The 50,017-nt window shown below is 60.1% G+C and carries 39 protein-coding genes and 2 tRNA genes; 16 read left to right on the forward strand and 25 right to left on the reverse strand.

Annotated features, from left to right (window positions below):
- Positions 1-1,003 precede the first annotated feature (1,003 nt).
- The 9 genes from rlmB to HMPREF2999_RS07140 all read right to left on the reverse strand — a co-directional run bounded on the left by rlmB (position 1,004) and on the right by HMPREF2999_RS07140 (position 9,479).
- On the reverse strand, positions 1,004-1,990 hold the full coding sequence (gene rlmB / locus HMPREF2999_RS07100) for a 23S rRNA (guanosine(2251)-2'-O)-methyltransferase RlmB (protein ID WP_070675709.1): 987 nt from the start codon (positions 1,988-1,990) through the stop codon (positions 1,004-1,006).
- A 95-nt stretch (positions 1,991-2,085) separates the two neighbouring features.
- Entirely contained in the window at positions 2,086-3,504 is a 1,419-nt protein-coding gene (gene cysS / locus HMPREF2999_RS07105; protein WP_070675707.1) for a cysteine--tRNA ligase, read from the reverse strand.
- A gap of 82 nt (positions 3,505-3,586) precedes the next feature.
- On the reverse strand, positions 3,587-4,069 hold the full coding sequence (ispF, locus tag HMPREF2999_RS07110) for a 2-C-methyl-D-erythritol 2,4-cyclodiphosphate synthase (protein WP_005509302.1): 483 nt from the start codon (positions 4,067-4,069) through the stop codon (positions 3,587-3,589).
- 89 nt (positions 4,070-4,158) lie between these two features.
- Positions 4,159-4,902 carry a 2-C-methyl-D-erythritol 4-phosphate cytidylyltransferase gene (ispD, locus tag HMPREF2999_RS07115; RefSeq protein ID WP_070675705.1) on the reverse strand — a complete coding sequence of 248 codons (744 nt, stop codon included), beginning with the start codon at positions 4,900-4,902 and terminating at the stop codon, positions 4,159-4,161.
- Positions 4,903-4,917: 15 nt separating this feature from the next.
- The gene (locus tag HMPREF2999_RS07120; protein WP_005507150.1) at positions 4,918-5,601 is read right to left on the reverse strand and encodes a response regulator transcription factor; all 684 of its coding nucleotides are present in this window, start codon (positions 5,599-5,601) and stop codon (positions 4,918-4,920) included.
- A gap of 41 nt (positions 5,602-5,642) precedes the next feature.
- Positions 5,643-6,785, reverse strand: a complete 1,143-nt coding sequence (locus HMPREF2999_RS07125) for a sensor histidine kinase (RefSeq protein WP_012904157.1) — start codon at positions 6,783-6,785, stop codon at positions 5,643-5,645.
- 167 nt (positions 6,786-6,952) lie between these two features.
- On the reverse strand, positions 6,953-7,690 hold the full coding sequence (locus HMPREF2999_RS07130) for a phosphoglyceromutase (protein ID WP_070605018.1): 738 nt from the start codon (positions 7,688-7,690) through the stop codon (positions 6,953-6,955).
- A 220-nt stretch (positions 7,691-7,910) separates the two neighbouring features.
- Complete coding sequence (locus HMPREF2999_RS07135) at positions 7,911-8,228, reverse strand: DUF2516 family protein (RefSeq protein WP_005507153.1); 318 nt, start codon at positions 8,226-8,228, stop codon at positions 7,911-7,913.
- Between the two features lie 48 nt (positions 8,229-8,276).
- Complete coding sequence (locus tag HMPREF2999_RS07140; RefSeq protein ID WP_070675704.1) at positions 8,277-9,479, reverse strand: trans-sulfuration enzyme family protein; 1,203 nt, start codon at positions 9,477-9,479, stop codon at positions 8,277-8,279.
- A gap of 159 nt (positions 9,480-9,638) precedes the next feature.
- Between HMPREF2999_RS07140 and tmk the strand changes: the two genes are divergently transcribed.
- Together tmk and HMPREF2999_RS07150 are read left to right on the forward strand one after the other, a co-directional pair.
- Complete coding sequence (gene tmk, locus HMPREF2999_RS07145) at positions 9,639-10,355, forward strand: dTMP kinase (protein WP_083315074.1); 717 nt, start codon at positions 9,639-9,641, stop codon at positions 10,353-10,355.
- Complete coding sequence (locus HMPREF2999_RS07150; protein WP_070675702.1) at positions 10,352-11,491, forward strand: DNA polymerase III subunit delta'; 1,140 nt, start codon at positions 10,352-10,354, stop codon at positions 11,489-11,491. The genes tmk and HMPREF2999_RS07150 overlap by 4 nt, the downstream gene beginning before the upstream one ends.
- Before the next feature lie 96 nt (positions 11,492-11,587).
- On the opposite strand, the gene HMPREF2999_RS07155 is transcribed toward HMPREF2999_RS07150, so the two are convergent.
- The 3 genes from HMPREF2999_RS07155 to manA form a co-directional block, all read right to left on the reverse strand.
- Positions 11,588-12,943, reverse strand: coding sequence for a PFL family protein (locus tag HMPREF2999_RS07155; RefSeq protein ID WP_070675700.1), 1,356 nt, complete (start codon positions 12,941-12,943; stop codon positions 11,588-11,590).
- Positions 12,944-12,952: 9 nt separating this feature from the next.
- Positions 12,953-13,222 carry an ACT domain-containing protein gene (locus tag HMPREF2999_RS07160; RefSeq protein ID WP_012904166.1) on the reverse strand — a complete coding sequence of 90 codons (270 nt, stop codon included), beginning with the start codon at positions 13,220-13,222 and terminating at the stop codon, positions 12,953-12,955.
- A gap of 299 nt (positions 13,223-13,521) precedes the next feature.
- On the reverse strand, positions 13,522-14,709 hold the full coding sequence (manA, locus tag HMPREF2999_RS07165; protein WP_070675699.1) for a mannose-6-phosphate isomerase, class I: 1,188 nt from the start codon (positions 14,707-14,709) through the stop codon (positions 13,522-13,524).
- A 137-nt stretch (positions 14,710-14,846) separates the two neighbouring features.
- On the opposite strand from manA, the gene HMPREF2999_RS07170 reads away from it, so the two are divergent.
- A complete protein-coding gene (locus HMPREF2999_RS07170; RefSeq protein WP_005507160.1) occupies positions 14,847-16,253 on the forward strand; it encodes a phosphomannomutase/phosphoglucomutase in 1,407 nt (468 codons plus the stop codon).
- A 156-nt stretch (positions 16,254-16,409) separates the two neighbouring features.
- Here HMPREF2999_RS07170 and HMPREF2999_RS07175 read toward each other — a convergent pair whose 3' ends face one another.
- From HMPREF2999_RS07175 to HMPREF2999_RS07185, 3 genes are all read right to left on the reverse strand, one after another.
- Positions 16,410-17,591 (reverse strand): FAD-binding oxidoreductase, encoded by a 1,182-nt coding sequence (locus HMPREF2999_RS07175; RefSeq protein ID WP_070675697.1) that lies wholly within the window; start codon positions 17,589-17,591, stop codon positions 16,410-16,412.
- Positions 17,592-18,236: 645 nt separating this feature from the next.
- Positions 18,237-18,707, reverse strand: a complete 471-nt coding sequence (locus HMPREF2999_RS07180) for an RrF2 family transcriptional regulator (protein ID WP_005507162.1) — start codon at positions 18,705-18,707, stop codon at positions 18,237-18,239.
- A 372-nt stretch (positions 18,708-19,079) separates the two neighbouring features.
- Positions 19,080-20,930, reverse strand: coding sequence for a phosphoenolpyruvate carboxykinase (GTP) (locus HMPREF2999_RS07185; RefSeq protein WP_070675695.1), 1,851 nt, complete (start codon positions 20,928-20,930; stop codon positions 19,080-19,082).
- Positions 20,931-21,430: 500 nt separating this feature from the next.
- On the opposite strand from HMPREF2999_RS07185, the gene HMPREF2999_RS07190 reads away from it, so the two are divergent.
- From HMPREF2999_RS07190 to HMPREF2999_RS07210, 5 genes are all read left to right on the forward strand, one after another.
- Positions 21,431-21,506: transfer RNA gene (locus tag HMPREF2999_RS07190), tRNA-Arg, on the forward strand.
- A 388-nt stretch (positions 21,507-21,894) separates the two neighbouring features.
- Entirely contained in the window at positions 21,895-23,487 is a 1,593-nt protein-coding gene (locus HMPREF2999_RS07195; RefSeq protein ID WP_070675693.1) for a DNA repair protein, read from the forward strand.
- Positions 23,487-24,740, forward strand: coding sequence for a cell wall biosynthesis glycosyltransferase (locus HMPREF2999_RS07200; protein WP_070675691.1), 1,254 nt, complete (start codon positions 23,487-23,489; stop codon positions 24,738-24,740). The genes HMPREF2999_RS07195 and HMPREF2999_RS07200 overlap by 1 nt, the downstream gene beginning before the upstream one ends.
- Positions 24,741-25,019: 279 nt before the next feature.
- The gene (locus HMPREF2999_RS07205; RefSeq protein ID WP_070675689.1) at positions 25,020-25,340 is read left to right on the forward strand and encodes a 2Fe-2S iron-sulfur cluster-binding protein; all 321 of its coding nucleotides are present in this window, start codon (positions 25,020-25,022) and stop codon (positions 25,338-25,340) included.
- A gap of 2 nt (positions 25,341-25,342) precedes the next feature.
- A complete protein-coding gene (locus HMPREF2999_RS07210) occupies positions 25,343-26,296 on the forward strand; it encodes a DUF4232 domain-containing protein (protein ID WP_070675687.1) in 954 nt (317 codons plus the stop codon).
- A gap of 143 nt (positions 26,297-26,439) precedes the next feature.
- Here the strand turns inward: HMPREF2999_RS07210 and HMPREF2999_RS07215 are convergent, their stop codons facing one another.
- Positions 26,440-27,027, reverse strand: coding sequence for a malonic semialdehyde reductase (locus tag HMPREF2999_RS07215; RefSeq protein ID WP_070675685.1), 588 nt, complete (start codon positions 27,025-27,027; stop codon positions 26,440-26,442).
- A gap of 146 nt (positions 27,028-27,173) precedes the next feature.
- Between HMPREF2999_RS07215 and HMPREF2999_RS07220 the strand changes: the two genes are divergently transcribed.
- Positions 27,174-32,780, forward strand: coding sequence for a DEAD/DEAH box helicase (locus HMPREF2999_RS07220; RefSeq protein WP_070675683.1), 5,607 nt, complete (start codon positions 27,174-27,176; stop codon positions 32,778-32,780).
- Positions 32,781-33,050: 270 nt separating this feature from the next.
- Here HMPREF2999_RS07220 and HMPREF2999_RS07225 read toward each other — a convergent pair whose 3' ends face one another.
- Positions 33,051-33,635 carry a TetR/AcrR family transcriptional regulator gene (locus HMPREF2999_RS07225; RefSeq protein WP_049327335.1) on the reverse strand — a complete coding sequence of 195 codons (585 nt, stop codon included), beginning with the start codon at positions 33,633-33,635 and terminating at the stop codon, positions 33,051-33,053.
- A gap of 570 nt (positions 33,636-34,205) precedes the next feature.
- Between HMPREF2999_RS07225 and HMPREF2999_RS07230 the strand changes: the two genes are divergently transcribed.
- The 5 genes from HMPREF2999_RS07230 to HMPREF2999_RS07250 all read left to right on the forward strand — a co-directional run bounded on the left by HMPREF2999_RS07230 (position 34,206) and on the right by HMPREF2999_RS07250 (position 39,838).
- Entirely contained in the window at positions 34,206-35,375 is a 1,170-nt protein-coding gene (locus HMPREF2999_RS07230) for a pseudouridine synthase (RefSeq protein WP_070675681.1), read from the forward strand.
- Between the two features lie 163 nt (positions 35,376-35,538).
- Positions 35,539-36,801 carry a glycoside hydrolase family 76 protein gene (locus HMPREF2999_RS07235; protein ID WP_070675679.1) on the forward strand — a complete coding sequence of 421 codons (1,263 nt, stop codon included), beginning with the start codon at positions 35,539-35,541 and terminating at the stop codon, positions 36,799-36,801.
- Positions 36,802-36,922: 121 nt separating this feature from the next.
- A complete protein-coding gene (locus HMPREF2999_RS07240; RefSeq protein ID WP_070675677.1) occupies positions 36,923-37,861 on the forward strand; it encodes a Dyp-type peroxidase in 939 nt (312 codons plus the stop codon).
- 124 nt (positions 37,862-37,985) lie between these two features.
- Complete coding sequence (gene tgt / locus HMPREF2999_RS07245; protein WP_070675675.1) at positions 37,986-39,296, forward strand: tRNA guanosine(34) transglycosylase Tgt; 1,311 nt, start codon at positions 37,986-37,988, stop codon at positions 39,294-39,296.
- A 32-nt stretch (positions 39,297-39,328) separates the two neighbouring features.
- Positions 39,329-39,838, forward strand: a complete 510-nt coding sequence (locus HMPREF2999_RS07250) for an SRPBCC family protein (RefSeq protein WP_070675673.1) — start codon at positions 39,329-39,331, stop codon at positions 39,836-39,838.
- A gap of 150 nt (positions 39,839-39,988) precedes the next feature.
- On the opposite strand, the gene HMPREF2999_RS07255 is transcribed toward HMPREF2999_RS07250, so the two are convergent.
- The 6 genes from HMPREF2999_RS07255 to HMPREF2999_RS07280 all read right to left on the reverse strand — a co-directional run bounded on the left by HMPREF2999_RS07255 (position 39,989) and on the right by HMPREF2999_RS07280 (position 46,938).
- Positions 39,989-40,696 (reverse strand): hypothetical protein, encoded by a 708-nt coding sequence (locus tag HMPREF2999_RS07255; RefSeq protein WP_070675671.1) that lies wholly within the window; start codon positions 40,694-40,696, stop codon positions 39,989-39,991.
- A gap of 115 nt (positions 40,697-40,811) precedes the next feature.
- Complete coding sequence (locus HMPREF2999_RS07260; protein WP_070675669.1) at positions 40,812-41,927, reverse strand: phosphoglycerol transferase; 1,116 nt, start codon at positions 41,925-41,927, stop codon at positions 40,812-40,814.
- 112 nt (positions 41,928-42,039) lie between these two features.
- The gene (locus HMPREF2999_RS07265) at positions 42,040-42,564 is read right to left on the reverse strand and encodes an acyl-CoA thioesterase (protein WP_070675667.1); all 525 of its coding nucleotides are present in this window, start codon (positions 42,562-42,564) and stop codon (positions 42,040-42,042) included.
- A 345-nt stretch (positions 42,565-42,909) separates the two neighbouring features.
- The gene (locus HMPREF2999_RS07270) at positions 42,910-44,415 is read right to left on the reverse strand and encodes an amino acid permease (protein ID WP_070675665.1); all 1,506 of its coding nucleotides are present in this window, start codon (positions 44,413-44,415) and stop codon (positions 42,910-42,912) included.
- Positions 44,416-44,647: 232 nt separating this feature from the next.
- Complete coding sequence (locus tag HMPREF2999_RS07275; protein ID WP_070675662.1) at positions 44,648-46,102, reverse strand: amino acid permease; 1,455 nt, start codon at positions 46,100-46,102, stop codon at positions 44,648-44,650.
- A 107-nt stretch (positions 46,103-46,209) separates the two neighbouring features.
- Positions 46,210-46,938, reverse strand: a complete 729-nt coding sequence (locus HMPREF2999_RS07280; RefSeq protein ID WP_070675659.1) for a queuosine precursor transporter — start codon at positions 46,936-46,938, stop codon at positions 46,210-46,212.
- 281 nt (positions 46,939-47,219) lie between these two features.
- On the opposite strand from HMPREF2999_RS07280, the gene HMPREF2999_RS07285 reads away from it, so the two are divergent.
- Complete coding sequence (locus tag HMPREF2999_RS07285; RefSeq protein ID WP_070675656.1) at positions 47,220-48,188, forward strand: hypothetical protein; 969 nt, start codon at positions 47,220-47,222, stop codon at positions 48,186-48,188.
- Between the two features lie 108 nt (positions 48,189-48,296).
- Positions 48,297-48,995: a TetR/AcrR family transcriptional regulator gene (locus HMPREF2999_RS07290; protein ID WP_070675653.1), complete on the forward strand. Its 699-nt coding sequence runs from the start codon at positions 48,297-48,299 to the stop codon at positions 48,993-48,995.
- A 166-nt stretch (positions 48,996-49,161) separates the two neighbouring features.
- On the opposite strand, the gene HMPREF2999_RS07295 is transcribed toward HMPREF2999_RS07290, so the two are convergent.
- Both HMPREF2999_RS07295 and HMPREF2999_RS07300 read right to left on the reverse strand, forming a co-directional pair.
- Positions 49,162-49,491 carry a type II toxin-antitoxin system VapB family antitoxin gene (locus tag HMPREF2999_RS07295; RefSeq protein WP_049333972.1) on the reverse strand — a complete coding sequence of 110 codons (330 nt, stop codon included), beginning with the start codon at positions 49,489-49,491 and terminating at the stop codon, positions 49,162-49,164.
- 118 nt (positions 49,492-49,609) lie between these two features.
- Positions 49,610-49,698 (reverse strand) — tRNA-Ser (locus HMPREF2999_RS07300).
- Positions 49,699-50,017: the final 319 nt, after the last annotated feature.

Genomic DNA, 50,017 nt, shown 5'->3' on the forward strand with positions numbered 1-50,017 from the left:
AATCACACACGGGGGTGCGTGACTCAAGCTGACTTTTTTGAAACCATTTGATGATTATCAAATAAATAAATATTTGGTATTAGTTTCAGTTTCCATCACCATAATGGTGATTTTATTGAACAAAGCACACTATTGAGTTCTCAAGCAACACACCGATTCAACACCTCAACTTACTCTTTCGAGAAGTCTTACCGTTGAACGGTCATTCATGTTATTTTCATTGTTACCGCGTTCCCGCGGCAACTCAATCAACTATACCAGCGTTTTGTGTGCCGTGCAAATCCGTTTTCCATGATTCGCACCACAATGTTTCTTTCCTAAACTCTTCCATCATCACCAACCGGCAACCCGAAATTCCTTCAAGCAAGAAACCAAAACACTATACAATTGAAAGTCATTCAACCGCTTCTGACTAGGAGAAACACCGAAGAAGTTCTTCGTTTTTTCCTCCTCGCCGCGGCGACTCATACAACTATACAGATGCCGAAATGGGTCTGCAACCCGAAAATGGGTGAAGTAGAGCACAAATAAGGGGGTTTAGGTTCACCCTGACCCGAACAGAACAGCAAAACCCCTAGTCAACGCAGGATAAGCTCCTCAAAAGTTCTTTGAAAAAAGTTTAAAAACCTTCAAAAGACCCCGAAAAATCTGCAGAAGCTCCCTATAGAGCCCATATAGAAGGGCAGAAGAGCCCCTCAGCATCAAGAAGATAGGAAGAGAAGACGGGAAGAAAAGATGGGAAGAGGGGCTCCGCCCCTCCCCCATCTCTGTATCACCGCATCTCTGTATTTCATACCGCCGTATTTCTGTACCGCTGCACTTCCCCGTTCTGTACCTCCCCTCCCCCCCCTCTGCTGCCTCCCTATATATGAGCACCTACATATGGGGAGAGCGCAGAAGAGCACAGAAAAGGAGGGCACCCCCTCACGGGGGCGCCCTCCTTGTTCAAGCTACAGGGTTCAAACTACAGAGCTACAGGCTGTAGCTCGCAAGCTTCAAAACTCTAGTTCGCGGAAGCGCGACGACGAGAAACATCGTACAGAGTAATGCCCACAGCCATCGCCGCGTTCAAAGACTCCATCGCAGAATCAATCGGAATCGACACAATCTGATCGCAGTTCTCAGTCACCAGGCGGGACAGACCCTTACCCTCAGAACCAACCACCACGCACAGCGGCTCATTCGCAAGCTCCAGAGCCGGCAACTCAATATCGCCACCGCCATCCAGACCAATCACGAAAATACCCTGCTCCTTAGCCTGCTGAATCACGCGAGTCAGATTAGTCGCCATCGCAACAGGAATACGAGCAGCCGCACCAGCACTAGTCTTCCACGCACCAGCAGTCACAGCAGCCGAACGACGCTCAGGAATAATCACGCCATCACCGCTAAACGCGGACACGCTACGAATAATCGCACCCAAGTTACGCGGATCAGTAATACCGTCCAAAGCAACAAACAGCGGCGGAGTCGACAGCTTACCCGAGTGCCAACGCTCCATAGTATCCAGCACCAGGTCAGTCGCGTCCGGGTACTTGTACGGCGGAATCTGCATCGCAACACCCTGATGCACAGAACCATCAGTCAAACGATCCAGCTCGCTACGCGGAATCTCCAGCATCGGAATATTGCGCTTATTCGCAATAGTCATGATCTCGCGAACGCGGTCATCAACCTCAACACGGCTCATGATGTACAAGTGCTTCGAGGGAATCTCAGTACGCAGAGCCTCAAGCACCGCATTACGACCAGTCACCAGCTCATCGCTAGCGCGCTTACCGCCCAGACGAGTCTGGAACTTACGGTTCGTACCGGTAGCAGCACGACGCTCAGCCGCACGCTTCATCTTATGTGCCTTGTGATAAACGCGATCCTCAGCCTTCGGAGTAGGACCCTTACCCTCAAGCGCCTTACGGCCGTGACCACCAGTGCCCTTAGTAGCACCCTTCTTCTTGCTGGTAGCGCCCGGGCGCGAACCTGCCTTAGCCATTCTTCTCTTCCTTCGTCAAAGTAATGAATACGAGTCTACGCGAGAGAAACCCGCGCGACCTAAGCCTTACGCACAAACGCGGGGCACATCACCCTCTAGCCAACGCTCCAGCTCGAACCATTCGCGCCATCCTTCACCTGCACACCAGCAGACGCCAACAGATCACGCATCGCATCAGCCTTCGCCCAATCCTTCTGAGCACGAGCATCAGCACGCTCCGCCAACACAGCCTGAATCAGCGCATCCAGAGCCTCATGCTCAGCACCCGAAGTGCCCTCAGCATTAAAGCTCATCAGCTGCGCCAGGCCCAGAACCTCAGCCATAGCCATCACAGCATTCGCCGCCTCCGAAGCATCCTCACCAGCAGCAAGCGCCGCATTACCCGCACGAGTCTGCTCATGCAGAACCGCCAGGGCACGCGGAATATTCACGTCATCATCCATAGCCTCAGCGAAAGCCTGCGGAACCTCACGGCCCGGCTTCAGCACATCCTGAGTAGCAGCAAGGAACGCCTCAACACGCTCAATAGCGGTTGCCGCCTCCTGCAGAGAGGACGGGCGGTAGTCCAGAACAGAACGATAATGCGCGCTACCCAAGTAGTAGCGAACCACCAGCGGACGAGCCATTTCCAGCATCTGCGCCGGCGAAATCGTATTACCGATAGACTTCGACATCTTCTCACCCTCATAGGTGACCATGCCGTTATGCATCCAGAAGTTCGCGAAATCATCGCCAGCAGCAGTCGACTGCGCCAGCTCATTCTCATGGTGCGGGAAACGCAAATCCAAACCGCCACCGTGAATATCGAAACGCGAACCCAAATACTTACCAGCCATTGCCGAGCACTCCAGGTGCCAGCCCGGACGGCCGCGACCCCACGGAGACTCCCACGAAGCAGTCAGCGGCTCACCCTCCTTATAACCCTTCCACAGGGCAAAATCGCGAGGGTCACGCTTACCGCGCGGATCAGCATCCGCAGAATCCTGCATATCCTCAACGCTCTGATTCGTCAGCGCACCATACTTATCCCACGAACGCACATCAAAATACACGTCACCAGAATCATCCAGTGCAGGATACGCGTGGCCACGATCAATCAGACGCTGAATCAGAGCAAACATCTCCGGAATATGACCGGTCGCACGCGGCTCATACGTCGGCGGATCAATACCCAACGCCGCATACGCCTGAGCAAAAACCTTCTCAAAACGGTACGCGAGCGCCCACCACTGCTCATTCGGGAACTCACCCTCAAAACCGGGCTCCATAGAATCAGCAGACTTCGCCAAAATCTTGTCATCAATATCAGTGACGTTGCGGACCGTCGTCACCTTCAAACCGCGGTAACGCATCCAACGGCTCAACTGGTCAAAAACCAACGCCGAACGGATGTGGCCCAGATGCGGTTCACCCTGCACCGTAGCACCACAATAATAGATACGCGCCTCACCGGGCACGACGGGCTCAAACTCACGAATAGTCGCGGAAGCTGAATCATAAAAACGCATAGTCACACTCTCATTCTACGGGGTCGGCTCAGACGCCGGGGCGCTAAATCAGCGATAGGTTACAGAATGGCTCGAAGCAGCCAAACACCTACGAACGCGGATACACCAGCGCCGTCGCAATAGCAGCCACACCCTCGCCGCGGCCCGTCAAACCCAGACCATCAGTAGTCGTCGCAATCACCGTCACCGGAGCGCCCGCCGCCTCGCTCAGCACACGGTTCGCCTCATCACGGCGCGGAGAGAACTTCGGGCGGTTACCCACCAGCTGAACGCTCACATTACCAATCTCAAAACCAGCAGCACGCACAATCGCCGCAGCCTCAGAAAGAATACGAACACCAGAAGCGCCCTTCATATCCGGGCGGTCCACACCAAAATTAGAGCCCAAATCCCCCGTACCGGAGGCGGCAAAAAGAGCATCCGCGGCAGCATGAGCCACCACATCACCATCAGAATGGCCGCTCAAACCACGCTCACCCGGCCAATGCAGACCAGCAATATACAGAGGAGTGCCCTCCTCACCAAAAGCATGGACATCAACACCGGTACCAACACGAGGAATAACAGTCATCACAGGACCCTTCAATCGATCAAACATCTTCTCAGCAGCAGCGCCCGCCCCACTACAGAGGCAGGTACAAGAGGCATTAGGCGGCAAGGTTAGGCAGCAGAATCACCAAACAGCGCGCGAGCAACCCGCAAATCCATCGGAGTCGTCACCTTAAACGCATCCGCATCACCGGCGACCGTCAACACCGGCTCGCCCGCAGCCTCCATCGCCATCGCATCATCAGTCAACAGCTCAGCCTCCTCAGCAGGCAGGGAACGGCTACGCTCATGCGCCGCCAACAGGGCAGTCACCTCAAAACCCTGAGGAGTCTGCACCGCACGCATCTGCGCACGCGAAGGAGTACCCGTCACCAAACCAGCAGAATCCACAGTCTTCACCGTATCCACCACCGGCAACACAGGAATCACCGCACGCACAACACCCTGCGGGCTCGCAGAACCCAAACCCTCAAGCACGCGGTGATACACCTGCGGCGGAGTAAAAGCACGAGCGCAATCATGAATCAGCACATAATCCACCGGAACCTGCGCATCCTTCAAAGCATCCAACGCCGCAACCACCGAAGCAGTACGCGTATCACCACCGGCAGTAATCAACGCACCGGCACGGCGGGCATCCTCCAAAAGCTCCGGGCAACTCGCCGAACAATCAGCAGGAACAGTCACCACCACATGCTCAGCAACACCCGAAGCGAGCGCACCCTCCAACGCATAATCCAGCAGGGTACGACCATGCACACGCACAGCAGCCTTCGGGATCGGCTCACCCAGGCGAGTACCCGAACCAGCCGCCAAAACAATCACAGCAGTATTCGCCGCAGAAGCAGAACTCATCAGTCTCAAGCCCGCCTACGCCTCGAACTTATAGCCCAAGCCGCGAACCGTCACCACATACTGCGGGGCAGAAGAATCCGGCTCAATCTTCGAACGCAGACGCTTAATGTGCACGTCCAGGGTCTTCGTATCGCCCACATAGTCGGCGCCCCACACGCGCTCAATCAGCTGGCCACGAGTCATCACACGACCCACATTGCGCAGCAGAATCTCCAGGAGCTCAAACTCCTTCAGCGGCATAGAAATCTCTTCACCATTAACCGTCACCACATGGCGGTCAATGTCCATACGCACCGGGCCGCCCTGCAGCACCGACTCAGTAGCAGAATCAGTCTCCGCCGAACGACGACGCAACACCGCGCGGATACGAGCAATCAGCTCACGCGCAGAATACGGCTTCGTCACATAGTCATCAGCACCCAGCTCCAGACCGAGCACCTTATCCAGCTCAGAATCCTTAGCGGTCAGCATGATAATCGGGACCGAAGACACCTCACGCAGTTTACGGCACACCTCCATACCGGACATGCCCGGAAGCATCACATCCAGCAGCACCAAATCCGCGCCCTCGCGGTCAAACACCGGCAGAGCATCCAGACCGTTGTCCACAACAATCGTCTGGAAACCCTCACGACCCAGCAAAAACGCAAGGGGATCCGAGAGGGCCTCTTCGTCCTCAACAATCAGAATTTTAGACATCAATAACTTCCTTCGATTCCATAAAACCTATACCGCTAACACTACACTGCGGCCGGAGGCTCATTCAGCGGCAACGCCAACGTAAACGTCGAACCCTCCTGCGGCATCGACCGAACCGTCACGCTACCACCGTGCTGAGTCATCACATGCTTCACAATGCTCAAGCCCAAACCAGTGCCGCCAGTCTGACGCGAACGAGCCGGATCAACACGGTAAAAACGCTCAAAAATACGCTTCTGCTCGTCCTCCGGAATACCCACGCCCTGATCAGCAACCTCAACCAGCAGCTGATCCGCCACACGGTGCACCCAAATATCCACCTTCGTATGCTCCGGAGAATAACGCACCGCGTTCTCCACCAGGTTCTGCACAGCAATACCGAGCAGCTCGGCGTCACCGTACACCTCGGGCACCTCTTCGATGCGGGTAGAAATCTGAATGTCCTTCTCCTCCGCCACAATATGCGAACGATCCACCGCATCAGCCACCAAAGAAGGCACCGACACCGGACCACCACGCGCAATCACATCGGTCGACTGCAGACGCGAAAGCTCAATAATGTCACGCACCAGCGCAGACAGGCGGCGAGTCTCCTTATGAAGACGCCCCACAAAATACTCAATCGCCTCCGGGTCATCACTCGCCTGTTCAATAGCCTCAGCCAACAGACTCACCGCACCCACCGGAGTCTTCAACTCATGCGACACATTCGCCACAAAATCATTACGCATACGCTGCACACGAGAAATCTCAGTGCGGTCATCCGCGAGCACCAGAATGTACTCGTCCCCCAGCGAAGCAACACGCACATCCAAGACCAGCGCCTCACCCTCGCCGCGGTCAATCTCAAAAGTACGCTCCGCAAAAATACCGCGATGACGCACCGTGCGAATCATATCCGCCAACTCATCAGAGGCCACCGTATGACCACGCACCAAACCCATCGCATACGCACCCGGAGAAGCCTGAACCACGCCGCCCACCTCATCAATCACCAGGTATGCGCGACCAATCACAGCAAGCACCTGAGCGGCACCATCACGCAGCGCCGGCGCCGACACCAAGCTACGCTCCTGCTCCCGCTCACTACGCGCCACCGCGTTCATGCTCAGGACGCCCACCAACAGACCTATCATGCCCGCAATAAAGGCGATCAGACCGGCATCCATGTACTTCCCTTCCATTCGGGTACCCCATAAGTATAAATGTGGCAGATACCCAGCACTTGAGCGAACGCCCGTCTTCTCAGGCAGGCTCCCCGTACAGAAACCCTGCAGAGAACGCAATGAGCCGCCCACCTCAACGGTGGACGGCTCATCACAATGACAGGGGTGAAACCCTGCCGGAGGTATTACTTACCCTGGTTTGCTACGGCAGCAATAGCGTCCTTAGCAGCCTCGGGGTCCAGGTACTCGCCAGCCTTGACGGGCTGGAAGTTCTCATCCAGTTCGTAGTACAGCGGAATACCGGTGGGGATGTTCAGGCCAGCAATGTCCTCATCGGAAATACCCTCGAGGTGCTTGACCAGCGAACGCAGGGAGTTACCGTGTGCAGCAACCAGAACGGTCTTGCCTGCTGCGAGGTCGGGCTTGATGTCCGACTCCCAGTAGGGAAGCATACGGCCCAGAACGTCCTTCAGGCACTCGGTGCGAGGAGCGTTCTCGACATCCGCGTAGCGGGGGTCGTGTGCCTGCGAGTAGGGGTCGTTGTCATCCAGCGGGGGCGGCGGAACGTCGTAGGAACGACGCCAAGTCATGAACTTCTCGTCGCCGTATTCCTCGCGGATCTCGGACTTGTTCTTACCCTGCAGAGCACCGTAGTGACGCTCGTTCAGGCGCCAGGTGCGCTTGACGGGAATCCACAGACGGTCTGCTGCATCCAGTGCAAGGTTTGCGGTGTTGATTGCGCGACGCTGCAGGGAGGTGTGAACAACATCGGGGAGGATGTTGCGCTCTGCCAGCAGCTCGCCGCCGCGCTTAGCCTCAGCGCGGCCCTTATCGGTCAGGTTAACGTCCACCCAGCCGGTGAACAGGTTCTTCTCGTTCCACTCGGACTGGCCGTGGCGCAGGAGTACTAGTTTGTAAGTCATACCTCTATTTTTTCATTTACCCGCCGGTTTGTCATGCCTTAGAGCCTAGAAAATATGCATTCTCCCAAAAATTTATAAGGGTCTTTTCTACCAGAACGAAAGGCTCAAAAACCCCGCCAGAAAAGGGAAAAGCCCCGCACACCATCCGACCGGAACAAACCCGTCAGACAGCGCACGAGGCTTCACCATCTATCGCACAAAGCGAGCGCACAAGCTAACGCTAGAAACGGCGGCGACCCACCGAAGGCCACACACCAGCCAAGAACACACAGCTAATCACAGCAGCAACCAGCTGAAGAATCAGCACAGTATTACCGCCGCCAGTCACCGCAGCAAAAACGCTAAACAGCGACACCGCAGCAGAACCACCGGTCAAAGCCAGCCACGTGTTCTTCGGGCGCTTACCGGCAAAATCGTACGCGTTCGCCGGTGACATCCACGCACGCACAAAAGCCAGCACACCAACCGCGGCACCAGCGATAGCCAGCAGCGTATCAACAAAAGTGGTCACATACCAGACCAGCAGAATAGGAGACATAGTATTCCTTAGAATCAGCAGCTTCTCTAGACAACCCTAGCAAAGCGCTTAGCGGACAACCTTGAAGGCCTCAACCAAGTCATTGTAAAGGTCATCCACGTTCTCAATACCCACCGACAGGCGCAGCAGAGACTCCGGAATCGAATCCGGCTCGTTACCGTGGCGACGACGACGCTCCACCAGAGACTCCACGCCGCCCAGAGAGGTCGCCGGGGTCCACAGCTTCAACGCCTCCACGACGTTACGGGCACCCGATGCGTCGGTATCCAGGGTGACGCACAGAATCGCACCGAAACCATCCATCTGCTTCTTCGCAACCTCATGACCGCGATCGCTCTCCAGACCCGGGTAACGCACCTCAGTCACGAAGGGGTGCTCGCTCAGACGCTCTGCGAGAACCTGCGCGTTCTGCACCGCACGTTCCACGCGCAGTGCCAGGGTGCGCAGACCGCGCAAACCAAGCCACGCCTCCACCGGACCGGGGATTGCGCCGTTGGTGATGCGGTGGTGCAGCATCGCCTTGTACAGCTCCTCATTCGAGGTCAAGATCATACCCAGCAGAACATCAGAGTGGCCCGCCAGGAACTTCGTTGCAGAGTGAACCACCACGTCAGCGCCCAAATCCAGGGGACGCTGCAGAATCGGGGTCGCGAAGGTGTTATCCACCGCGGTCACAATGCCCAGACGGCGAGCAGCAGAAAGCAGGGCAGGCAGGTCAGCAACCTCAAGCATCGGGTTCGTAGGGCTTTCCAGCCACGCCAGGACCTTCGGTGCCGAGTAGTTGACGTTCTCGGGGGTCACGCCGGCGCGGGATGCGGCATCCTCCATAGCGGCGATAACGCTCTCGGTGTCTTCAATGTCCACGCGAACAAGCTCAATGATGCCGCGGCGTTCCAAATCCTTGCACAGGGTCACCGACGCCATGTATGCGTGCTTCGGAATCAGAACAATGGAGCCAACCGGCACCAGGTCGATCACAGCAGCGACAGCAGCCATACCGGAGGGGAACAGCAGACCGGGCTGGGTAGCGTTCTCCAGCTTCGCCACAACCTCTTCCATGCCCTCCCAAGTGGGGTTCGAGAAGCGGGCGTACACGCGGTCCTGCTCAATATTGACGGCGTCCACACCGCGGTAAGTGGAAGAAAGAACAATCGGAGGGTTCACCGGCGCGTCATGCTCGTGTGCCGGGCGGCCGCCAGAGACGACGAAGGTCTCTGCGGAGTAATTCATGTCGTGGTTATCTGCACTCATGTCTTTAAGCCTGGCACACCCGCGCCCAGAACGCACGCCCGCACGGGTGACGGTACGCAGGATTTACATGTTTTTTACCTTGATACGCGCCCAATCCCACGCGGAGGTATCACCAAAACCGCACCGGTGCAGCTAAGAGACCCGGTACCCTTAAAGGTGATGGATACTCTCAGCTACACCCCCGATGCACAGAATCTTCCCGCCGACCCGAACGGTCGCCGCGGGCTTTTTATCGTGGTCGAAGGAGGCGACGGTGCCGGCAAAACCACCCAGCTCACCCTGCTGAATGAAGCGCTCAGCGCCCGCGGATACCGTGTCATCACCACTCGCGAACCCGGCGGCACCGAGATTGGCGAGAAGCTGCGAGCCCTCGTCCTGGAAGCAGGTCAGGGCACCATTGACGACCGCACCGAGGCGCTGATCTTTGCGGCGTCCCGCGCGGCTCACGCCTCCCAGCTGATTCGCCCCGCGCTCGCTGAGGGCGCCATCGTGCTGAGCGACCGCTATATTGATTCTTCCGCCGCGTACCAGGGTGTTGGCCGTGACCTGGGTATTGAAGCCATCGTCGATTTGAGCCGCTGGGCTACCGCCGACCTGGTTCCCGACGCGACCCTATTGCTGAGCGTGCCGCTGAGCGCCGAGCAGGAACGCATGGACCAGCGCGGCACCGTCGACCGTATTGAGGCTGAAGGCGCCGCGTTCAAGGCACGTATCCACGGTGCGTTCGAGCAAATCGCCCGTGAGGACGCTAACGGTTCGCACCGCATCATCGACGGCGTGGGCACGATTGAGCAGGTGCACGCGCGCGTGCTCGAGGTGGTTGAGCCTCTGCTTGCCCTCCGCGAGCTGGTCCGCACCGGTAAGGAGGACTCATGAGCCTCTGGGATACCCTGCTGATTCCCGCCGATAAGCTCCAGCAACTACGCACGGACGCCGCCGCCAACCGCCCCACACACGCTTGGCTTTTCACGGGCGCGACCGGTGCGCCTCACCGTGAGGCTGCAAAAATTTTCGCTGCCGCGCTACTATGCGAGCAGCCCGACCCGCAGAACCGCGGATGCGGCCAGTGCAAGGGCTGCGTGACCGTCATGAACGGTTCGCACGCAGATTTTACGCACTTTAGTACCGAGGCGACGCACATCAGCATTGATGAGGCGCGCGAGCTGGTCATGAAGGCTCAGGACCGCCCGACCGTGGGTCGCTGGCGCGTGATTCTGGTTGAGGACACCGAGCGCATGCCGGAGCGTACCTCCAATGTGCTGCTGAAGGCGATTGAGGAGCCGCCGCCGCATACGATTTGGTTGTTGACGGCGCCCTCCCCCACCGATGTGCTGGTGACGATTCGTTCGCGGTGCCGTCCGGTGCAGTTGCCGGTTCCTACCGATGCGCAGGTGCACGAGTATTTGTTGGCGCACGGTGTGGTGGATCCTTTGGCGCAGCGTGCGGCGCGTCTGGCTCTGGGTGATGCGCAGGAGGGGTACCGTTTGGCAACCGATGAGCAGGCGATGGCTCGTCGGGAGTTGATTACCTCCCTGATTCTGAATGTTCGTTCTATTTCTTCGGCTTTCAACGCAGCAGAGAAGCTCACCGACCTTGCCGACCAGGACGCACAAGCCGTCTCCGCTCTCAAGGATGAGCAGGAACGCCAGGAGCTTCTGGCTCTGCTGGGTATTCGCGAAGGCGAGCGCGTTTCGCCATCTTTGCGTGCACAGGTTCGCCGCCTGGAGGAGCAGCAGAAGCGCCGCGCTAAGCGCGTTTCCTCCGATACGCTGTTGCGTTCCGTGGCGCAGGTTCAGACGGTTCTGCGTGATGCATTGACGGTGGCTCTGTCGGCGCAGGCTCCGCTGGTCAATGAGCATTTGCGTGAGCCTCTGGAGGCGTTCTGCACCCGCCGTTCCGCCCAGCAGCTGCTGGAGGATGTGCAGGCGGTCGAGCTGACTCTGCGTCGCCTGAAGACGAACGCGAATGCGCGTCTGGCACTTGAGGCGTTGATGAGCCGCTTCGTGTACTAGAAGCTTCTTGGTAGCTCATACAGCACAAGGGGAAGCGCCGAAGAGATAATCTTCGGTGCCTCCCCTTTTTCTATTGGCTCTCAGCGCCTCTAGAGTTTAGTTGCGGAAACCGTGAACCGGCGACGGAATACGACCGCAGCGGGCAATGAACGCCTCCGCGCTGGGGGTGTGGGTGGGCATGACGGGTGCTCGACCGAGCAGGCCACCAAATTCGACCATGTCGCCTACGCCCAGGCCGACCGCCGGGATGACGCGGACCGCGGTGGTCTTGTGGTTCATCACGCCGATTGCTGCTTCGTCGGCAATCATTGCGGCGAGGGTGGCGGCGGGGGTGTCACCGGGAACCGCGACCATGTCCAGGCCCACCGAGCAGATGGCGGTCATCGCCTCAAGCTTGTCCAGGGTGATGTGTCCGGCGGCTGCGGATTCAATCATGCCGATATCCTCAGAGATCGGGATGAAGGACCCGGAGAGGCCACCGACGTTCGAGCACGCCATGAGGCCGCCCTTCTTCACCGCATCGTTGAGCAGCGCAAGTGCCGCAACGGTGCCGTGGGTACCGACGGTTTCCAGACCCATCTCTTCGAGGATGTGCGCGACCGAGTCGCCAATCTCTGCGGTGGGTGCCAGGGAGAGGTCAATAATGTTGAAGGGTACGCCCAGACGCTCAGAGGCGAGGGTGCCGACCAGCTGACCGACGCGGGTAATCTTGAAGGCTGCCTTCTTGATTTCTTCAGCGCAGGTGTCAAAGGATTCGCCGCGGGCCCTCTGCAAGGCGCGGTGTACCACGCCGGGGCCAGAGACACCTACGGAGATAGTGGTGTCTGCCTCCTGCACGCCGTGGAATGCGCCCGCCATGAAGGGGTTGTCGCTGACGGCGTTCGCGAAGACGACGAGCTTGGCGCAGCCGAAGCCGTGTGCGTCCGCGGTCAGGTCTGCGGTGGCGCGGATGGTTTCACCCATGAGCTTGACGGCACTCATGTTAATGCCGGCGCGGGAAGATCCAATGTCTACGGAGGAGCAGACCACGTCGGTTTCTGCGAGCGCTCGCGGGATGGAGCGAATCAGCTTTTCGTCGGCGGGGGTCATGCCCTTGTCAACGAGGGCGCTGAAGCCGCCGACGAAGTTCACGCCGACTGCCTTAGCTGCCGCGTCGAGGGTGCGGGCGAACTCTACATAGTCCTCATCGTTGGAGGCGCCTGCCACCAGCGCGATAGGGGTGACGGCGATGCGCTTGTTGACGATCGGGATGCCAAGCTCAGCTTCGATACCTTCGCAGACGCTGACGAGGTTTGCGGCGCGGCTGGTGATCTTGTCGTAGATTTTGCGGCGGGCTACCTCGCCGTCGGAGTCGGCGCAGTCGAGCAGGGAGATGCCCATGGTGACGGTGCGAATGTCGAGCTTCTGCTCCTCGATCATTCGGATGGTTTCAAGAATATTGTCATTCATCATGGTGGCCGCTTAGATGGTGTGCATTGCCTTGAAGATGGATTCTGCCTGGATGCGAATCTGGACCTTCTGTTCGTGCTCAACACCAACCATGGCTTCCTGCAGGTCGATGAGGTTCTGCTGCTCTTCGTCGAAGGAGCAGTGCATGATCATGGTGAAGTATTCGCCCATGATGGTCTGGGAGACGTCAAGGACGTTGACCTTGCGCTCGGCGAGGGTTGCGGTCACGGCGGCGATGATGCCTTCGTGGTCGATGCCTGTGACGGTGAGGATGATCTTCACGGTGTTCTCCTAGTGGCTTGGGGCTGCGTACCCAATGAAGAGGTGCATAAAGGCACAGGTACACGCATATTTATAAGAGCAATTATAGGTTACCCAGAACACACTGTGCAGGGTAGACACAAAAATATCCCCTGCATCCCAAAATCGGGGCATAAAGAATCCACGCCTCCCCCGACCTGAATAGATACAGGGAAGAACGTGGATTCTTTATTATGTGCCAGTCTTGAAGTATCTTTCGACACTCCTTATAACTGGCTAGTTATAACTGTCTAGAAGTTTTAGTTATCGAGGATTATTTCCTAAACATAAGAAGCGATGTACAGCTCGCCATTACCGCTCAGGGTTGCCGCCGAGGGCTCACCCACGTGCAACACCGACTCGGTGGCGCCCAAAACGAACTCTTCGGTGCCGTTGCCGTCTGCTGCGTGAATAGTGATTTTGCCGGATACGCTCAGCGCGGCGCTAATGCCCTCGAAGGTGTATTCCTGCGGCTTGCCCTCTTCAACACGGATGCGGGTCACGCTCATGCGCTCGTCCCACATGGCGTAGGAGCCGACGGGTGCGTTCTCGGGGGTGGGACGCTGAATGACGGGTGCGTCCTGGCTTTCGCCAAGAACCTTGATGAGCTCCTCAGCGTCGATGTGCTTTGCGGTCAGGCCCGCGCGCATCACGTTATCGGAGGGGTTCATCAGCTCAATAGCAGTACCGGAGACGTAGGCGTGTACCTGACCATCGGGGGTAAAAGCGGATTCGCCCGGTGCCAGGTGAACCAGGTTCATGACGAAGGCAACGAGCAGACCGCGGTCGCCGGGGTACTTGCCGGCGACGATCTGCACGAGCTCAGCTGCGTCAGCGATGAGTGCGTTGTCGGAGCCGGTCAGCTGTGCTGCCGCCTCAACAAGCTGCTCAACAGCCGCGATGGCGGTCTCTTCGGGCATGCGAATAATTTCGGTCAGCAGCTGCTTGGGGGTAAGCTCCACACGCTCTGCCAGCCAGTCCGCCTTGAACCCCTCGGCAAGCTCTGCCAGCTGCTCGGAGGTGCGCACACCGGTGAGCACGCGCATCTGGGTCAAGGCAATGACGGTTTCAGGCTTGGAGTAGCGGTCCTTGTAGTTGCGGTGCGGCGCGTCAATCGCGATGCCGCGTGCCTGCTCATCCTCGAAGCCGGCAATAGCCTGCTCGGGGGTGGGGTGCACCTGAATCGACAGGGGTGCATCAATCGCAAGGATCTTAAAGAGGAAGGGGAACCAGTCGGAGGTACGGTCCGGACGCAAGAAACGGGAGGGCTCAGCCTGAATCAGCTCGTTGAGCGGGGAGTCGGTGCCGTCAACGGTCGCGCGGGAGGGCGCAGCCGGATGCGCGCCAACCCACACCTCAGCCTCGGGCTGTTCGGTGGGGACGGGCACGCCACGCATGCGTCCGAGAATTTCGTGGGAACCCCACGCATAATTCTGAATCTGGTTTTTTAGGGGAAAAATCTCACCCATGGGGGAAAATACCTCTCGACGTGAGTTGTTTGAAGCAAGTGACGTGATAAAAAACCCATACATTCAGCGGAATTTATAAGGTTTTACCTGCCCATTATAGAGGCTAGTTGCACTTCTTTACCGCTAAAATAAAAGGCGTGACTACTATTAATCTACATGACTCATTCAAAGCGTACGACGTGCGTGGCATCGTCGGCGAAACCATTACCGCAGAGACTGTTCGCGCTACCGGCGCGGCTTTCGTAGACGTTCTCGGCTTGGAGGGCCAGACCATTCTGGTCGGTGGCGACATGCGCCCCTCCTCCCCCGAATTCATGGATGCATTCGCCCAGGGTGCAACCGCTCGCGGTGCAAATGTTGAGAAGATCGGCCTGATCTCCACTGACGTTCTGTACTTCGCATGTGGCGTTGAGAACGCTGCCGGTGTTACCTTCACCGCTAGCCACAACCCCGCAGAGTACAACGGCATGAAGATGGCTAAGGCTGGCGCTGTTCCGCTGTCTTCCGAGTCCGGTCTGTTCGATATTCGCGATCTGGCTCAGAAGTACCTGGATTCGGGCGAGATTCCTTCGGTTGAGAAGGTCGGCACCGTTTCTGAGAAGGACATTCTCAAGCCTTACGCAGAGTACCTGCGCAAGCTGGTTGATCTGTCTTCCATCCGCCCCTTGAAGGTTGTTGTTGACGCTGGTAACGGCATGGGTGGTATGACCACTCCCGCTGTTCTGGGCGACACCATCCTGCCGGGCCTGCCCCTGGAAATCGTTCCCCTGTACTTCGAGCTGGACGGCACCTTCCCGAACCACCCGGCTAACCCGCTGGAGCCGGCTAACCTGGTTGACCTGCAGAAGGCTGTTGTTGAGCACGGTGCTGACATTGGTCTGGCATTCGACGGCGACGCTGACCGTTGCTTCGTCATCGACGAGAAGGGTGAGCCCGTCACTCCTTCCGCTGTGACCGCTCTGGTTGCTGAGCGCGAGATTGCTCGTGCGAAGGCTGAGGGCAACGAAGAGCCCGTTATCATTTACAACCTGATTACTTCGAAGGCTGTTCCTGAGCTGGTTGAGAAGCTGGGCGGCCGCGCAGTGAAGACCCGCGTGGGCCACTCCTTCATCAAGGCTGTTATGGCTGAGGAGAACGGCGTTTTCGGTGGCGAGCACTCCGCTCACTACTACTTCAAGGACTTCTTCAACGCAGACACCGGCATGCTCGCTGCAATGCACGTGCTGGCTGCTCTGGGTGGCGGCGACAAGCCCCTCTCCGAGATCAGCGCGAAGTACTCCCCCTACGTTGCTTCCGGTGAGATCAACTCCGAGCTGGAAGACAAGGCTGCCGCTGTGGACCGCGTGCGTGCACACTACGCTAACGCTCCCGTGGTTGTTGAGGACTCCGACGGCACCACCTTCACCAACACCGAAGAGGGTTGGTGGGTTAACCTGCGTCCTTCGAACACCGAGCCTTTCCTGCGCCTGAACCTTGAGGCACCGGATGTTGCGACTATGGAGCGCGTCCGCGACGAGGTTCTGGCTCTGGTTCGCCAGGGCTAAGCACTAGACTAGCTGCTAAAGATCCCGCCCCACAGATTCATCTGCGGGGCGGGATCTTTTATTTTGGGTTCTAAAAACCCGGCTAGGTTCTCCTATCTTGAGGAAGAACCTAGCCGGGTTTAAGAAACCTAGCGGACGAGCCGGCTTACGGGGTTTTTACGCTTCGCGAGCCTGGTCGTGGAGCATCCACTGGTCGGGGCCGAAGATCTCGTAGTTGATGTTCTTGCCGGGAACGCCTGCCTCAACCAGTGCGGAGCGTACGCCCTGCATGAAGGGCAGCGGGCCGCAGAGGTAGACGTTAGCGTTGGCGGGAACGTCCAGCTTGGAGACGTCGACGCGGCCGGTGAAGTCGCCACCCTCGCCCTCAATGAAGGATACGAGGCGTGCGTTGGGCAGCTTGCCGACGAGCTCGGCGAGCTCTTCGCGCAGGGGCCAGGTGTCCAGGCGGCGGTCTGCGTGGACCACGGTCACGGGGCGCTCGGAGCCCTTCTCAACCAGCTCGGAGAGGAAGCTGAGCATGGGGGTAGTGCCGATACCTGCGGAGAAGAGGTACAGCGGTGCCTCGGGGTCGCCGAAGCCTTCCAGGGTCAGGTCGCCGTAGGGGTTGGAAAGCTCGACGACTGCGCCAACTTCCAGCTCGTGCAGGATGGAGGTCATCTCGCCGTTGGGGTCGAGCTTCACACCGATGCGGCGCTGGTTCTTCTCGCTGGGCAGCAGGGTGTACTGGCGTGCCTGGCGCAGGCCGTCGCGTGCGGGAACGACGATGGAAATGTACTGGCCGCCCTTAGACTCGGTCATGGGGGTCTCATCGGCGGGCTCGAAGGTCAGCACGACGACGTTCTCGCCGGTCTCCTTGCGGTCAACGAGCTTGAAGGGTGCGAACATGACGTCGTTTGCCTGGGAAGCGTACAGGCCCTTCTCCAGCTTGATGAGGGCGTTGCCCATGAGCCAGTAGACCTCGGTCCATGCCTCAACGATTTCGGGGGTAGCCAGGTCGCCCAGGTTAGCGGCGATCGCCTCGAAGAGGTACTTGTAGACGGTGGGGTACTCTTCTTCCTTCAGGCCCAGGGATGCGTGCTTGTGTGCAACGCGGGAGAGGACCTCGTCGGGGTAGGAGTCCGGGTTCTGGACGATGTAGGAAGCGAACACAGCGATGGAGCCTGCCAGTGCCTTGGGCTGGGTGCCTTCGAGCTGGGAGGAGCGGGAGAACATGCCGTCCATCAGGTCGGGGCGGGCGGCGAACATTCGACGGTAGAAGTCGGGGGTGATGTCGTTGATGCGCTCAGCAATGATGGGCAGCGTTGCCTCAATAATGGGGCGGGACTTCTCGGAGAGCATGTCTTGCCTTCTTCCTGTGTGGTCACCTGGTCGTTGTGATGATGCCCTTGATATGTGTGATGCTGGGGCATTCACTCGGACAGCTCAGTTGGTGACGAAGTGTTTATAAAGCACCCTTACCGTAGCATTTTGCGGGGTGTTTGCGCTGAGTGCAGGTCACTCCCTGAGGGGTGTTGAGGGGTCTAGGCGAGACTTATGGTTCAGCTTGACTCAAAGAGAGAGCCCCGCGTCACACTATATATTTTCAGCACTGATTTTGAGTTCGCCGGGTGACTAGCCCCGAAGTCTGCATAAAAATTCTGGAATGAAAATATATTTACTATGGAAAGTATGCAGTGTGGTGCAAAAATGAATATGGTCACATTTTCTGCATTTGAAAAGCAAATTTGCAATATTCTGCATTTACTGCACAAATTTAGGACTCACGCAGGTTCCAGCAGTCACGCAAGCAGCGACAAAATACTCCCCACTCCCCTCGAAAACCCTGCAAGAAACCCCTACAAGAAAGCCGAGAGACCCCCGCGTGAACCGCCCAGCAGCCCCCGCATCAACCGCAAAAACACCCTAAACTTCATGTTAAAAACTCTATGGAGCCTCCCACCGGAAAGCTCCACAGGTATCACGTATTTCTTTCAGCCTGCCAGTCTAGCGCGCAGGCAGCGCATTCTCCGGAGGCGCAAAGCCCAGCTCAACAAATACCGGACCAACGGGACGTGCACCAGCGGTCAGCTCGCTAATGACGACCGAATCAACCGATGCATAGAACGCCTCACGAGCCTTCGCCAGCACATTGCGCAGGCGGCAGAACTTATCGAGGGGGCAGTGGCCGTTCTCATCCTCACACTCAATCATGGGGATATCGCCCTCAGTAGCGCGAAGAACAGTGCCGACGGTCGCAGAACGACCAGCGTCGGAAAGCATGACGCCACCGGCGCGACCGCGAGTCGAATCCAGGTAACCCATGTTCACAAGGAAAGCCACAGCCTTCGCCACGTGGTTGTAGGGGGTATCCACTCCCTCAGAGATCTTCTGAGTGGAAAGCTTCTGACCGGGCTCCAGAGCAGACAGGAGCATCAGAACGCGGAGCGAGACATCCGAGAATGCTGTCAAACGCATGGATACTCCTTCTATCCTTCTCGTGTCGCCGTCACTTCCACAGAGAACTTCCACAGAGACGGCAACGGATGCGTGAGCCCGGGCGGGTTCGACGCGTTCAAAAATCTTACATTGGAATTGTATAGGGGCGGCAAGAGAGGCAAGAAATTATGAATAGCCGCTTCTATGCCAAACCACCCCGGTGAGGATTTTAAAGTATTTCTCAAGAACAAGTGGACTGCATAGCCTTACATTCACACCTTTGCGAGAAAATTTATCACTCCCCCAACTGACGGGGATTCAAATTTCCCCCAAACAGAAGGAAGGGGCGGAATCTCATCGAGAGATTCCGCCCCTTCAAGGCGCTAAACCTTAGGTATTAGCAGGAGTGTCTTAGTCCTCCAGGGCCTTTGCCAGAGCATCGCGCTGCTCGCGAACCTCGACGGGAAGCTTGTCGCCGAACTTAGCCAGCCACTCGTCGATGCCGGGCAGCTCAGCAGCCCACTCGTCCTTCGAGACAGCCAGAGCAGCCTTCAGCTCCTCCTCGGAGATCTCCAGACCGGTCAGGTCCAGGTCTTCCTTGGTGGGAACGGTGCCCAGGAAGGTCTCCTCGCCGCCAGCCTTGCCGTCCAGGCGGTCGAAGATCCACTTCACAACGCGAGAGTTCTCGCCGAAGCCGGGCCATGCGAAGCCACCATCAGGGGTGCGGCGGAACCAGTTGACGTAGTAGACCTTCGGCATGTTCTCAGCGCCGTGCTTCTTGCCCAGGTCAATCCAGTGCTTGAAGTAGTCACCAGCGTTGTAACCGATGAAGGGTAGCATAGCCATCGGGTCGCGGCGAATCACGCCGACGGCACCCTTAGCAGCCGCAGTGGTTTCAGAGGACAGAGTGACAGCGCGGAAGACGCCCTGCTCCCAGCTCTCGGACTCGGAAACCAGCGGGATGGTGGTCTTACGGCGACCGCCCAGAACGATAGCGCTCAGCGGCACACCCTCGGGGTCGTAGTACTCGGGAGCGAGCATGTCGACCTGGGATGCGGGGGTGCAGAAGCGGGAGTTCGGGTGAGCTGCCGGGCGACCGGACTCGGGGGTCCAGTCCTTACCGGTCCAGTCGATCAGGTGTGCGGGAGCCTCGTCGGTCTTGCCCTCCCACCAGACGGAGCCGTCGTCGGTCAGTGCAACGTTGGTGAAGATGGTGTTGCCCTTGGCGATAGCCTTCATAGCGTTCGGGTTGGTGGAGTAACCGGTGCCCGGTGCCACGCCGAACAGGCCAGCCTCGGGGTTGACCACGCGTGCCTGGTGGTTCTCGTCGAACTCGATCCATGCGATGTCGTCGCCGACCATCTCAGCCTTCCAGCCGTCAATGGTGGGCTCCATCATTGCGAAGTTGGTCTTGCCACATGCGGAGGGGAACGCTGCGGAGATGTAGCGAACCTTGCCCTCGGGGTTGGTGACCTTCAGGATGAGCATGTGCTCTGCCATCCAGCCCTCGTCGCGACCAATAACGGATGCGATACGCAGTGCGTAGCACTTCTTACCGAGCAGTGCGTTACCGCCGTAGCCGGAGCCGAAGGACCAGATTTCGCGGGTCTCGGGGAACTGGACGATATACTTCTCGGGGTTGCAAGGCCAGGGAACATCTTCCTGACCGGGCTCCAGGGGTGCACCAACACTGTGCAGAGCCTTGACGAAGAAGCCGTTGGTCTCGTTCAGCTTGGCCAGAACGTCCTTACCGATGGTTGCCATGATGCGCATGGAGCAGACAACGTATGCGGAGTCGCTGAGCTCAACAGCAATCTTGGGGTTCTTAGCCTTCAGGGAGCCCATGACGAAGGGAATGACGTACATGGTACGACCGCGCATGGAGCCCTCGAACAGACCGGTCAGGGTCTGCTTCATTTCGACGGGGTCGCGCCAGTTGTTGGTCGGGCCTGCGCCTTCTTCGGTCTCGGAGCAGATGAAGGTGCGCTCCTCGACACGTGCAACGTCGTCAGGATCGGAGAAAGCTGCGTAAGAGTTCGGGAATTCGTGATCGCTGAGGCGAACGAAGGTACCGGCGTCAACCAGTTCCTGTGCCAGGCGGTCATATTCTTCCTGGGTGCCGTCGACCCAGTAGATGTGTGCGGGCTGGGTCAGTGCCGCAACTTCGCGAACCCAGTCCAGAAGGCCCTGGTGGGTAGTGGGTGCGCTCTGCAGCTCCTTTTCGAGCTCAGCAGAGAGAGTACGAGTTGAGGTGTCAGCCATTGACATTTTCCCCTTCAATCGGTGGCCCGGATACTACATTGATCCGGTTAGGTCTGCGGTAACAAAGAAGCAGTTAAACACTACAAGCGTGCAAACAATGGTGAATATGCACGCTTGGACAGTCTCCACTTCCTCGTGATGCTTACAGAATAACGCATTAATAGTCTGTAGAGCTTCCTATGACGCCATTTCTTAAGTTCTGCGCATCACATTCTTAGAGTACGAGAGGATTTCTGTAAAGAATTTTTAGGGCTTACGGCGGGATCCTCCGGGGGATTTCAGGGACCTGCAGCGCCGGTTTTAGGGTGCCGAGAAAATATTTTGAAAAAATTTTGCGAGCGCAAAAACCCCGGAATCATGCGGTAAAACGGGGTGCTTTCGATTCCTGCGGAGGGGATTTTGGGTAAATTTCGAGTTTTTCGGCTTGCGCACCTCTAACGACATCCGTATAGTAGTACCTGTTGCCGCGACGGATTGAAGAAATCCGAAGCGAGGAACATGCGCCTGTAGCTCAACGGATAGAGCATCTGACTACGGATCAGAAGGTTGGGGGTTCGAATCCCTTCGGGCGCACCAACGATTCCCGGTTCTTCGGAACCGGGGATTTTTTGTATCCCCAGAAATACGCTCAAAAAGTGCCCCACCGAAAGCGCCGAGTACAGCACAAGGCACCGCACGCACGGCAGACGGCGCAGGGCTGAGGGCGCGGCGCGCAGGGCAGAGGGCGCAGCGCGCAGAAATCACAGCACATAGAGATACCTATATAGAGGTGCAGCAATGATGCTCCACCAGCCGCCGCCGCATCCGCGCCCAAAAACTGAGCTAAAAGTGCGCCTCAACCTGTGAATCCACAGATTTACGCTCCCAGATGACGTGCTCCGGGGCACACCCGCCAAAAAACGCCTAGGATGGAAAGAAGACCCTCCACACATAGGCTGGAGAGCAGACAACGCGAAGGAGCACTATGGCACAGCTATCCATTCCGCAGTCCCTGATAGGTGCACTCATCGATATAGCCGACCTTGGAACACTCGACTACTTCCCGCCCACCGAACGATGCGCCCACTGGTCCCTCTACGACGCGCAGCGCCAGGAGCTCCTCTGCCCCTGCGCACCCGCCGCCAACACCACCGCAGAGAAGCTCTTTGAGGCCGCGGCGAAGATTCTCTACGAGAATTTCCCGCGATATATCGATTCGCCCGAGGAAATCATTCCTTATACCTCACGTCAGGAACTCGTTGCCGCCCTACGTCGCGGTGAGGAAGAGCCTGTTGATAAGGAACAGGGCGAGCTGCAAGAGCCGTCAGCTGAAAATACTGTAGAGCCTACGGCTGAGGTTGAAACTAGCCCCGCCGAACCTGCAGTAGTTGAGGGCACGGAAGTGAACGCTTCTGTTGCGCCCAAGCCTGCGGCCCCGAAGCCCACGCCCTCCCCCGCACTCTTTGCCGCCCGCGCGGCGCAGGCACCCGCCCCGGCTCCTACTCCGACTCCCAGCGTGCCGGAAGAAGCGCCCGTGGAGGCACCCGCAGAGGCGACTACAGGAGAGACGGTTCCGACGCCCGCCACGGTTGCTCCTGCAGCACCCAAGCCCGCTGCGCCGAAGCCGGTAGCACCTACTCCCGGTGCTCCCTCCCCCGGCATGTTCCGCAAGTCCACGCTAACCTACCGACCGCCGCGCATCGAAGAGTACCTGGAGGGTCTGCGTGCCCGCCAACAAGCTGCCGAAGCCGCAGAAGCTACCCATACGGCAGTATCTAGCGAGCAGGAACCTGTTGAAGAGTTGCCCGTACTCAGCCAGTCCCTACCGAGCGCACCCGCGGTTCCCAAGCCGAGCGCGCCGAAGCCCGCTGCGCTGAAACCCGTTGCACCGGAACCGGGTGCACCGATGCCTGCCACACCCGCCCCGAGCACTCCGGCAGCAGAACCGGTAGCCGCCGCACCTCACGCCATTACCGCCGAGGATCGTGAACGCAACTACCGTCTGCGCCCGAGCCTGCGTGCCCGCCTCGAACGCGAAAACATTAGCGAAGAGCTCGTACGCGCCATCCTGCGCGAAGGCGAAGCGGAACGCATCAACGACTGGACCATTCGCTTCACACACGACGACTACCGGGTTGACGTGAACACCGCCTCCGCAGAAGTCATTACCGTCATCGACGAATACGACGCCGACTACAACGAGGCGGCGCAAACCTCCCTGGCTCAGGGCGAATACGCCTCGCTCAACGCCCTGGAGCTTGAATTCAGCGAGCGCGCCCGCACCTTCTTGAAGAAGAACCCGCCGTTCGTTTTCGATCTGATGCTCCAGACGCTGAGCAGTCCTGAGAGCGTGCGCATGGCTGAAGGCTGGACCCGCATCTACGCGGCGCAGGGTCTGGAAATTGCGGTTTCGCCCGATGAGCGGACCGTTCTTGCCCTGGCGAAGACCCCGGATTTCCATCTTCTGCACGCGGAAGCCCTGCGTAAGGCTCAGCTCGAAGAGCTTAGCAACACCCTGGCGAAACAGGCGGAAGATAAGGCAACCCAGGCAGAAAACACCACCGAGGAGGAGAAATAATGTCCGCTAAGCAGATTACCGTTCCTCTTGAGGTGTACGTTCGCCTGCAGGAGCTTGCCTCCCTCGCCGCCTATAGCTACCGGGATAATCAGGGCTCCGAGGAGAACAGTGCAAGCGATAAGCCGTGGGATTTGCTTTCCAAGGACGGTGCGTCCCTACTCGATGAGAACGGCGCGCTCAAGTCCGAAGCGGCAGAGCTCTACTTCACCCTCCTACCGCTCATTGCCCAGGAATTCATGGAGCAGCAGCATGCACTCGTGGACGCATACCGTCAGGCGCCCAAGCCCGCCGCCGCACGCGCCAAGATTCGCCCCTCCAACCAGCGCCTCATCCCGCTGACCGAGGTACCGCTGGAGAACCAGCGTATTGCCGCGCGCATCGAGAAGGAATTCTACGGTGACGTGCCGCCGCGCCGCCGCATCTACGGCGTGCTCCCCGGCGTCATGGATTACATGATGCGCCACGGCCTCACCTACGAGCTGCTGCTGGACATCATCGAATCCCCTGTCAGCACGGTGGTTCAAGAAAGCGCGCAGGAGAACCGTTACGGCCGCGAAGTCACCCTCTACACGCATGAAGAGGAAGGCTACCAGGTGGTGCTCAACCCCCTGACTGCCGAAGTGCTCGCGCTGCGCCCGCTGCAGGCTCTGGCGGGAGGCTACCAGCTCTCCCCCGATGCTCAGGCACAGCTGAAGGCGCTCGGCCTGACCGGCGAGTACATTGCCCGCATCCTGGATGAGGCCGAGGACCGCCGCCCGATTCCCGGCAGTAGCCGCACCGTGTACTCGCTCAACGGCTACCAGGTAGAGTTCTCGCACTCCGACCAGCAGGTAATCCGTATTAGCCGCGGCACCGCGCCCAGCCGCAACCCCTTCGAGTCGCAGCCGAGAATGAGCGGTACAAAGAGGCAGCGCGGCCGCAAGATCCCGCACGATGTGGACGCATTCGTTCAGCTACTGCAGGAGCACGGCTTCACCATCACCATGGGCGGTAAGCACTACGATATTCGCCACGAGAAGCTGGCTCCGGGTCAGAAGGCGGTCACCTCCGTGACCCCCTCAGATTCGCAGCGTTGGCACCTGAACTCGGCGCGCCAGATCCGCAATACCTTTGGCATCGACCTGCGCTACGCCGATCCGCGCGATAGCGTACGCGGTATTGTGCGCGGCCCCGGAGGAAGAGTCCAGAATTCCGATAACCACAGCGCAGAAAAGCAGGATGCCGAGAAGAGCGCGGAGAAGGAATCAAAGTAGGTCTTCGTCACCGTTGAGGCGCCTCTGCCCACTGGTTCTTTATACTGCCTCCAGCATGTCTTTGCATCTGGGGGCAGTATTCGTTGGCGCTGATATCCCGCATTGTCAGGGCAATACGGGGTAGACTGGGGGCAATACAGACATGCTATTCAGCATAAAAATTAATATGCGTTCCCGTGATATGCGTGACGGTAGGGTTGGGGATGCACCACAAAGTACGGTGAATAACAGCCCCTACCTCTACAATAGAAACGCATCACTACAGAAGAAGGAGAACGCATGGGCGTAACGATTAAGGTCACTGACGAAGCAGGCGTAAACTACGACATTCAGTGGGAAGACCACCACACCCTCCTGGAAGCCCTCCAGGCTAACGGTGTGCCGGTCCTCGCAACCTGCGGCGGTAACGCATCCTGCGCTACCTGCCACGGCTTCATCGACCCCGAGCACTTCGCGGCTTCCGGTGAACGTACCGAAGCTGAGCAGGACCTGCTCGACATGGTCGACGATGTCGCCAACGAGTACTCCCGCCTGTGCTGCCAGGTCGAGTACGCCCCCGGTATGGACGGAGCAGAAATCCAAATGCAGGCGGCGATGTAATCATGTTTAAATCGGCTCAGGTACTCGCATCAACCACCCTCCTCTGCTGCGTGCTCGCGCTCAGTGGATGCGGCGCGTCCCAGGCCGGTCAGGAAGCTGAAGGCACCTCGGCGCAGCCGAGTGCTTCGGCTTCGGTCAAGCCCGGCACGATTCGAGTAGCCTCCGACGGGGCTACCCCTTCGGTGACTCCGGGCTCCATTACCGTGGTGAACTCCCCCGAGGCGGAGAACCACGGCTCTTCCTCTGAGCACTCCGAGTCTTCTTCCCACACCCAGACTCGCGAGTCGAAGCAGAACTCTGACTCTCATTCTTCTGAGTCCTCCCACGAGGGTTCCGAGAAGAACAAGTCGGACGACTCTGATTCTCAGCAGGATTCCCAGAAGAGCTCAAATTCGTCTTCACAGTCGGGTTCCAACTCTTCGGCTGACTCGTCGAACTCTTCGGGTTCTTCGAGCTCGTCGAATTCTTCCAATTCTTCGAACTCCTCGGGTTCCTCGGAGAAGTCCTCTAATTCCTCCAGCAACACTGTTGCTGAGGGCCCGACCCAGTGCGATCTGGATGATCTGAACATTTCGGTTGCTGTGGGAGAAGGCTCCCCCGGTGCCCGAAACTACACCCTGTACTTCCAGAACTCTTCGAATTCTTCCTGCACCCTGCGCGGCTACCCGCGTGTGGTGCATGCGGGTCCTTCGGGAACCTGGGTCGGCCGTGAGGCATCCGCCTCTGCTGAGTACATGAACTCTGCGGGCGTGACCCTCAACCCCGGCGATAGCACCACCGCGGTACTGCGTTCGGTGTACCCGGCTCGCTTCGGTGACGATTGCGGTAGCCGACCGGTTCAGGGCTTCCTGGTGGGTCTTCCCTCCGGTTCCGGTGGCGTGATTGTTCCGCTGGATACGGCCGCTTGCTCCTCGTCTGTTCCGCAGCTGTCGGTGGGTCAGTTTGGTGCCCGCTAACGAGGTGCTTCAGATGTGAACACTCTGGCACCTCTTGTGCACATATAGTTCAAGGGCGGTTCCCCGCGATGGGGAACCGCCCTTGAACTATCTATAAGCCTAAATCTGGGGTTTAGCTTTAGTCATACCATAGCTGCGCGCTCTTAGAGGGAGCGAGCAACCTCATCGTGGCTGAAGCGTGCACCGCGCGGGTATGCGGGAGCCTCGCCGTGGCCGATGTTGACGATTAGGAAGGGGATCTCTGCGTTGTCCGCGAAGAATTCCTTCTTGATGCCGGCGAAGTCTGCGCCGGTCATGGGGCCAGCGTCCAGGCCGAGGGCGCGGATTGCGGTGATGAAGTAGCCTGCCTGGACGTGTGCATTGAGGTCGGCGGTGGGCTTGGCCAGGTTTTCGTCAGCGTAGTAGCCCTTAATGAACTCCGCGGAGCGGGGGTTGAAGGTGTCGGCCTTCTCGACCCAACCGTGGTCTGCCGAGAGCAATGCAATCATGGGTGCAGATTCGGCCTTGGGCTTGTTACCGTCCACCAGGTAGGAGATGAGGCGGTCGCGGGCTTCGGGGCTCTTGATCCAGGTGATGCGTAAGGGCTGGCTGTTGAAGGCGCTGGGGCCGTAGAAGGTGAGCTCCTGGATGCGGTGCAGTTGTTCGTCGGTGACGGGCTCGTCGGTGAAGGAGTAGGCAGTGCGAGGCTCGTGGAAGAGTGCGACGAGCTGTTCTTCGTTTAGGCGGGTCATGGCGAGGCTCCTTTGGGTTGTTTCCCAGTCGATTACTTTACAGGTAAAACATTACGTGTCTGCAGAGACACTGTCAAGCACATCTTCCTCCCCCAACCCCCAACAATTCAAGAGGCGCACACCATAAACCCCGCCATAATAGATACATGACCGACGCACTCTCCCACTTCTCCGCCCCCGTACGCGACTGGTTCCGCGCCACCTTCAGCGCACCCACCGCCGCCCAAGAAGGCGCCTGGGAGAGCATCCGCAACGGCAACAACACCCTCATCATCGCCCCCACCGGCTCCGGCAAAACCCTCGCCGCCTTCCTCTGGGCACTCGACGCCCTGCACCGCGAACACGAAGCCGGCACCGCAGGTGGCACGCGCATCCTCTACATCTCACCCCTCAAAGCACTCGGCGCGGACGTCGAACGCAACCTGCGCGCACCGCTAACCGGAATCACGCGCCTGAGCGGAAACAACACGGGCGAACCGAGCATCAGCGTGGGCGTGCGCAGCGGCGACACCCCCGCACGCGAACGCCGCCAACTCATCAGCAACCCGCCCGACATTCTTATCACCACCCCCGAATCCCTCTACCTCATGCTCACCAGCGCCGCCCGCAACACCCTCGCGGGCGTCACCACCGTGATCGTGGACGAGATCCACAACCTCGCCGCCACCAAACGCGGCGCACACCTGGCGGTCTCCCTCGAACGCCTCGACGCACTCCTCGAAAAGCCCGCACAGCGCATTGGGCTCTCCGCAACCGTCGAAAACCCGGAGGCGGTTGCCCGGTTCCTCGGCGGCATTCAGCCGGTAACCATCATGAGCCGTCCGGTCACCAAAGAATGGGACCTGCGCCTGAGCGTGCCCGTACCCGATATGGCGGCACTCGGAGGCGCCAACGACTACGGGCAAGGACTCCACGCGCCCTCAGAATATGCACCCTCGGAGGCGCCAGGCGGCGGGACTGCACACTCCGCTTCTGCCGGCTCGCCGCAGGGTGCGGCACAGCCTATCTCTAGTACCGTAGACATCCCGGCAAGCGCACCCTACACACTGGAAGATGCCATTGGCGTATTCCCCGGGCAGGAAGCCGACCAAGCGTACCCGACTCAGGCTGACGGTAACACCGCGCCCAAAAATACGCTCACCGTCTCGGAAGAGGCATTGCGTGAGGGAGCACTGCACGAAGGGGCACTGCACGAAAAGGCGCTGCAAGACACCCCCGATAGCGAGCGCCCCGAGACTTCCATATGGCCGCGCGTGCAGGAGCGCATCGTCGATCATATTGAGAACAACCATTCTACGATTGTTTTCGTTAACTCGCGTGGACTAGCGGAAAAGCTCACCGCGGCGCTCAACGATATTCACCTGCGCCGCTTCCTCACAAAGCAGGGAATCGACCCCGAAGACTACGCGGCAGGCATCTGTGACATCGCCGAGGTGCCGCCGCTCGCCCGCGCGCACCACGGCTCCGTGTCCAAGGAACAGCGCACCCTCATCGAGGAGGCGCTCAAGGGCGGAACCCTGCGCTGCGTGGTCGCCACCAGCTCCCTGGAGCTGGGCATCGACATGGGTCACGTGGACCTCGTAATCCAGGTGGCGGCGCCTCCATCGGTCGCCTCCGCACTGCAGCGCGTGGGTCGCGCCGGACACCGAGTGGGCGAAATTTCGCGCGGATTCTTCTACCCCAAGCACCGCGGCGACCTGCTCGGCGCAACCGTCACCCTCGCCGGCATGCGCAGCGGAACCCTCGAGCCGCTTGCCACACCCACCAACCCCCTGGACGTACTCGCGCAGCAGACCGTCGCCGCCTGCGCGTTGGGCCCCATCAGCGTGGACTCCTGGTACGAGGCGCTACGCCGCAGTGCACCCTACGCCGAGCTGCCGCGCGCGCTCTTCGACTCCGTACTCGAAATGCTCGCCGGACGCTACCCCTCCGACGAGTTCGCCGAACTGCGCCCGCGCATCATCTGGGATCGCACCCCCACCGAACAGGCGCCCTCCGGCAGTATTGAGGGCCGCCCGGGTTCGCAGCGCCTCGCCGTCACCAGCGGCGGCACGATTCCCGACCGCGGGCTCTTCCCCGTCTACCTGGTCAGCGGCGATGAGGAGCGCGGCCCCAAGCGGGTGGGTGAGCTCGACGAGGAAATGGTGTACGAATCCCGTGCTGGCGAGGTCATCACCCTCGGCGCGAGCAGTTGGCGCATCGAAGAAATTACGCATGACGCGGTGCGGGTCTCCCCCGCACCCGGTCAGCCCGCACGCCTGCCCTTCTGGCACGGCGACCGCATGGGCCGCCCCTACGCCCTGGGCGTGCAGACGGGTACGTTCACGCGCGCCCTCTCCAGCCTGGACGCCACCGATAGCGCCGCCGCCCGCCAGCAACTCGAACAGCTCGGACTGGACACCTGGGCAGTCGATAACCTGCTCGCCTACCTGCGTGAGCAGCGCGAATCCACCGGGGCGGTCCCCTCCGATACCCGCATGATTGTAGAGCGGCACCGCGACGAACTGGGCGATTGGCGCGTGGTCCTGCACTCGCCGCTCGGCTACGGGGTGCACGCACCCTGGGCGCTGGCGGTACGCGCCCGCATTGAGGAGCGGTACGGGGTGGACTCCTCCGTCATGGCGAGTGATGACGGCTTGATTCTGCGCCTGCCCGCCATGGAGGATGTGCCGCCCGGCGCTGATCTGTTCCTTTTCGACCCGGACGAGCTGGAGGCGATTGTCACCGAACGTGTGGGCGATTCTGCGCTTTTTGCATCTCGGTTCCGTGAGAATGCGGCGCGTGCCCTGCTGTTGCCGCGCCGTGATCCGGGTAAGCGCACCCCGCTGTGGCAGCAGCGTCAGCGTGCGGCGCAGCTGCTGGATGTGGCGCGTAAGTACCCTGATTTTCCGGTGCTTTTGGAGACGGCGCGCGAGTGTCTGCAGGATGTGTACGATGTTCCGGCGCTGGTTCAGGTGCACCGTTCGTTGCAGTCTCGGGCGGTGTCCATGCTGGAGGTTGAGACGAACGACCCTTCGCCTTTTGCGCGCACTCTGCTCTTTGAGTACGTTGCCGAGCACCTCTACGACGGCGATGCGCCCGCCGCCGAACGTCGCGCCGCCGCGCTGTCGCTGGATCCGGCGTTGCTGGCTGAGTTGCTGGGGTCGAGCGGTCTGCGTGACCTGCTGGATCCGGCGGTTCTGGTGCAGACTCAGCAGCGTCTGCAGCGCACGGGTGAGCGTTACCGCGCCTGCGGTGTGGAGGGCGTGGCGGATCTTTTGCGTCAGCTGGGCCCGTTGAGCGCGCGGGAGTTGAGCCTGCGCTTGCGGGCTGACAACCCGCGGACTGAATCTGCGGCACACGGTTCTCAAGATTTCGGCGAGTCCGAGGATTCTGAAAACTACGGCGAAGAGTCCGGCGAGGAGTACGGCGCGCACGCCAGCACGACTGAGGCGCGTGAGCTGGCGGAAGAGCTGGTGCGCTCGCGCCGCGCATTCTCGTTCATGGGAGCCGCCGATGGTTCCGCCGAGCCGCAGCTGTACTACGCGGTGGTTGAAGACGCCGCGCGTCTGCGCGATGGGCTGGGCATTATGCCCGCCGCGGCGCTTCCTGCAGCCCTTCTGGAGCCGGTCGCGGAGCCTTTAGAGGATCTGGTTTCTCGCTATGCGCGCACCCATATTCCCTTCACGGAGCAGCAAGCGGCGGAGTATTTTTCGCGCCTGACCCCGGTGGGTGTGGGCGTGCTGACTCCGGTGTTGCAGCGTCTTCAGCAGCAGCGCCGCCTGAGCTCCGGCGAGTTCCTGCCCGAGGTGCTGCGTGCTTTGAGATCTGCCGGTGTTGAGTGGGTGGATGCGCAGGTTTTGCGTACGATTCGTGCCCGTTCTCTGGCGGCATTGCGTGAGGAGATTGAGCCGGTATCGGCACAGGTCTATGGCGTTTTCCTACCCTCGTGGCAGAACGTTCGTTCTTTATTCGTGCGGGTTGCACAGACCTTGCCGGAGGTGAGCGCCTACGGTGCGTTCATGCCCTCCCGCCGCACCGCCACGGTGGTGGGCGAGAGGGTGGCACCCCTCAGCACAGCGGCACCCAACCCGTTAGCTGAACACAGCGCAGAAAACGGCACCGACAATTCGGGTCAGGATTCCGCCTCCGCCACGGAGGATCTGCTCACCGTCATCGACCAGCTGGCGGGTGTGCGCGTACCTGCTTCCGCGCTGGAGACGCTGATTCTTCCGGCACGCGTGCCCGGCTACCAGCCGCACATGCTGGACGAGCTGATGGCGAGCGGCAGGGTGTTCTTCACCGGCGCCGGGCAGCTCGGCGGCGGTAGCGCGCAGAAGTCCGACGGCTGGATTCGCCTACATTTGAGCGAGAGTTCCTCGCTGACTCTGGGTGAGCTGACCATGGGCGAGGACTACCCGGAGCAGCTGTTGCGCGCGGAGAACCCGGAGCTTTGGGAGGCGCTGCAGGCTCCGGGCACACTCGAGCACGCCATCTACGAGGCGCTGGCTCACGGCGGCCTGTTCGTGCCGGCGCTGCGTGAGCGGGTGGCGCAGCTGATAAGCACTGCGGCACCTGCCGGTCAGGTGGTGACTTTCCCGGATGCGGCGGAGGTTTCGGCGGCGCTGTGGCGCCTGGTGTGGGCTGGTGCGGTGACGAACGATAGTTTCGCGCCGGTTCGGGCGATGCTTGCGGGCGTCCGCAGTGCGCATCCGACTCCGGCGGCCCCTGCGCGTCTGTCGCGGGTGGGTCGCCGCGGTGCGGGGCGTATTGCGGCGGCGCGCGCCTCCATGGGTAACGGCTTAGCGGGCGGCTACGGTTCTGATGGATATTCGGCACCGACTAGCGGATACGGCGCTAGCGTCGGGCGCGGTCTGCGCTCCCTGCGCGGCGGGCTCCATGCCGCCGCTCCCACCGTTGCCCCGCAGGATAGCGGCCGTTTCTCGCGCGTGGACACGCTACTGCAGGAGCCGGTGGAGGCGACGGTTGCGGCGCTCGCACGCGCCGACCTGCTGCTGGACCGCTACGGTGTGCTGACTCGCGGGTGCCTGCAGGTGGAGGATTCTGCCGGCGGGTTCTCGCAGCTGTACCGGATTTATTCGGCGGCTGAGGATCGTGCGTTGGTGCGTCGCGGCTACTTTATTGAGGGTTTGGGCGCGGCGCAGTTCGCCGCCCCCGCGACGGTGGATCTGCTGCGTTCTACCGCCGATAGCCTCAGTGGTCCCGCAGGTCCACAGGGTTTTGGTGCGACACAGGGTTTTGGTGCGAGCGCCTACGCCCCGCAGCGTACCGATACGGAGCGGGTGTACGGCACGTTCACGGTGACCCTGTTGGCGGCGACGGACCCGGCGAACCCGTACGGTGCGGCGCTGAGCTGGCCCGCGATTCCTTCCTTTGCGCACGAGGGCGAGGGCACCGTGAAGCACCGCCCGGCACGCAAGGCTGGCGCCTGCGTGGTGCTGGTGGACGGCACACCGGTGCTGTACGTGGAGCGTGGCGCGAAGACCCTGCTGGCTTTCACTACCGACCCGGTACTTCTGGAGGCGGCGGCCCCCGCCCTGGCGCGTCTGGTGTCCGCCGGTGGTGCGGAGAAGATTTCGGTGGAGAAGGTCAACGATGTGGAGCTTTTGGGCACCCACACGGTGAGCACATCCACATTGGGCGCATCCGATGGCGAGGTTATGGAGCATCCGGTGGAGGCGCTACGTGCGGCACTGCAGGCGCAGGGGTTCTATGCGACGGTTCGCGGCTTATCGCTGCGCCGTTCCATTTAGACTGGGCAGAACCTCAAGCTTAGCCTCAGAGTAAAACTATTTTCTTCAACCTCAACTTGAGCATCATAATGCCCCGCACCCTCACGGAAGGGGGTACGGGGCATTATGTTTCCCTACTCACGAACCGGGTGGTGTTCCCGGAGTCCACCACGTCGCAAGCGGCGTGGCGGAGGAATAACCGCCCGGATGTCCACGTCATCTTTGCCGTGGAGCACATAACCAAACATCGGAGCGGGAAGTCCTACGTTGACCTGTCATCTATTGGGGCGGCTAGTAGCCGCCGGTGAGGGTGTCCACGGCACCCAGGCACAGGTCAATGGCTTCTTCGAGCCCGAGCCCGCGGGAGCGAACGGTGCGCTGATCGCGGGGGTTGAGCTGCACGACGTGCAGGGCGAAGTAGTCGACGAGCTGCAACCAGCCTCCGAGGATGACGCGGGTGCGGTCATTAATCGGCATGCCGGTGCGTTCAAGCATCCATTCGAGGTAGTCGGTGGGGTTGTTCGGGAAGTCCTCCCCACCGGGAGTGGGGACACCGGCTACGACGAGGAAGTAGGTGCGCAGTGCATTGCGCAGGGCCTCCTCGGGGTTTTCGTGGTGCTCACCGAGAGCCTCAAGGACTGCATTGGCTTCGCGTCGGGTGACGGCTGCCGCCAGGGAGTCCTTGCCGGGGAAGTAGTGGTAGAGCAGAGCGCGGGTGATACCTGCGTCGCGGGCGATAGCGCTCATGGAGGCGCCGAGCACGCCGCGGCGAGCGAAATGTTCTGCAGCAATTTTCAGAATTTGCTCTTCGCGTTCGTGCGGCTCCATACGCAGGGCACCGGTGCGAGGCTCCGCATTCTTTTGTGAATGTTCCATAACCTCTCCTGCTTTATTTTCCGGTGTTTTAGAATTGTCCGATTGCATCGCTGTCATCGGGGCTATTCCTTTAATCTCTGCATCCTTGCGCTGTTTCTGTCCCATTTCGACCCCTTCGTTCGAAATATCGAACTTCTGTGTCTTAATCGTACCGCTTTAAGGCTACTTTCAGCCTTTATTAAGGCGTTTATGACGTAGGGTGCCCAGGTTAGCATGTCTTTAATTGCTTTACATCTTTTATACTTAGAAAAACCAAAGGGGCTAAATTGAGGGTTATTGATTTATGATTTGACAGCATTTTCGAAAATACCGCACTTAAACGCTATTTTTTGTAAAATTAATGTAGTTTTTTTAAATTAAATGTCCAATAATTTCAAAAATTTGTGAAGTTTTCGTTTTCTGTTCCACATATTCACACAAACATTCATGAGTGTCAGACAAAACTGTCTTCCGCAACCCCACACCCAAGCCCACGGTAATATTTCCACCCGCACGTAGCTCAGCCCAACTCACTCAGTACGCCTCCAGCTTGCCTCCGAACCTACCCCGCCCAGGCGGTAGAGTAGAGCCATGCCCGCACAGAACACCACACGCCCGCAGCCTATCGCACGCCCCGATACACAGCAGGGAATACAGCCTGCTGCCTATCAGGCAAAGCCTGCACGCCGCACGCATCGCCGTCTGCTGACCCCTCCGCTGGCTCAAAAGAACGGCATCGACCCAATTCAGCTAATCCTGCCGCTCGTGAAGGAGCTCCCCGCCGAGCTCGCCCCGAGCAACACTGCACCGAACAACACCGCACCGAACAATACGGCTCCGGCGACCATTGCGGATTACCTGATTGCGCGCTTCTACCCGAACAACCCGCAGATTATTCACGCCCGCTTTAATACCGGTGAGGTGCGCCTGGACGACGGCACGATTCTGACCGGCGATAGCCCGTATATGCCGGGCGAGCGCATCTGGTACTTCCGTGAGCTTGCCGATGAGCCGCAGCTACCCTCCGACATGCCGGTGCTCTACGAGGATGAGCACGTGTTGGCGATTGATAAGCCGCATTTTCTGCCGACCACCCCGCGCGGTTCCTATATTGCGCAGACCGCGCTGACCAAGCTGCGGGTGCGTGAACAGAACCCGCTGCTGATTCCGATTCACCGCCTGGATCGCCCAACCGCGGGCGTGCTGCTTTTTGCCAAGACCGTGGAGGCGCGCCGCCCCTTCCAGATGATGTTTCAGCACCGTCAGGTGTCAAAGACCTACCGTGCCGTGGCGCCGGTTCCCGCCGATGCTACCGCCGCCGAGCAGGCGTTGAGCGCGGAGGGGCTGCAGGTGCGTTCGCACATTCAGAAGATTCGCGATCAGCTGCAGGTTCAGCAGCTTTCTGAGCAAGAGTGCGCAGCGCAGGGTGTGGAACCGAATACGCTGACGACCGTGAAGATTCTGCGGACTTTCACCCCGAGTGCGCAGGCGGTTGAGGGTTGGCACACGGAACCGAATAGAGAATGGGCGCTCTATGATTTGGCGCCTCACACCGGCAAAACGCACCAGCTGCGGGCGCACCTGAATATGCTCAGCTCCCCCATTCTGGGCGACGTGCTCTACCCGCAGGTGCTGCCCGACGCACCAGACCGCCCGGAGTACCCGTTGCAGTTGCTGGCGTACAGTCTGCATTTTGAGCACCCCATCACCGGCGAGCGAGTGGATCTGTACAGCGGGCGTTCGCTGACTGCCGCCTCCTAACCGGTTTTTGAGTGGCGTTCACCCCATTCCCTGCGGTGCATCTTCTCGGCGGGCTCTCGAAAAGGAATCACACCCGAGAGCCTGCCCACAGCATCCAGGCGGCGGCAGGGCAAAAAATGGGATAATTTCAGACGTAATACTTCACCGCTACTACAGAGGGTCCATGAATTCCCAGCCGTCTTCCCACAACGAGCAGTCTCTGGAGTCGATGAGCGAGTACGCCCAGCGCACCTCCTCGCACGCCGCTGCCGCAGCCGACAGCGTCACCGACACCTTCGTGCACCGCATCCTCGGTGTTCCCGGCGCCCTCATCGGTTCGGTTCAGGTTCCCGACCCGCGCCCGCTGAGCCAGCGCCTGAACGCTTGGCACTACTGGTGGCAGGCGCACCTGCTGGACTGTGTGATTGATGCCGGTCAGCGTCACCTGCGCGAAGGCGATATTACTGCCGCCCAGGAGCAGTTGCACCGCGCCCGCGCGCTGTTGCGCGGCATTAACGTGCGCAACTACGGCCGCTTCGCAAACGACTACTTTGACGATATGGCGTGGCTGACCCTCGCGGTGGGCCGCATGAATTCCTTCTGCATTGAGCTGACCGGCGCTAATGATGTTGCCGCCCAGGATGCTGGCGTGGCCCTCTTCGAGCAGCTGGCGAAGGGTTTCTCCCCGGTGGGTGGCATGAGTTGGCGTAAGTCCAAGCGTGATTTTGTGAATGCTGCGGCAACCGCGCCGACTGCTCTGGCGTATGCGCGTGCAGGCGACCCGAAGACTGCCGCGGCGCTCATGGACTGGATGAACGAAACCCTCTGGGATACAGAACGTTCGCTCTATATTGACGGCGTGAACGTGCGCGGCAACGAGTACGAATACGAGCGCAGCGAATTCACCTACAACCAGGGAACCGCCCTGGGCGCACTGCTGAGTTTGGCGGCCTCCGGTGTGCACTGCGAGGTGGACCCCGCAGAACGCGCCGAGCGCCTCATCGTCGGCATCGTCAAGCACATGACCGAAGAGGTGGAGTTCCTCTCCGGTGCGCGCCGCCGCATCCTCATCTCTCACGGCGACGGCGACGGCGGCCTGTTCACCGGCATTCTCGTGCGCTACCTGGGTATGGCGGCGTCCTCGCCGCTGCTCAGTGACGAGGCGCGAGCGCTCGCCTCGACTCTGGTGTACTCGACCGCACGCGCCCTGTGGGAGGGCCGCCGCGAGTTCGACCCCAACCTGCCGATGAACGAGTACGGTATTGACCCGAATGAGATTCGCGGTAAGGCGCTCGTGCAGTTCTCCCCGCGGTTCACCGAGCCGATGAGCAAAGTTGTGAAGCCCGGCGCGCCGGTGGAGATGTCCGCTCAGGTGCAAGCGTGGACTATTTTTGAGACGGCGGCGCGTCTGGCGCATGCGCGGTACCTCGCCTCCCACGGCTTCTAAAGCACGGCTTTTATATTCCCAGCCCTAATCTTCTCCGTTCAGCGCAGAAGGTTAGGGCCTGTGCAGAAGGTTAGGGCTAGATTCATTGCAGGGGCGTACACACGGGCGTACGGTGAATTTTATGCTTGCTTCAGAATCACAACAGGTCACTGCCAGCCCGAACGCTAACACCATTTTCATGGTGTGGAAGTTCAAGAAAGACATTGCTCACGATGCACTCATCGAGGGGTTCCAGAACCTCTGCGGGCTCGTCATTAACCTCAACCACACCGCCGCGAACCGCTACTCGCCCGAGAACGCCAGCATTGTGCTGGGTATCAGCCACAGCGCGTGGCTGACCCTGGAGCTGCCCAAGCCGCTGCCGCAGGAGCTCGTGGAGTTCGAGGAGATTAGGGGCCATAAGCACACCGCGGTGTCCACTCCCGGCGATTTGCACTTCCACATCCGTGCGACCCAGCCTTCGGTCGCCTACGATATGGCGTCCGCTATTACCGCGGCACTGCGCGATATTGCTGAGGTACTGGATGAGGTGCACGGCTTCCGCTACTGGGACGGCCGCTCCATCATCGGTTTTGTGGACGGCACCGAAAACCCGCAGACCCCCGCGGCGCGTGAATACTTCGGCATCATCGGTGACAGCGATCCCATGTACAGGGGCGGCAGCTACCAGTTCGTGCAGAAGTACATCCACGACATGACCGCGTGGAACGCCCTGCCCGTCTCCGAGCAGGAGAAGGTCATTGGCCGCTCCAAGCACGACGACATCGAGATGGGCGAGGACGAGAAGCCCGCCAACTCGCACTCCGCTATTGCCAATATTGGTGACGATTTCAAGGTTATTCGCGACAACATGCCCTTCGGCACCGTGGGTAACAACGAGCTGGGCACCTACTTCATCTGCTACGCCAGCACCTTCTCGACCGTTCAGAAGATGCTGAAGAACATGTTCTTGGGAGTGGATGGCGCCAACTACGACCGCCTGCTGGATTTCAGCACCGCGGTGACCGGCACCCTCTTCTTCGTGCCGACCGTGGATATGCTCGGCGACTTCGCCGGCTAAGGCGAGCTAAACCCAGCTACCCTCAGCTAAATTCTCGTGAACCCCGCCTCCGGCAAGAGAGGCGGGGTTTTCCGGTAGGCTAGGGTGTAGACATTCAGACGGAAAGCAAACAATCGAGAGAAGAATGAGCGTTCTAGATAACTCTTTCCCCACCGAGGACTTTGGCTTCACCATCACCAGCCGCCTGGCGGACACCGTCTCCCCCAGTGCTGAACGTGTAGAAGCCAACGGCGGACAGTTCCGCGGACGCACCGGTGTCATCACCACCCCGCACGGACAGATCCAGACCCCCGCCTTCACCCCCGTGGGCACCAAGGCAACCGTCAAGGCGGTCCTACCCGAATCCATGAAGGAGCTCGGCGCTCAGGCTCTGCTCTCCAACGCCTACCACCTGTACCTGCAGCCCGGCCCCGAAATCCTCGACGCGGCAGGCGGCCTGGGTGCGTTCATGAACTGGGACGGTCCCACCTTCACCGACTCCGGTGGTTTCCAGGTCATGAGCCTGGGCTCCGGCTTCAAGAAGGTGATCGACATGGGTACCGTCGCGGGCGCTAAGGGCGCCGACGGCCGCCCCCTCGGTGACGACGACGTGGCAAAGGGCAAGGAACGCCTCGCCCACATTGACGACGACGGCGTGAACTTCAAGTCGCATATTGACGGCTCGATTCACCGCTTCACCCCCGAGGTGTCCATGCAGGTTCAGCACCAGATCGGCGCCGACGTCATGTTCGCCTTCGACGAGCTGACTACCCTCTACAACTCCCGCGGCTACCAGGAGGAGGCGCTCGAACGCACCCGCCTGTGGGCGCTGCGCTGCATCGCTGAGCACCAGCGCCTCACCAAAGAGCGCGTGGGCAAGCCCTACCAGGCGCTGTTCGGCGTCATTCAGGGTGCACAGTACGAGGACCTGCGCCGCAAGGCGTGCCAGGACCTCGGCTCCATGCCCTTCGACGGCTTCGGCATCGGTGGTGCACTCGAGAAGGAAAACCTCGGTACCATCGTGCGCTGGTGCGCCGAAGAGCTGCCCGAATCCAAGCCCCGCCACCTGCTCGGCATCTCCGAACCCGACGACATCTTCGTCGGCATCGAGAACGGCGTGGACACCTTCGACTGCGTCTCCCCCACCCGCGTGGCACGCAACGCAGCCGTCTACTCCCCCACCGGCCGCTACAACATCACCAACGCGCGCTTCAAGGCGGACTTCTCGCCCATCTACGAGGGTTGCGACTGCTACACCTGCACCCACTACACCCGCGCCTACCTGCGTCACCTCTTCAAGGCGGACGAGCGTCTGGCGGCGACCCTCGCCTCCATCCACAATGAGCGTTTCATCGTGCGCATGGTGGACGACGCCCGCGAAGCCATCAAGGACGGCACCTACTTCGAGTACCGCGACGAGTTCCTCGGCAACTACTACTCCGGCAAGAAGCCCTAAACCCGCTCTTCAACCCGTTTAAGGAGAACCCTATGAGCATCACTCATGTTCCCGATGAGGAGCTTCTCGTCTTCGACCACGAGATCGCAGCCCCGGTCGAGGACGTCTTCGGCGCCTATCTGGACCCCGAGCTGCTGGTCCGCTGGTACGGCCCCGCTGGCTGGCACGTGCGCCCCACCGACGTTGTCGTGGAGCCCGTCGTCGGCGGCATGCAGCGCCTGTCCATGATCAACGAGGTTGACCCCTCGGTGTCCTGCATTCTGCAGAGCCGCTTTTTGAGCATTGAACCGTTCAAGGAGCTCGAATACGCCGAGCAGCTGCCCGACCACCTGGGCAACCCCGGTAGCGTGCTGGTGTACCAGCGTCACCGTTTCTTCCCCGAAACCGTGATTACCGCCGACGGCGTGGGTTCCGGTACCCGCATCGTCATTGAGATTGGCCCTATGCCCGCCTCGGTCCACGAGGAGGTGCGCACCACCTGGCGCTCGACCTTCGCCCTCCTGGATAACGTTCTCGCCGCTCGCGCACGCGGGGAGCTCTAAAACCCGCCGCGCCAGCTGCTTGAGATAGCTTCGAGACAGAAAAGCGCCGCGTTGACGAATCATTCGTCAACGCGGCGCTTGTGTTTAACACCCGTGCCTTGCGGGGGGGGTGTACCTTCTGGGGTGTGCCCTGCCGGTGTGAGTCGTAAACTAGTTGGTCAGCTTCACGGTAATGACGGTGCTGCCACCATCCAGGGACACGCACTCGGGGGTCGCACGATCCGCGCCGTCGCCCGGCTTCCAGTAGCAGCGCGCCGACATGACGGTACGCTCACCATTCGCCTTATCGGTCACCTCGGCGGGGTTCTGCACCACAAACTGGCGGATCAGCTCACGCGCAAACAGGCAATCCACCGCACCCGAGGTCACCTGAACCGTAGCGTTGTGCTTCAGGTAGCCGGTAGCGTCCATGCTGCCGCAGCTACCGCCCGCAGACTGAACATCCGAGCTGGACAGGCTTGCGGTGCTCGACGCACTCGCCGAAGTATTCGCCTTAGCCGATGCGGAAGGGCTCGCCGCCGCGCTCACCTGCGCGGTCGCCGTGGGGCTTGCGGTGGTGATGGTTCCGGGGCTCACGGTAGCCGCCGTGGTGGGGGTGTGCACGGTACCGGCAGTCGGGGTGCTTTCAGTGACCGTTGCGGTGCGGGTGGGGCTGGCGGTTGCCTTCGCGCTCGTAGCGCTGGGGCTAGGGGTCGCGGTGGCGCTCGGGGAGGCGGTGGTTGCGCCTCCGGAGCATGCCGACAGCGCCAGCAGCAGCGTGGCACCGAGCGCTACGGGGCTGTAGCGCTTAGCGGTGCGGAGGGTAGTAGAACGAGCCTGGGTAGAAGTCTGGGTAGAGTGCTTCTGTGCCGGATGCATGGTGACCTTTCTGCGTCATCGGTTCGGGTTCCTAACCAGTATTCTAAAGACGCTACCTGTGAGCTAGCTATACGGCGTCTTAGGAACCCGCAGGGTGACCCCTCCTCTAGAGCGCTTAGCCTTCGTGCCTGCCACGCACCAGAATAGTGTGCCCGTTTCCGTCATGGCAGCTTATCGAGCTATTCTCAATCTCGCCGAAACAGGTCAGCTGATGACCCTCAGCTGCGGGCACAGTCACCACATCCCAGGTGTGCATCATCTTCGTGCTTGCGGTGGTGGTTTCCGCGTGCAGAGCCGAGGACTCATTCACGGTATTCACCTCGCTAGCGCCGGTCAGGAAGTTCATGCGAGTCACCTCCACCGGACCGGCAAAAGTACGACCGACCGCACCGTTACCGTCACCGGTCTGCTCACCGGTGCGGCGCTCGCACACCAGGGTTCCATCCGCGGGGTTCAGCTCGCAGAGGGTACGCTCGTCATCGCTCTTGAAACGGTAGTAGCCGGCACCGGAATCGTAGTAGGAGGGCTCCATGAGGAAGGGAATCGGGGGAGCATCCGGGTTTTCCAGACGAGCCACAAAGGCGACATCCTCACCGATAGTGCACTCGGGGGCGCCGCGATCCTCGCGACGGTTCTCAGCCATCGCGTACTGCGGGTTCCAGTAGCAGGTGGCGTCCTGAACCTTCGCAACCTGGTGCTCGGTCAGGTTGTCATCGGCACGCGGGGTGGTGATGTACTCGGTCAGCACGTCCAGGGCGTGGGCGCAGTCCACGGTACCGCGCAGCACCATGATTTCCGCACCAGTCTTCAGGTAGCCCTTGCGTCCGATGTGTCCGCAGCGCTCGCCGGCGGAGGCGCGTTCAGCCTCCACCTTTTCGGGCGCGCGGGGAGTCTCAGCGGCGGTAGGGTTCGCGGCAGAGGTTGCCTTCGCCTCAGCGGCGGGTGCGGAGGATTCAGACGCCTTCGCCTCGGCACTCTCTGCGGGGGCGGACACCCGAGTCTCGGTGACGGTCGGCTCGGTCTTCTTCGTCGGCGACGCGGTGGAGGAAGGGAGCGGGTACTGCGAGTGGTTAGCCGTGTTGGAGGGGCTGGGGCTCGACGAAGAGTTTTCGCTCTGAGAACCTCCAAAGCAGCCGGTCAGGGCAAGGAGCAGGGCGGCAGCGCATCCGGTGGCGCGCATCGTGCGGCGCCCCCAGCCGGCGAGGCCTGCCTGAGTGTGGTGAAACGACATTGTTATCTCTCCCGGGAATGAACCTTTTGCACCCTTTGCAGAAGGTATTTAAAGCATACGCTTGACCCCGTTCAAGATTCGGTTTATTACAGCGGAGCGCCGGTATCTACCCCTACTTCTGCGGCAGGTAGGAGCTCAATAGTTCACGCTGCTCGGGGGACAATCGAGTCAGTCGCCCCACAACCGAATCCCAGAACGCCAGCACGGTAAAGGCACGCACGCATTCGCAGCCGTCCACCGGGGAGAGAATCGAGTAGCCAATACGCACGGATGCGGCACTGACCTTCTCCACGCTCAGGCGCACGGGTACGGGCTCACCGGTGTAGGGTAGCTGAGCCAGGTAGCGGATGCCGTGCTCAGCAATGAGCGCCTGCACGCCCTCGGCAACCAGGTCAAAAAGCGGAATCGGAGGCTGCGGTGCCACGGTGGGCTTCTGCCCGGAGGAGGGCGGCGGGCCGAAGAGCGCCACACGGGCTTCTTCCATGACCGAGAGGATGGCAACGTTGTTGACGTGCCCGTAGGCGTCCATATCGCCCCAGCGTGCGGGTACGTGCACCAGCAGTTCGTCGGTGGTACCGACCTCAGAGGCGGGGGTCTTTTCGGGGGTGTTTTCGCGGTTCTTTTCGTGGCTTTGCATGGTTTTAACTCTACTCCCCCACCGCTGTGAGGGGGCTATTCGTACGAATCCGCGAGGTACAGCAAATGAATCAGCTGATGATGATTCGGGGGCTAGAAATATATTTGGTAGTTAAAGCGATGAGGCTCGAAAGCTACGATGCTTTCGAGCCTCATCCAACACACAGACATTTGAACGCATACAAGATCATACGGTTCACTGTCTATGATAGACCCGCCTTGGGAGCCCACGGTATTTTTACGGTTTTATTACGAGGAATTCCAGAAATTTTCCGTATTTTTCGTTTATTACCTTCTTGGAGTCTCTGCAGACCCCAACACCGGCCCTCCCGGCAGCTACAGAACCTTAACGGCCCAGCTTAGCCGCAGTCTCCAGGGCATGATCAGCGTCGTACTTCATGGCGTCGTACTCGGCAGTTGCCTGCTGAGCCTCCACGAAGGTCTGCTCATCAATCACGTGAGTGTGGCGAATACGAGCAAAGTACAGCAGGCTCAGCACCACAAAGTAGCCCACGCCCACAATTGCCGGAACCATGGAACCGCGCACCATGAAGAGCGCAACCCACACCGCGAAGAGCAGCAGAACGCCAACCGCCGCGGTGAACTGGCCACCCCACAGGCGGAAACCATTGGTTGCAGGCTCAACACGCTTGTACACGATGTAGGCGAACAGAATCAGAACCCACACGGTCAGCGCGCACACCATAATCACAAAAATCATGGAGAGGAACGCTTCCTTCGGGCTGTACAGCGCCAGCAGAATAGCAATGACCATGCCGCTGGTCGACAGCCACACCGCACGAGCCGGAACGCCAGCGCGGTTCACCTGAGCCAGCTGGCGAGGTGCCATACCGTCAGCCGCCAACGAGTGCATCAGACGCGCGCCCGCGTACAAGTTCGCGTTCGCACTCGACAGTGCCGCAATCAGCACCACAAAGTTCACGAAGTGCGCCACACCGTGAATACCGAGCTGTTCAAAGACCAGAACGAACGGGGAAGCATCCACAGCGTCGCCCAGACCTGATGCCGAACGCCACGGAATAACAGCCACAACAATTAGAACCGCCAGCACGTAGAAGGTCGCCAAACGAACCATCATCGCCTTCGCCGAGGAACGCACCGAACGGGAGGGGTCCTTCGCCTCCGCAGCAGAGATCGAGATCATCTCAATACCACCGAAGGAGAACATCACCACAGCCAGCGACAGCCACACCGACTGGAGGCCGTTCGGCATGAAACCGCCGTCGTTGAAGAGGTTCGCGGTACCCACCGCGGCGTGACCGGGCAGGCCGAAGAAAATCAGGCACAGGCCTACCAGCAGGAAGGCAATAATCGAAATGACCTTAATCGAAGACAGGAAGAACTCCAGCATGCCGAAAGACTTCACGCTGGTCAGGTTCAGCACAATCAGCGCCACACCAAACGCGGCAATACCCGCCCACAGCGGAAGCTGCGGCCACCAATAATTCAGGTAAGTCGCTACCGACACCAGCTCAACGCCAGCAATCAGAACAGTCGCCGTCCAGTATGCGATGCGAGTCAAAAAGCCCGCGAAGGGGCCCAGGTAGCGGGTAGCGATAGTGCCAAAACCGCCGCGGACAGGGTAGCGAACCGCCATTTCACCGGTTGCCGCGCCAATCACCGAAGCGAGCGCAGAACCAATAGCGTAGGTGAGAATGACCGCGGGACCAGCCATCGCAATGGCGGTGCCCGAACCCAAGAAGAGGCCCGTACCGAGCGCGGAACCCATCACGATCATGGTCATCTGTCCGTGGGACAGAGAACGCTTCAGGGTGCGGGATCCGGCGGTCCCCGCTGCAGCGTGGCTGCGGGTATCGTCGTTGTGGGACACGAAGGTGCCTTCCGTCAGTACGCCTTAGGGGCGTGATGTGCAATGTGTGCTCGCACCCGGCTTCTGCGGCTTCTAGCCTCGTTGACGGGTACGAATAGTTAACTATTCTACGGGCACACTCACATCGCTCAGAACGGCGCCGTCTAGAGCGCATAAGCGAAAAGGCACCGAACGGGGGTGCTCCCCCATCCGGTGCCTTTTACGTTTTAGCTTCGCGAGGCTTTCACGCTATTTAGTGCTGTGCCGCGCTGGTGTTCTCGTCGGCGTGCATAGCGTCCAGGTCGGGGCGCTCATAACCGCCCTGAACCTTCGACGAGATGGCGTAGCCAATAGAAATCAGCACGAAGAAGACGATGCCGACCATGATCGATTCCTGGACACCCGAGCCGGGCAGCATGAACATTGCCGCCAGGGTCGCCAGAACACCCGCCAGAGCAAGACCTGCGGTGACGCGGCCACCCAGCACGGTGAAGGAGGAGGCGTCCTTCTGGTCCTTCTTGTACGCCTGGTAGGTCAGCAGAATCATGATCCACACGACCAGGATGCACAGGGTCACCAGCGCCATGAGCAGGGCAAAGATGTCACCAATCTTGGCAACAGCCATCACGGTCGCCACGACAACGCCGGTGAAGGAAATCAGCAGAGCCACGACCGGCACACCGCGCGAAGAGGTGCGGGCAGCCACTGCGGGAGCCATGCGGTCAGAGCCCAGGGCGTGCAGCAGGCGGGTTGCCGCGTACAGGGAGGCGTTAGCGCCAGAGAGCGCAGCAACGAGCACCACGAAGTTCATGATGTCCGCCGCGAAGGGGATACCCAGCTCGGAGAAGACCAGCACGAACGGCGACTCGGTCAGCTCCGAGTTCTGTGCGGCGGTCTGCCAGGGCACCAGGCACAGAATAATTGCCATGGACACCACGTAGAAGGTGGACAGGCGCCAAATCATTGCCTTCACGCTGGTTGCCACCGAGCGTGCCGGGTCCTTCGCCTCCGCTGCGGAGAGAGAAATCATTTCCACGCCGCCGAAGGAGAACATGACAACAGCCATCGAAATCCAGATGGATGCGGGGCCGTTGGGCAGGAAGCCGCCGTCGTTCACGAGGTTTGCGGTACCCGCCGCAGCGTGACCGGGCAGACCCACGAACACCAACAGCACACCAATCACCATGAACACGATGACGGCAGAAACCTTAATCGAAGAGAGCAGGAACTCCAGGGCGCCGAAGGACTTCACGCTCACCAGGTTCAGCACCAGAATAATCGCACCGAAGAGAGCAACGAACACAGCCAGGGGAACGTCCGGGAACCAGTACGCCATGTAGTGGCCAACCGCCACCAGCTCAGCACCAGCCAGCGGCACGGTGCACGCCCAATACGCCCAGCGAGTCAGGTAGCCGCTAAAGGGGTTCAGGTATCGGCTCGCAATGGTGCCGAAACCGCCCTGGACGGGGTGACGCACGGACATTTCGCCCGCGCACGCAGCAATGGTTGCCGCAATCATCGAACCAATAGCGTAAGAGAGGATTGCGCCGGGGCCCGCAATTTTAATGGCGGAGGAGGAGCCCAGGAACAGGCCCGTACCCAGCGCCAAGCCCATCGCAATCATGGTCAACTGGCCGTGGGAGAGGGAACGATTCAACGAGTCGTTCTTCTCCGACTGCTCGGGGGTGTTCCCCTGCAGTTTAGACATAACGTATCTCTTTCTTAGACATGCTGTGTATTGGATAAGGCTGAAATGGCAATGCCGCCCGGTCATTAGGCCGGGCGGCTCTGCACATCAGCTGTCAGGAGGTTAGCTTATGCCACGTACTCGAGTTCGTGACGCTTGAACCAACCAATAATCGGGTAGCTGATCGGCATGAGGAGCACCTCGACCAGGCACTTGTAGATATAGCCGATCAGTACGTAGTTGATGAATGCTTCCATGGTGTCAATGCCGAGCACCGGTGCCGCAATGGAGCAGAAGATGACGGTATCGAGCAGCTCACCGACCAGGGTGGAGACGATCATACGCAGCCACAGGAAACGGCCCTTGCTTGCCTTCTTCATTGCCACCATGACCCAGGCGTTCAGGGTCTGACCGCACAGGTAGCCGAGCAGAGAGCCGGCGTAAATCTGCCACACGGGGCCCAGCACCGCCTCAAAGGACTTCTGGTTCTCGTAGAATCCCGCGGCCGGCAGGTACATGATGACTAGGAAGCACACGGCGGCAAAGGCGGCTGCCACGAAGGAAGCCACGATGGCGCGACGAGCGCGCTTGAAGCCGTACACCTCGGAGAGCAGGTCGCCAATCACGTAGGCCAGGGGGAAGAGGAAGAAACCGCCGTCGGTCACGATGGTGTTACCGATGACAGGCAGATCGAAGGGCAGCGGGCCGAACTCCACGCCCTTGGTTGCGCCAATATTCGAGATAATCAGGATGACGCAGGATGCAGCCAGCAACAGATCAAAGTAGCCGCGACGACCGGCCCACGGCACCTTCACGGTGCTCGTCTGAGCCTTCGACTCGCTAACGGGTTTAGCCATAACTCTCCCCAGGTTCTTTCTCATGCGTTGTGTTTCTAGTGGTGGTTGTGTGGTGGGCTGACCACCGTAAACTTCAAATGCGGCACGTGGACCGCGTTCGGTGGGCTCGTCTGCCACCCGAGCCTCTCTAATAGTACCCATATACCGTGCGCCGGGCAGGTTGGGGGCCGCCCGCGCTAAAGTTCGGACGCTCGGGCGCAGCCGCGCCATGCGCCTCTGGGGCGTTTTGGCCCGCGGCGAGAGGTGGCGTCCGGCTTCGAGGCTCTGCCTACAATGGAGCCATGAAGAGGTTGAGCCACCGCCTGCGTCGTCCGCTGATCCACCACAACCAGCGGCGGCTCAGCGCGCACATTCCGCGGTTGCATCCGCTCCTCCCCCGCGCGGCGCGCCTGGTTCGAGCGGCCGCCACGGTATTTGAGCCGCTCGTACTCGCCTCTTCGGAGATTGTGGGTTACCGCCCGTTCTCGCACCGAGGGCGCACTATCTACTACCGCGTGGATAACCTCAACCTGCTCAGCAACCCCGCTACCGGCCGGGCGCCCGGGCTGCTCCTCTACTTCGACGGCGACCACATCTCACGCGCCGGAAGCCGCCTGCTTCGCCGCCGCTCTTCCCTGCGCGCCGAACTGGCGCAGGTGGCGGCTGAGTTCAATATGCTGTCGGTGCCGGTGCTGTCGCCGGGTAGTCTGCGGGAGCCGCGCCTTACCGACACCGATTCTTATGCGCCTCCGCTGACCTATAACTGGTGGGTTCGTGCCCGCTCAAACGGCAGGATGGTTCGCGCCCTGATTGAGGAGATTTCCTTGGCGTACGGGGTGGATATGAGCCGCGTCTGGCTTGCGGGCTATTCGGGTGGTGCGGAGTTCCTCAGCTATGAGCTGCTGTCGCACGATATTGACTGGCTTCACGGTGGCGGTGCCACCTTCATTGGTGGAGGCGGCGCTGACGGCATACCTGCGCGGGTGCGTGAGCGGGCGGCGTTGAGCCCGTCTTCGCATGCGCATCTGCTGATGAGCTGGCACGTGGGTGTTTTGGATGGGCGTTCCCCTTCGGCTCGGCGGCGCATGGCGACGAGCACTGAGGGTAGCTGGTCGGCGCGTATTGCGGCGCAGGAAGGCATCGCGTTCTATGAGGGGCTGGGCGCGCGGACGCTACTGCAGGTGACTCCGGGGCGTGGCCATACGGGGTATCCGATTGCGTCGTTGGTGGGTGCGGATTTGGCGACGGCGACGCGTTTGGGGTTCCTGTAGGGGCTTGTTTTTGTCATAAACGCGAAAATTCGCATGGATTATGCAAATTTCTTGGTGACACATTCGATATATTCGTCATTTGCTGACATTCTGCGGTAAGGTGTCACTATGCCACGTATTTCTGCAGCCACCAACGCCGCCCAGCGCGAGAACACCAAGCGCGCCATCCTTAACTCCTTTGGCGAGATTCTTTACACCCGAGGCCTGCCCGGCCTGACCATGACCGACGTCGCCAAGAACGCGGGCATCGGCCGCACCGCCGTGTACAACTACTTCGCCGACATGGGTGAACTGCTGGTCGCCTACGCCCTGGACGAGACCGAACGCTTCCTCAAGGAGCTACGCGAAGGTCTGGAGGGCATCGAGAACCCCATCGACCAACTGGCCGTGTACATCCGCCTGCAGATCAACGACCTGGCGCGCCGCCACCTGCCCCCGGGCCCGGCCATGCGCTCCATGCTCTCCCCCGAGTCCTACGCGAAGCTCGGCAAGCACGTGCAGGAGTTGCAGATGGTCCTGGCGAACATCCTTTCGGCGGCCATCGCCGAGAAGTACATTCCGCAGAACGATATCCGCGAGCTGGCGATGCTGGTGCACGGCTCGCTTTCTTCGAGCGCGGGACGCACCGAGGACGCGCCGGACGAGCAGACCCGAGAGCACCAGATCCTCAACACGATTCGCTTTATTCAGATGGGTCTGGGCGCCCGCTTCGATACCGAGGGCAACCCGGTACGCCTGGACTCCGAGGAACTCGCGCCCCAGTTGGCCCTCGCGCAGGACGACTCCGGCCAGAAGGATGCCGCGTAGGCCCCTTTCTACCGCGGTGGCGTGTTCGACGGAGTTCCGTCGCGCAGATATACGTTGAAACTTTAAAACGCAGGTGCCGAGCCGTTCATAGAATGGCTCGGCACCTGCGTTGTACGGTTCTGCGGGCAACCGCGCGGTCCGGGCTCGGAAAGCCGCCCGGCGTCGCCTAGTTGCGGGCCCCGGGCAACAGCGCCGGGGAGATGGAGTCCAGGTCGAGCACCCGCGCGTACATGACGGCGCGGCGGTGCAGGGCGTTGCGGAGCGCGCGGTGCACACCGTCCTCCAGGTAGAGTTCGCCGCCCCATTTGACCACGTGCGGGAAGAGGTCGCCGTAAAAGGTGGAGTCCTCGGCCAGGAGCGTTTCAAGGTTGAGGGTCTTCTGGGTGGTGATGAGGGTGTCGAGACGCACCTGCTGCGGCGCGATACCGCCCCAGTCGGCGTGGGTCATGCCGTGCTGGGGGTAGGGGCGGCTGTCGCCTACTTTTTTGAAAATCATGGTGGTGCTTTCTGCAGGTTTTTCGGACGCCCGGCGGCACGGGCCCCGAGGGGCTCTGAGGAAATAGTAGCAAGGGCGCAAAAAATCCCCGGCCTTAGAATCTAAGACCGGGGATCGGTGGCGGAGGATGGGGGATTTGAACCCCCGAGGGCTGTTAACCCAACACGCGTTCCAGGCGTGCGCCATAGGCCGCTAGGCGAATCCTCCAGCTATGTTCCCTGCGCATTGCGTAGGCAACGAATAAGACTTTACTACAGGTTTGCGATGCCACGCAAGCCTTATGAGGGAAAAGTAATAGAAAGCACATTACTGCTGAGCATGGCGGGTATCCGACTGCCTACGCACCCGTTTTTGGGCATGAAAAAACCTCTTACGCACCCGCTGAGAATCCGGATTCTGAGCGCGCGAAGAATCAAATCCGGATTCGAAGCCGCGAAGCGCCAGCGGAGCGGGCACGTAGTGCATATGACGGGTGCGAACTATCCAAGTACCGGGTTAAGGGTCAAAAAGTGTGTCCGGAATCGCG

The organism is Rothia sp. HMSC066H02, from assembly GCF_001814995.1.
Taxonomy (GTDB): domain Bacteria; phylum Actinomycetota; class Actinomycetes; order Actinomycetales; family Micrococcaceae; genus Rothia; species Rothia mucilaginosa.

What these genes read in the sequence shown, in the direction of transcription:
- rlmB (WP_070675709.1), bottom strand. Translation starts at nt 1,990, where the DNA reads ATGGCTAAGGCAGGTTCGCGCCCGGGCGCTACCAGCAAGAAGAAGGGT.
- ispF (WP_005509302.1), bottom strand. Translation starts at nt 4,069, where the DNA reads ATGACTGTTATTCCTCGTGTTGGTACCGGTGTTGATGTCCATGCTTTT.
- ispD (WP_070675705.1), bottom strand. Translation starts at nt 4,902, where the DNA reads ATGAGTTCTGCTTCTGCGGCGAATACTGCTGTGATTGTTTTGGCGGCT.
- HMPREF2999_RS07120 (WP_005507150.1), bottom strand. Translation starts at nt 5,601, where the DNA reads ATGTCTAAAATTCTGATTGTTGAGGACGAAGAGGCCCTCTCGGATCCC.
- HMPREF2999_RS07125 (WP_012904157.1), bottom strand. Translation starts at nt 6,785, where the DNA reads ATGGAAGGGAAGTACATGGATGCCGGTCTGATCGCCTTTATTGCGGGC.
- HMPREF2999_RS07130 (WP_070605018.1), bottom strand. Translation starts at nt 7,690, where the DNA reads ATGACTTACAAACTAGTACTCCTGCGCCACGGCCAGTCCGAGTGGAAC.
- HMPREF2999_RS07135 (WP_005507153.1), bottom strand. Translation starts at nt 8,228, where the DNA reads ATGTCTCCTATTCTGCTGGTCTGGTATGTGACCACTTTTGTTGATACG.
- HMPREF2999_RS07140 (WP_070675704.1), bottom strand. Translation starts at nt 9,479, where the DNA reads ATGAGTGCAGATAACCACGACATGAATTACTCCGCAGAGACCTTCGTC.
- tmk (WP_083315074.1), top strand. Translation starts at nt 9,639, where the DNA reads ATGGATACTCTCAGCTACACCCCCGATGCACAGAATCTTCCCGCCGAC.
- HMPREF2999_RS07150 (WP_070675702.1), top strand. Translation starts at nt 10,352, where the DNA reads ATGAGCCTCTGGGATACCCTGCTGATTCCCGCCGATAAGCTCCAGCAA.
- HMPREF2999_RS07155 (WP_070675700.1), bottom strand. Translation starts at nt 12,943, where the DNA reads ATGATGAATGACAATATTCTTGAAACCATCCGAATGATCGAGGAGCAG.
- manA (WP_070675699.1), bottom strand. Translation starts at nt 14,709, where the DNA reads ATGGGTGAGATTTTTCCCCTAAAAAACCAGATTCAGAATTATGCGTGG.
- HMPREF2999_RS07175 (WP_070675697.1), bottom strand. Translation starts at nt 17,591, where the DNA reads ATGCTCTCCGAGAAGTCCCGCCCCATTATTGAGGCAACGCTGCCCATC.
- HMPREF2999_RS07180 (WP_005507162.1), bottom strand. Translation starts at nt 18,707, where the DNA reads ATGCGTTTGACAGCATTCTCGGATGTCTCGCTCCGCGTTCTGATGCTC.
- HMPREF2999_RS07185 (WP_070675695.1), bottom strand. Translation starts at nt 20,930, where the DNA reads ATGGCTGACACCTCAACTCGTACTCTCTCTGCTGAGCTCGAAAAGGAG.
- HMPREF2999_RS07195 (WP_070675693.1), top strand. Translation starts at nt 21,895, where the DNA reads ATGGCACAGCTATCCATTCCGCAGTCCCTGATAGGTGCACTCATCGAT.
- HMPREF2999_RS07200 (WP_070675691.1), top strand. Translation starts at nt 23,487, where the DNA reads ATGTCCGCTAAGCAGATTACCGTTCCTCTTGAGGTGTACGTTCGCCTG.
- HMPREF2999_RS07205 (WP_070675689.1), top strand. Translation starts at nt 25,020, where the DNA reads ATGGGCGTAACGATTAAGGTCACTGACGAAGCAGGCGTAAACTACGAC.
- HMPREF2999_RS07210 (WP_070675687.1), top strand. Translation starts at nt 25,343, where the DNA reads ATGTTTAAATCGGCTCAGGTACTCGCATCAACCACCCTCCTCTGCTGC.
- HMPREF2999_RS07215 (WP_070675685.1), bottom strand. Translation starts at nt 27,027, where the DNA reads ATGACCCGCCTAAACGAAGAACAGCTCGTCGCACTCTTCCACGAGCCT.
- HMPREF2999_RS07220 (WP_070675683.1), top strand. Translation starts at nt 27,174, where the DNA reads ATGACCGACGCACTCTCCCACTTCTCCGCCCCCGTACGCGACTGGTTC.
- HMPREF2999_RS07225 (WP_049327335.1), bottom strand. Translation starts at nt 33,635, where the DNA reads ATGGAACATTCACAAAAGAATGCGGAGCCTCGCACCGGTGCCCTGCGT.
- HMPREF2999_RS07230 (WP_070675681.1), top strand. Translation starts at nt 34,206, where the DNA reads ATGCCCGCACAGAACACCACACGCCCGCAGCCTATCGCACGCCCCGAT.
- HMPREF2999_RS07235 (WP_070675679.1), top strand. Translation starts at nt 35,539, where the DNA reads ATGAATTCCCAGCCGTCTTCCCACAACGAGCAGTCTCTGGAGTCGATG.
- HMPREF2999_RS07240 (WP_070675677.1), top strand. Translation starts at nt 36,923, where the DNA reads ATGCTTGCTTCAGAATCACAACAGGTCACTGCCAGCCCGAACGCTAAC.
- tgt (WP_070675675.1), top strand. Translation starts at nt 37,986, where the DNA reads ATGAGCGTTCTAGATAACTCTTTCCCCACCGAGGACTTTGGCTTCACC.
- HMPREF2999_RS07250 (WP_070675673.1), top strand. Translation starts at nt 39,329, where the DNA reads ATGAGCATCACTCATGTTCCCGATGAGGAGCTTCTCGTCTTCGACCAC.
- HMPREF2999_RS07255 (WP_070675671.1), bottom strand. Translation starts at nt 40,696, where the DNA reads ATGCATCCGGCACAGAAGCACTCTACCCAGACTTCTACCCAGGCTCGT.
- HMPREF2999_RS07260 (WP_070675669.1), bottom strand. Translation starts at nt 41,927, where the DNA reads ATGTCGTTTCACCACACTCAGGCAGGCCTCGCCGGCTGGGGGCGCCGC.
- HMPREF2999_RS07265 (WP_070675667.1), bottom strand. Translation starts at nt 42,564, where the DNA reads ATGCAAAGCCACGAAAAGAACCGCGAAAACACCCCCGAAAAGACCCCC.
- HMPREF2999_RS07275 (WP_070675662.1), bottom strand. Translation starts at nt 46,102, where the DNA reads ATGTCTAAACTGCAGGGGAACACCCCCGAGCAGTCGGAGAAGAACGAC.
- HMPREF2999_RS07280 (WP_070675659.1), bottom strand. Translation starts at nt 46,938, where the DNA reads ATGGCTAAACCCGTTAGCGAGTCGAAGGCTCAGACGAGCACCGTGAAG.
- HMPREF2999_RS07285 (WP_070675656.1), top strand. Translation starts at nt 47,220, where the DNA reads ATGAAGAGGTTGAGCCACCGCCTGCGTCGTCCGCTGATCCACCACAAC.
- HMPREF2999_RS07290 (WP_070675653.1), top strand. Translation starts at nt 48,297, where the DNA reads ATGCCACGTATTTCTGCAGCCACCAACGCCGCCCAGCGCGAGAACACC.
- HMPREF2999_RS07295 (WP_049333972.1), bottom strand. Translation starts at nt 49,491, where the DNA reads ATGATTTTCAAAAAAGTAGGCGACAGCCGCCCCTACCCCCAGCACGGC.